Raw genomic sequence first — 57,671 nt, 5'->3', positions numbered from 1 at the left:
CCTTTATACATAACAAAAGTTTGATGCGAATTCGTGTGATGAATAACGTCCAACTCACTTCAGCAGAATCAGCAAGAATCAAGGAAAGAATCGATAAAGCAAAAACCTATAACGATTTAGCAGATGCCTTTATGGATATGTCCAACGAACAAGAAGGTGCTGGTCTAGGTTTGATCATGACTCTCATGATGTTACGTAACGATGGGTTAGGAGATTCAGCCTTCAAGTTTGAGTCTGGAGAAAACAAAACTGTATTTATGATTGATATTCCTTCTAAGGTATCCAAAGAAAATCAACAGTTAGAAAAAATAGACAATATCGTTTCTCAAATTGATAATCTGCCTACCTTTCCAAAGGCTATCAAAGATATCCAAGACGCCATTGACAAACCAAACTCCAGTATAGGAACCATTGCAGAGATGATCAAAAAGGACATCGCACTCTCTGCCAATATTTTAAAATTATCAAATTCTGCAGCCTTTCGTCGAGGAGGGAGAGTTGAGAGTTTGGATCGTGCGATCCAACTCATTGGATTGAAAGAACTTCAAACCTTATTGTATAGTCTTGGAACAAAACAGATGTTAGAGGATAAGTTTCCAGCATTTACTGCGATTTGGGAAAAATCTAACGAATCTGCCTTTTATTGTAAAGCCATTGGGCAAAAAATGGCGATGAACAAAGCAGATCTTAGCAATTTGATTGCCGCATCTCTTTTACATGATATTGGTGAAATTTTGCTTCTATCTTTTGACCAACAACATATGTCAAAAATTAAAACCTACTCAAATTCTAGAGAAATAGCTTCCACCATTAGTATGGAAGAATCTGCTATTGGGATCACACATTCAAAGTTAGGTGCAATGGTTGGAGAAAAATGGAACTTCCCAATTCTTTACACAAAGGCAATGGAATTTCATCATAGGCCCCTTCTGGCAGACAATGTTTATGCAGATATCGTATTCCCCATCTACTTGAGTGATATGATGATTGCCATCAATGCAAAGGAAGCAAAATCTTCAGAAATTCCAGCGGAAATTTTAAAACTTTGTAAGTTTCAATCTAAGTCAGAATTTGATTCTTTCCGGACAAAAATTAGAGAACAGTTTTTATCCTACTAAAATCCAAATATCATTTTGATTCTTTTGTGGATTTTCTATACTGTTTGTATCTGGATTGGAATTCTTGGTATCTTGGAATAGAAACTGCCTGAACATATGATTGATTGGGATTGGATTTGATAAAGTTTTGGTGATAACCTTCTGCCTTATAAAATTCTTTAAGTTCTTGGTATTCAGTGACTATTTGACTTTTCCAAATTTGGTTTTTCTCAATTTCTTTTTGAATCGATTTAGCAATTTTTAACTCCGAATCTGAAGAATAGAATAAAATAGATCTGTATGAAGATCCTTCGTCCGGTCCTTGTCGATTGAGAGTGGTAGGATCATGAGAAAGGAAAAAAATTCTACAGAGTTCCGCGTAATCAATCTTAGATGGGTCATAATAAACAAGGACAGTTTCAGCATGACCAGTGGTTTCTGTGTTTACTAATTCATAATTTGGATTTTTTGTATGTCCTCCTGCATAACCTGAAACAACTTCAGTAACACCAGGAATGGATTCAAAGATGTGTTCGGAACACCAAAAACAACCTTCCGCAAATGCAGCTAGTTTCTGGCCTTTGTTTGGTTGTAAGGAAAATTTTTGAATTTCTATTTCTTTATCAGAGTAAATTTGGCATTGGGCAAAAAGAAAAATACTTACAAAAACAAAAGACAAAATCGAAAAAGGTAAGGCGCGAAAAGAATTTTTGACAGATTCCATACCTTATTAGATTGTTTTACAAATCATTTGGGAACCAAAAGATTAAATTAGGGGGGAGTGATGTCCTTTTCTTCTGGAAACTGAGTATAGTTTGGATTGGATCCTTTCGGTATTTTGCCACTTCGGTATATAAAAATCCCTTTTGATCCAGAAAAACTAGCCAAAGGTTTGTAAAAATTTTGTTTGATGAAGTAACCTAGAACGGTTACGGAAAGAGAAGCTGAATACACCCAAGTTTCCGAATAACCACCGTAACCAAAGACAAAAGAGCCAGAAAGAATAAGTGTTTGGCTTATCAACCAAACAGTGGTTCGATTGAGAAGAAAACGGTACCATCCAATTTCTGTGATTTGATTTCGAATCCCTTGTAACAAAATTCCTATGACAGGAATTCGAAGTAAAAACCCCAAAAGTCCGAAAACCACAATAAAGATAAGGAGTAACCAAAAAGAGGAGAAAATTAGGTTCCACCAAAAAAGAAACTGGAGTGGAGGGATGAGTCCAGACGGCCAAACAAAGTTTGCAGAAAATAAGGAAATAAGAATCCAAAAAAATGTGAGATAAAAACCGAACACGAGTGAATGGAAACTAAAATCCAAAGTTACTGCAAGGAAAAATTTATTTCATTTTTACTTCGGATAAAAAATCATTTTTAGTCCAACGATCACAGTAAAGATTCCAAAAAACCGAGAGAGAGTGGTGGTATCAATTTTGGAAGCCATTCCTGCTCCGAAGATACTTCCCAGAATAAACCCTGCACTAATGAAAGCCGCAGCAAAGAGGTTGGTTTCTCCTCGCGTATAATAGATATATGCAGCAACGATTCCAATAGGAGGAACCATTGCTGCCAAGGTAGTTCCTTGGGCTAGTTTTTGATTAAAATCAAAAAAATATACAAGAGCAGGAACAAGTAGGATTCCACCACCAATTCCCACAAGCCCACCGAGAATCCCTGCACCTACACCTAACAATAAAAATAATAATCCTAAACTCATGACACTTTCCCACAAACACGGTTTGCCGGCACTGCTTCATGAATTTTTTTTGGTTCCGGAAGATTCAAATTGTCCATGATCTCTTTAAATTCTTGGAGTGATTTCCCTGCTATCCTTGGATTCCATTGTTTTTCTTCGCCAATGGTTGTGGATAAAAAACCTTTATAATCATGGCCAGGAAGGACAATCGTATCATCTGGTAATGAAAATAGTTTTTTTGTGATGGATTCGTACAATTCGTCCGAGCTACCACATTGGAAATCAGTCCGTCCGCAACCTCGAACAAAAAGTGCATCCCCAGAAAAAAGATACAAACCATTTAACAGAAGTGAAATGGAACAAGGAGTATGCCCTGGTGTATGAATCACTAAAAATTTAAGATTCCCTACTTCAAATAAATCACCATCTTTAAGAAATTTTGAAGCGCAAACAGCGCCAGAGTGTTCTGAGGCATAAGATTCGCATTGCGTTTTGTCCCTCAAATTTCCTGCAGATGTGATATGATCCGCATGCATATGAGTTTCCACTGTGACTGCTAGGTTGTATCCAAGTTCTTGAATATATGTTAGGTCTCTTTCTAAGCGTTCGAGCACTGGATCCACAAGAACTGATTGTTTGGATTTCCTATCAAGGATTAGATAAGTCCAAGTCCCAGATTCTGAATCGTAGAGAGGTCTAATTTCCAAATTTTCTTTTGGATTTATAATCATAACAGGATTAGTCTCCTTTTTATACCAAGCAATGGAATGCTAAAATTTAGGGATTGGAATGGGTCTAAATACCATACCCCCTATAGTATATAGATTGAATTGACTAAATATTCAGGCAACAAAAAATTGGGAAAAAGGAGAAAGTATGAAATCTTTCCTGATTTTCGGAGCCATCCTAGGGTTCCTTTTCATTTTTGTAAAACGCATCCAATCCAAAGGAGACAAAGATATGGTAAAACAATGGATTCAAAATGGAGCAGTGGTTGTCGATGTGCGAACCCAGTCAGAATTTGCTGAAGGGCATTATTCGGGAGCAATGAATATACCTGTGGATGTCCTTCCTTCTCAACTCCATCGATTGAAAGACAAAGAAACAAAAATTATTGTTTATTGTCGTTCAGGTGCAAGAAGTGAAAGGGCCAAACAAATTTTACAATCGAGTGGATATTCCTCTGTTTTGAACGCTGGTGGCCTTTCCGATCTGCCGTAATTGGTCGAATGATTTGTTATTTAGGAAACGACACCGGTAGGAATTTTTGATTTGTATCGGTGTAATGTATATAAATCAGAAAGTTTGGATTGGTCTTCGAGTGAGAGTTCCAAAAATTCGGCACCCATATGGAATTTATGAAAACCGATTTCTTCTTTTCTCACTACCTTGATCTTCGCATTGATTTCTTGGTTTGTATCAGATTCCCGAAGTTTGACATCGAAAGATTCGTTGAGTGTAATGTCATCTTCCGTATCAAATGCAATGCCTGTCACAGAAATATTTTTAGAAATGGTTTTAAGAGTTTTATCTGGTAAGATAAAAAAGAGTTCGAGGTTGGCATCAAAACGCAAACTACTTCTTTTTTCGTTCGAATAAGCTACAATTTGATTTTTTCCAGAATATTTGGCAGTATACAAAGCTCGATCGGCTAAGTCATACATTTCTTCACAAGTTTTGACTTTTTCAGGATAGGATACAATTCCGCCACTGAGGGTCACAGATTTTCCACTCAGTTGAATGGTGCGGCAAGCTTCTAATAGTTTTTCTGATGCAATGAGTGCTTGTTCTTCATTGGTTTGCGGAAATATAACAGCAAACTCTTCTCCACCGACCCGACATGCGGTGTCTTCCATACGCAAACAAGATGTGATTTGTTTTGCTACTTTTGTTAAAATTTCATCACCTGTCGTGTGACCGTAGGTATCATTGATTTTTTTAAAATCATCAATGTCAATGATGAGAAGGGATAGGTTTTGATTGTATCTTGTGGATTGTTTGAATTCGCGTATGAGCGCGGTTTCAAAATGCCTACGGTTGTATAATCTGGTGAGCTCATCAACTAATATCAGTTTTTCGGTATCTGAAAATAGTTTCATCTCTATGATTTTTGGGTTTTTTATTTTGAGATTGATGTTGGTAAAATAATCGAATAATGCAACACGAAAGCCCACTTGGCGGCCCATACATTGCGAGAGTTTTGATTTGTTTTGGATGATCTCTGTCCAAATTGATTCGGATTCATTTTCCGATATTTCAAGTGAAGTTAGAACTTTTAAGATGGCAGAATAAATTTGCGAATCTTCTAAATGATACGCAGGGTGTTCCTTGATTTTTTGGAATACAAGTTCCTCTTGGTTTGGATTCTCTTCCAAAATTACCATAATGGTATCTTCGATTCTTTGTCCGGGGCGACCGGTTAGATTGGGTTTTAACATAGCACGCTAAAGGTTATCAATTTATTTCCCACAATTTCCCAAAGTTCTAGAAAAGGCACCTGTTGTAAAGACAGGTTTTATTCCTGAAACTCGGTTCTGTATAAAGGGAAATCCCTTAGGTCAAAGTTAGTTGTTTCGATTGGGTATGGATGGCGTTGATCTCTTCATAAAGCAGTTGGACAGAATCAGCCAGTTTTTGTGTGGTTTCATCAATGACTGTGATTGCATGGTTGATTTCCTTACTACCAGTCATCTGTTCTTTGGCAATCATTCCAATCTGCTCGGATAATACATGCAATTCGGAAAAAGTAAGTCTGAGTTGCGAATTTAAGGTTTCTTGGTCAGTGACATGTCCTTCTAAACTCAAAATTTCGCTTTCGATACGAAGCAATTCTTGGTTTTGGCTTTCTACTTGGGATTTTACTTCCTTTGAATACCTGGTTCCTTCGTTGATTTTGAGTCCCGCATCTTTCACAATTTTTGCAATGGTGCCCGCATTGGATTGGGAACGTTCTGCCAGTTTTGCAACTTCTTGGGCTACCACTGCAAATCCGCGTCCATGTTCTCCCGCTCTTGCTGCTTCAATCGAAGCATTTAGTGCCAGTAAGTTGGTCTGGTCTGCAATGTCTGACATCATTTGATTGATTTCTTCAACTTTAGAAAAGGCTTGGTTGAGTTCTGAATAAATGCTATTGAGTTCTTCTGAGGAAGTTTTTACTTTTTTGCTAAAATCGGCGGAGAGACTTACATCTTTTGCAATTTTTGTTGTTTTGGTTTTTACATTTTCGCTAATATTTTGTAGAGATAAAAAGTTTTGATCCACAATTTTTACACGTGCGACTTGGTCTTCCACAAGGTTTGCCGAACTAATTGCTGAAGAAGATAGTTCTTCTACGGATGCGGAAATTTCCTCAACAGAAGCCGCTTGGTTTTGTGATTGGTTGTGTAACACGTCTGACATGGATTGTAATGTGTCTACAGAAGCCGCGAGAGTACTTGCAGATTTTTCCAATTGAATTGATTTGTTAGATATAAAGTTTTGTTTTTCTAAGGTTTCTTTGAGTTTTGTTTTTAAATCAGATTGCATTTCCCGAATGAGAGCCACTACAAATCGTAAACTAAAAATCACACCAAAGTAAAATATAACTTTTTGCACTTCAGTGGCCACAATGACATGGTTTGCTCTTAACATGTCTGGGCTAGGTTTTCCAACGAGGGCGGCTCCCAGTTTTGCTGACAAATAAATCCCACCTAAATACAAACAGGTGGAAATGATTCCAACAATCATTACTAATTTAGATTCAAATAGAAAACTAGAATAAATGGCAATGAAAACAAAAATGATATAAAAGATACCTGCGTTGATTGTATTACTTGCATCACCCTTTGTATAGTTATTGTAAATGTCCAAATAGAAAAAACTAACTAATATTAGAAGATCTATGAAGATGATGGTAAAAGCCCAAGATTTTTTGATTTCTTTGTCTTTTCGTAAAAAATATCCGGGAACTAATCCGTTGAGTAAAAAGATAATGGAACCAATAAAATTTGGGATAAAACTTTTGGTGGCAAAGTTAGCGGCCACTCCCAAAAGAAACACTGCGCTCAGTCCGTACTTTGTGTACACTATGAGTGAGACACCTCTCCGAAAGAGATTCCTTTCAAATAGGCTGATTTCATTTGTTTCTTCGGACATTCCCTAAGCTCCTCTCTGGATGTTTGGGTCCTTAGTTTTCATAAAAACCCCTACATACTCAGTTTTACTGTAACAAGATTTATAAACTCTTTGACGATAAAAAATCTATATTTCAATCGTATGTATGAGGTTGATGTTATGTGTGTTCGTTAGTTTTAATTACAACAAATTAGAAAGAGAATGAGTATCAATTCATCCTATGATTGTTATTTTTTTCCTGAGGAAAATTCTTCTAAAATCATTGTTTCCAAAATTGTTCCTCCACGTTCATTCAAATGGATTGCATCCGTTAAATAATAATATCCATTGGAATCACCTAAATCATTCCAATTTGAAGTAGAAGAATAATATTTTAATATCGTCCAGTACATTCCCCAAGTGCTTTGGATGTATGGTTTTCGAATTTTTAAGTTAGATTCATCCAGACCTTTTGATAGAGTTTCATGTAATGGTTTGTATATAACTTTTTCTTTGGTCGCTACTTGTTTGGTGAGTTCTGCAAATCGTTTGGACCTTTGGAAGGGAATTGAGTTTCGATCTTCTCCTAAAACAGGCGGAGAAAAAACAACGAGTTTAGCTTTGGTATCTTTTTTTATGGATTGGATTATTTTAGTTAAATTACTCACAAAACTTTCTTCAGAGACTGGATCTTTTAATTTCCAAAGGTCTGCATAACGATTGTATTCATCTTCTGAAAGAGTCGCCTTCAAATCGTTAGTTCCTATTAATAAAAAAACAAAATCTGGGTTTAATTTTTTTAAATTCTCAAGTTGTTCTAGAATTTGAACCGTTAAGCGACTGTTAATTCCTTCATTAATTACTTGGGAATCCGCAAAGGTTGGATGTTTAGCGATAGAAGCCACATAATCATGACTGACTCGCCCATGAGTAATGCTATCCCCGAAAAAAACAATCTTTGGTGTTTTGGTAGATTTTGCTTCGATTGCGGCTTTCAGATTATTTGGTGGCACTTTTGTTGCTTGGAAAATAACACAAGAGTCGAATACGAAAAATGAGAGAAGCCAAAGTTTTGCTAGGTGTTTCATGGTCTTCGATCCTAACGAAAACAAAAAAAGGAAAAAGCAAAATTTGAAAAACGAACGGGAAAATATTTCTGAATGGTTTACCTTAAAGTTCGTAAAAACTTTTCTATCCAAGGTCTTAGATCGTGAAACTCAGGTTTTTCATGTTTTAATAACAAGCGAAAATACAAAGAACCGTAGAGTATATCCATACAAACATCGATTTCTTCCTCTGACAAAACTTGAATTTGTTTGGATGAAATTGCAAAACGAAAGAATTGTTTTGCTGCTTCTCTTCTTGGAAGTAAATAATTCTCTAAAATAGATTCGGAAAGTTCGCTGTCTTGTTGGCCAGCACCAATTAAAGTGGAGATGACTTTTCCAAATTTGCCAGAAAATATTCGAGAGAGAGCTTCCATTTGTTCAAGGATTGCTTTTTCAAACGGAACTTCTTTTGGGAATTCCAAAAAAGGAGAGATCATATGAGTGATTGTGCTCATGGCTAAATTTGCTTTGTTTGGCCATCTTCGGTAGATCGTTGTTTTTGCGACTCCAGTTTCCTTTACGATATCATCTATGGAAAATCCATGATACCCCTTTTTTGCTAACATTTCATATGTCGTTTTTAAAACCAATGGTTCCAGCTCTTCCGACCTGGGGCGTCCCGCAGTTTTTGGGATCATTTTCTTTTTTGTAACCATAAACCAAAATATTATAAAAAAAACTTGACTGTCAACTATATTCCGATACCGCTGGTATTGAATATCGATACTCTTGGTATCGATATTCAAGGAGATAAAAATGAAACCAGTATTGGTACTAGCTACTTTGTTGTTTGGAAGTGTTGGGTTGTTTGCAAAATCAGCTTCTCCCTCTGGGGAAAAGGTTTTAGAGACCTTTTTTAGTGAATTTGGAAAGGGAAATGCAGAAAGTGTTTTGAATTGTTTTCATCCACAAACGACCATTACAGCTGTTCGTAGCGAAAATCGTGGAGAAAACCAATTGTATGGAACTTACACAGGCATTCCGGGAGCCAAGGAGTTTCTAACGAACATGGGTTTCCAGTTGGATACAAAACGATTCCAAGTGGATCAGATTGTTGGTAAAAAAGATTGGGTGTTTGCAAGTGGAAGTTTTTTGCATATCATCAAACAAACTGGCAAACCTTTTGAGAGTGAATGGGCGTTAAAGGTACAAATCAAGGATGGAAAAATTTTTTCTTACCACTTTTATGAAGACAGTGCTTCTTTTGTCTTGGCTTCTAAAAAATAAATAGATCTGTTTATAAAAACTCTATTTTAATTCTAACTAACTTTGGGAGAAAATTGATTTGCTAATGAATGGGAAAGTAAATATCCGTAATACGTTTATTGTCCTTTTTTTCAAGTGGATTCAAATAACATTCCCAAGGTGGTTGGTTTTTTAATCGGAAGGAAGTTGTTTTTATATAATCATTCAAAATCCAATCATAGATTTTTGGAAGATTGTGATAACTACCATGGAAACGAATTTGTAAATACCTTCCTGCTGGAATCGTTTGAATTCCAAATCCATCTGGAATGTTTTTTTGCAAATTTCCTACAGTGATTCCTAAATCAAAACGTATTTTTCCTTTTGGGGAAATTTCTGGATCGTCTTGGCTAATCCCGATCCATTTGTGATTTGTGTCTGAAAAATTCCATTTTTGAATTAAAGATAAAATGGAACGTACTTCTTGACTCCCTGGAACTGGACCGGGGAGTTCTTCGTAACTTCCGATGTGACGGACATAAATAATCGAAAATGAAGATATAACTTTGATTTGGAATCCAAATTTTGAAATACCATCTGGAATCGTTAGGTTGTCGTTTCTTGATTTTTTAGTTTCCTTTTGGAATTGTTTTCGAAACTCAGATGGTGTACAACCTATCACACGTTTAAAAGCTTTTGAAAAAGCTTCATGAGATAAGAAACCTGACTCAATGGCAATTTCTAATATAGGAAAATTTGTGATTTTTAATTCGTAAGCAGCTTTTTCTAAACGTAATCTACGAATGTATTCTTTTACATTTTCTCCTTGGATGGATTTAAATAACTTATGAAAATGCCATTCGCTATATCCTGTAAAAAAAGCAATTTGATTTAAGCCAATGAATTCTTCCAGTTGTGTTTCTATTTTGTTCCAAACAGGATAGAGGTTAGGTGGTTTTTGCAAGAGAGGAACCTTTTTACTTTCTGGAAGAAAAGTAAAAAAGATTCCCAAGTTTGTCTTTCCAATTTTTATTTCGAATTTCTTTCTTGGACGATATCGATCCCAATTCCATTTGGATCAACTAAGGTAAAATGGACGTCTCCCCATTCTTCGGTAATAAGAGGAAGATCGATGGGTGCTTTTTTTTGTACCATTTTTTCAAATTCTTTTTTTACATCTTTTGATTCAAAAATAAACCAAATCCCTTTTCCTGGATAAGAATTTTGAAAATATTTTTTTTTTACCTGCGGTTGGTTTGGTTTCATAATTGCTAATTCAATCTCTGGTCGATCCGGTAAACAAAGTAGTATAAACCAGTCTGATTCAAATTTTGTATTTAACCCTAACCATTGTTCGTAAAATTGTTTTGTCTCGATTAATTTTTCAGTAATGATTCCTGTTTGGATTTGTTGGAATGCCATATTTTCTCCTTGTAACTATCAATATTATACAAGGAAGGGTAGATGTAAGTTGGATCATTTTTGCGATTTTTCTTTGGGTGCATTTCTTATGCAACCAGGCTCCTCGTTCCAATCTTTGCTTTGCTAAGGATTTTCGCTGTGTTCATTTGTTTTTACGCATCTTCGGCTAAGGATTCTTTTTGAATGCTCCTCCTCCGTACATCTATATCCATGTTGGACAGACTCCGCAATGATGGAATCGTATATTCCTTTTTCATATTGATTGTATTTGGTTTGTTTTTCGACAGTAGCAATTAAAAATTCGCTCAGCATATTTTTTTCAATGTTATAAAAAAGATATTTAACTAGATATGGATTCTTAATGCAAAGTACCTTCTTTTCAATTAAATCTAATCCGTAGGCACCGGATAAAAGTTCATTGGTAGTAACAATTAATTTGGAATTCAAAGGAGTAATTTCTTTTTTTAATTTTGTGAGTTCTTTGTTTGCGAAAAAGAAAATGCTCGATACTATGATGGCGCATACGGAGGTCCAAATAGTAAGAATAGAGAAGACTGTTTTTTTCTTTTGTATTTTCTCTATCTGTTCGTTTAATATAAAAGATAACGGATATACCAGTAGTAAAAGATATCTACCAGTCAAGGTAATTCCATCATTTGGAGAAGTGATTCCTACAATTAACAAGAATATCATCGATATGCAGAAATGATAAAATAGAGTTTGGTTCTTTGATAACTGTTCTTTGCTCAGTTGGACCAAAGCAAACAAAAGGATTGGACTTTGCAGAAAAAAACCTAGAGACCAACCATCGGATCTTGGAAATGTAAATGACATCGAAAGAAAAATCATGATTTGGTCCCAAATGGATCTAGAATTATAAGCAATCGTTGCCAAGTAACGAGTACCCATTGGATGTGAATAACTATATTGGTTCCATAGAAGGAATGAGGCCAAAATTATTAAGAAAATAATGTAACGAATTGGGTTAAGAGTTTCGACTAGTGATTTTTTTTTGATGAAAAAATCTATGATGAATATAGTAACTTGAATCGATATAAAAAATAAAACACCTTCAAGCCGAAACCAAATGGCTAGGCCAAGAAAGAAGTTACCTAAAAGCCAATCTTTTGTGTTTTGATTTTCGAAGGCCTTTAGTAAGAAAATATATCCATATCCGGAAAGTAGTAGGAAAATCGCATTTTCCGAAAAATCAATGAGTAATGGAAATACAACCGTTCCGAATGTAATCAATAATAAAACTGGAAGTTTGATAGAGTTGTCATTTAGAAGTTTCAAGAAACCTAATAAAAATAAGAAGTTTAGGAAGGGAAGAAATTTGAACGGAACAAAGGCTAACAGTGAGTAGAAAAAAGTGAATGCAATTGGATAGTTCCCAATTAATCTTTCTTGGTTTTGGAATATAAAACCTTCGTTAAATGGACTTAATAAGAATAGGGGATCGAAATCATAAGAGGGATAAATAATACTCTCTGTTTGCCATTGTTGTTTCCAAAGCGAAATGACTTGGATCATTTTGACAAGAGGATCTGATAAGTAAAAACTATCTACCTGTACCAGAAGTTGAACCAAAGGTAAAACAAGTGCTAAAGCTAGTAAAATGACGTTTTTTCTTTGTAAAGTAATCACTTTTCATTTGTTAACTTTATCTTGAAATTTTGCAAATATAAAATCAATTTGTGAGCGATTAAATTCTACCTTCGAGAAGTTAGTTGCCGGAAATTAATTAGAATTTGAGTTTTATATATATTCTAAACCAAATCGACATACTTTTTTAATGTTATCGTATTGGTTTGTATTTTCTTTGTGTCTAGTAGCATGGGTTAAGCAGAAAGTTCGTCTATTGGGCAAATAACACAGGGTTTACAAAAAGATAGCTCCAGGTTTTGGTCTTTTTGTGTTTATTTTTAAGAATATCGAATATAATGTAAAAAATTGGAATTTGTAATTTTTTGTATTATATTAACCTATATATTAAGTTACCAAAATAAACTCTTTGTTTTTTTCTCAGAGATTTTATGAGCTGCGTTAACTAATCCTACATGGCTATAAGTTTGTGGAAAGTTTCCCCATTGATTTCCTGAATTCGACTCGATATCTTCACTATATAAACCGACATGATTTGCATGATTCGTTACTTCATTAAATAATTTAATTGCTTCATCTAAACGATCCATACATGCTAATGCTTCTACATACCAAAAAGTACATACTAAAAAAGTTGTTTCAGGTTTCCCGAAATCATCGTTATGTAAATATCGGTATAAAAAACCATCATCCGTTTTTAGCGTTTTTTCTATTGCATTGAGATGATTCTTGGCCTTTTCAGATTTTGGATCTAAGTATCCTAATGTAATTAATTGTAACAAACTTGCATCTAAATCCTTTCTCCCCTGGGCTTGAGTATAGCAACCCAATTCAATATCAAAACAGGCTTCTATATTTTTTTCTGCATCGTTCATTAGCGATTCAGACTTTCGCAGAAGTTCTTTTTCCCCTAATACTGTAGCTATTACTTTTACAGCTTTTGCGCCAACCCAGTGGAACAAAAAAGTATAACAATGTTTTTGTGAAAAATTTCTGAATTCCCAAAGGCCTGCATCTGGTTCGGACATCGTAAGCTCAATTTTGTCTAATATATTTCTTATTAAATTCAAATTATGAAATCTGTTCTTTTCGGGAATACGTTCATCTAAATATAAAGGCAATAATGAAAGTAAAATTTGACCATAAGCATCATTTTGTTTATGAGTATATGCCGAGTTACCTATGCGAACTGGTTGGTTCCCCAGATAACCATCTAAGTTTAAGATTTTTTCTTCTAAAATTGATTCACCAAAAATACTATATAATGGTTGGAATCTTCCGTCTCTACCAGGTGTTAGGTTACTTATGAATTGGGAATACATTTCGAGTTCTTCGAATTGCCCCAAATTAGTTAAAGCATACAATGTATAAAAACCGTCACGTAACCAAGAATAGCGGTAATCCCAATTTCTGCCCGAATTGGGAGCTTCAGGTAAACTAGTTGTTGAAGCAGCAATGATTGCACCTGTATCTTGAAATTGATGTAGTTTTAAACATAAGGCTGACCGAATTTGTTGGCTTTGTGCGAAATTTGGAATAGTGCAATGTTTAACCCAGTTTTGCCAATAGATTTTAGTCTTTGTAAATTCTGATTCAATAAAATCTTCGATAGGCAGTTCTTCGGGTCGAGATTCAAATAAACCGATATAAATATTCTGATTAAGGTGGAAGGAATTTCCAATAGAAATTTGATTTAATGAAACATTTGCGAGAATATGGATTTTAAAATCTGGGTCTTCGAGGAGTAGGTGGTCCGAAAAAACTTTTTTCTCTATTATACTACTCCCATAATTATAGGTTGGCACAATTTCGATTTTGATTTTTATATCTCCATCCAAAGGGATAATTTTTCTGTACAAAGAACGTTTGTATTTTAATTCTCCATTTTTATAATATCGTGGTGCAAAATCAACAACTGCAAAAGATCCCGTTTCCGTGTGAATTTCTGTGCGAAGAATGTTTGTATTTTCTAAATAGCTTTGCGATGTTTTAATTACTTTTGAATTCGGAACTATTGAAAACGAACCGCATCTTTCGTCTATTAGTGAACCGAAAATCGGGGAACTGTCAAAGTTTGGCCAACACAACCAAACAATATCTGCATAACGATTGATGTGTGCTATGTAACTTCCGTTTCCTATTATACCTGAATCATATTTATGTTTTTTCATTTGGTTTCCTTTTTTAAATGGAAAATTAAATTATGAATCCACTGCTGCACTTCTTCCGGTGCATTGAACCTGTATTTTGCGACAGTTTCTGATTTTCCAATTTTTACGGAAATCACTGAATCTGGTAATTCACGGAACATATCTTCATCTGTCGTATCGTCTCCAAATACATAGACGTTTAAATCTGCTTTGGGAACAATTTTAATGGCAGCTTTACCTTTCCCCGTACCATAATCTCTAACTTCAATAATTTTGTTGCCTCTTTGTACAAAGAAACCACTGTTAGATGATATTTGAGATAATTCATCTAACATTTCTCTTGCCGCATTTAACCCTATATCCGGATCTGCATTTCTGAAATGCCAAACTAAGGAGAATTCTTTTTCCTCGGTAAACGATCCTGGAACTCTTTTCGTAAACTCATTTAGATGATTTTTGATTTGGCCTTTCCATTCTAAATTTGAAGAATGTAACGAAGTCCACTTCTCTCCGTATGGTGCTCTATGCCAAGCACCATGTTCAGCTACCAAGTGTAGAGGGAGATTTTGAAAAGTTTCTTCAAGGAAAGTTCTGTTTCTTCCGCTTATAATTGCAATAGATACATTCTGAAATTCTAATAATGTGGATAATGAATTGAGTAATTCCTTTTTAGGAATTGCCAAATGAGGTAATGATTCGAAAGGAACAAGCGTTCCATCATAATCAAAGATTATGAAAATTGGTTTATTATCTGGCGGTAGTAGTATTTCTGATTTAGGTGATAATGTTTTAGTTTGGAAAGCTAAATTTTTAAAATAAAGATCTTCTGTATCAGAATAAATTCTTTTTGCCCAATCATTCACAGTGTTTTCTTTTAAACGGTTGATCATTACATGATTCCGGGATTGAATTTCATTTCCATCCATTTCAATTGCTTCCTGAATTGCACCGGCCATGCCATTTAAGTCATTAGGATTCACCAAAATAGCTTCTGGTAGTTCTGCTGATGCACCAGCCATCTCACTTAGGACCAACATACCGCAGCTTTGCGAAACTAAAAATTCCTTTGCAACAAGGTTCATCCCATCGCGAAATGGTGTGACTATCATAACGTGTGTATTCTTATAAAGAGGGACTAGTTCTTCGAAGGGGAATCCCTTGTATTGATAAAGAATGGGCGTCCAATCTAAAGTGCCATAAGAACCGTTGATGGCTCCGACTTTTTCGTCTATGGCTTTTTTCATAGATAAATAAGATGACACGTCAGTCCTAGAAGGCACTAAAACCAAAACGAATTTACATTTTTTTATCCAATTCGGATTTTGATTTAAAAAAAGTTCAAAAGCACTTAGCCTTTGTAATACTCCTTTTGTGTAGTCCAATCTATCGACTGAAAGAATTTGTTTTAAGTTTTTATGGTTTTTATTTATTTCTTCCGCTATATTATCGCAATCCTTCGAAATTGAATATTGAATAAACTGCTCAACATTAATGCCCATAGGATAGGCACCTGTTTTGGTTAGGTGATTTTTGTGATAGATAATGCCTCTCTCATTTTCAATTCCCAAACACCTTAGTAATGTTCTAAGAAAATATTGTGTATAACTTTGAGTGTGGAACCCAATAAGGTCGGCACCTAAAACACCAGTGAGAATTCTTGTGCGAAACCTTTCAGGCATCAATCGGAAGATCTCAAATGTTGGAAACGGGATATGTAGAAAGAAGGATAAGAATATGTCAGGAAACAAATTTCTTAATATTTCCGGCAATAAAAATAAATGATAATCATGGACCCAAACCCAATCTCCAGGTTTGTATATTTCCGCTACCGATTTTGCAAATTCTTCATTTGCCTCTTCGTATGATTTGAAAGTCACATCCGAATATTCGCAATGAGCAGTAAAGTAATGAAATAATGGCCAAATCGTTTTGTTACAAAAACCATTGTAAAACGAATCAGCTAACTTTTGTTTCAAGAATACAGGAATGGTTCCATGTTCTTCTTTCATTTTTTTTGAATACGATGTTTGTTCCTTTTCAGGAATAGATTTGCCAGGCCAACCCACCCAAATCACTTCATTCCCTAATGATTTCCAATGAGATAAAAAACTGGAAAGGCCGGTGGCAAGACCACCCACATTAGCTGTGCCATCCCATTGGACTGGTAACCGGTTGGATACAAGGATCAGTCTCATTGTATCAATAGGATCAGTTCAAAAAAATATGGCAAGAGCTTTCAGTAAAAAAAATAACAATTAAGCGATTAGAAAAAGTATATAAGTAGATTAGACTATTTATACGTTCAAATGTTCTAAAAAAATATTATATTTTTATTTCGCTATTTTTGAGGATTTTTGTTATCTTTAGAAACGTATTCATGGCTACATTGGAAGGAAACTATTTTGATTCATAGATATACGAACTGTTTTCCAAAGTAGTTCACATTGTCATTTGTCGGTAATTGATTGTGTTTCATTGTTCCACGACCACAATGTCCATGATTATCATTGGCCGGCGATGCGACGAAATCTTATTTAAGTTTTTTCTCGAAGGTAGAGTATGAAATAATACAAGTAAAAACCTAGAACGATGCTGAATGCCCATATATCGGATAACAAAGCCGTTGCTTCCTTGAAATTGACATGTTCTATCCCTCTAACAATATGGAGGATTCCTGCTGCCCCCAGATAAATACCTCCCATCGTTGCCGCAATTCGTAAGGATGGAAAAACTAACGAAGCAATGGCGAGTCCGCCCATAAGTAAATTTGCAAATCCCAGCTCTCTGACGATGATATGTGCTGATTCACTTAATTGCAGAATTCCGGCTGTAAAGGAAGGATTTAATACCTGGCTTAACCCTGCACTTGAGAGTCGGATTCCTATGGCCCAGAAAATAAGCCATTTCCAGGTAAGATCGAGAACCTTTGTTTCTTCGTTACGTAAGTAGATTTCTCCCACAATACAACAGAGTGGTGCAATCACCATAACCACAGAAATATAAATTACGTATCCCATTGTGCTCCTTTTATGCCGGCACATTTCATGAACAATGGTAGATTTTATATTGCCTTGGTTAGGTGTAAAATAGAAAATGATAAGAACCATTGAGGTTGATATTTGTCTTAAAATAGACTTTTTTAGATTATACCTGGAAACTAAATCGGCTCCAGCCCATATCATTTGTTCGCTTGGATGTTTAAGAAAATGAAGATTAGTTTTACAAAAAAAATGATCTTAGATGAAGAATTCGAGGAAAATGGGTTCACTACTTTTTTGATTCGATCTTACTTAAAAGAAGATTTCATTGAAAGGATGGTGAAATTGAAATTTGCTCAATGGAAACTTATTCAGATCTCCTTCACATCCTATACTTATGGAAACGCAATTTGGTTAGAAGGTCAGGGAATTGCAGATGCCAATTCATGGGAATCGGAAGGCCAGTTGATTGAAAAGTCTAAATTAACAAAACATTTCCAGGCATCTTTCGAAAATTCTTCTGTTTCGGGTGACTATGCCGTTCAAAAAATAATCCCAGATGTTCTTTCCGAATTACTCGATAAAGAGCTTTCCGAAAGAATTCAAAATTTAGTTCTATTGAACCGAAATATCAGTTCAATAGAATGGGATTCGCTCATCAATCGATATAAAAATTTAACAAGGGAATTTCTCAAAACGTTTTTTAAAAATGAGAATCTATGAGTTCATTTTGTAGGAGCCTGTTTGGCAATAAACTAATGAGTTTGTATGAAAGGATATAAATGAAAAATATTAAAATTACTTCTGCAACGATCATTATGGTAATCATATCAATGCTGATCCTGATTGATTTAGCTTCTATCAGTATTTATTATAAAAAATATTCATATTACCTTGCGATTAACTCATCTGGTGTGATCTCTGAAACGATCTTATTTTCTTACAATCATGCCATTCAAATACTATCATTTGTATATTTGCTTGGATATGTTATTTGTGGTATGTTTTTTATCTATTGGCTCACCAACGCTTATCTAAACTTGAAGTTAGTATTTCCAGAGCTTACCGGAACGAACTCTCAAATTTTACTTTCTTGGTTTATCCCAATCGTAAGTTTTTATAGACCATATTTGATCATGATAGATTTGTTTACGTATTCAGATCGACTAATTCAAGAGAATGTAGAAACAAAAAAAATGAACTTGAATTTATTGATTGTTCATATTTGGTGGCCTCTCTGGTTAGTTGAGAAAATGTTTTATCTCATAGTTTCGAAATTTGATCCTGATTTATTTAGTATAAAGGGAAATGTAAATTTAAATCAGTTTCAAATGCTTGGGTGTATTATTTCTGTTGCCCTTTCGCTTGTAACCATTGGAATGATATACAAGTATTCGAAAGTTGCGTTATTGCTCGGTTCTGTGATCGAAAAAAAGACCAATTAGATTCTGGTGATCTTCTTGATATGAATCGCAAAATTAAATTAATTGTATATGTTTTGTTTGTTATTGTTTTTGTTTTTTGCCAAACGGAAAAAGTGGCAGATGGCACGATCTTTTTTTCGGATAAAACTTCTTTATTAAATTCTGATTTTATTAAGGAAAAAAATGAATATCTGAAGAATATAAAGAAAAATTATAATCTTGACATTAGGATTTTAGTGATTCATTCCACTGGGCCACATACAATCGAAGATTTTTCTTCAGCAGCCTTTGACCAATATAACATTGGTGGGGATTTAAATAACGGAATTTTTGTTTTACTTGCAACAGATGATCGGAAACTTCGAATTGCAACTGGAACAGGGATTGAGCTTGTTGTTCCGGACGACATTGCTTCGCAGATTATAAAAGAAATGGTTATTTATTTGCGTCAGAATGATCTTGAAAATGCAATCAATGTTGCAATCGAAAGACTGGTTGATAAAGCAAATTCTGTCCCTTGGATTATTGAAAGAAAAAATATCGAAAAAATTTCATCCAATGATTTAAACAAAATATTTGAATTCCAAGGAAAATATGTTTCAAAACAAAAAACTCTAGAGCCCTTTGCTCAAAAATATAGAACAGACTATTTCGCCAAAGTAAAAGTTAAAAATAGAAATGTTTTGGTTTTTGAGAATCAGTATCTAAAGAATATGATAAAATTAGAAAAGAGCAAAAAGGCAACAATGTTGGTAAGGTTAGTCAGTTTGGAACCTGAAACGTATCAATTGTTAAATATCAAATAGAAAGGTTTGATTTTCTTTAGCTTCAACTTTGGAAATTGAGAAATGCAGATTGGTTTATTAGGAAATTCTAATTCTACTAATTCCATTCTAAATTAACACTTCCATCTTCCCGCGCCAGGGACCAGGAGGGCGAAGGTCCGAAGGACGGGAGCGTTAGCGCACCCCGGATGAGGCCCGGTCCATTTTTTCTTGGATTCTGCTCCTTTCGGTTGGATCGGAGGCGCCCCCCAAAAAAAGGATTTTGCCTAAATTTCCCTTTCGTTTTTGAAAGAAAAGGCATTGGAAATCCATTTTGGAACCGCAGGATTCCTTTCCCCTTGACAATCTGCCTAAATTCCAAATCCTGACAGGGAAGCTTGACAAAGGTGCTTTTGGATGAACAAAACCCAAATCGGGAACCTACTTCTCGTGCTTTTTTTGGGACTGATGGCGGGAGCTGTGGCTGGAGTGGTCCTTGACCGACTTCTTGGCACAACATACCTCTCTCGGTTTTTGTTCGATTCACCAGTATCATTAGAGCTTTACATAATTAAAGTCGAGTTCCAGCTAACCCCTGCAAGTATCATTGGTCTTGTAGCGTCTGGATATCTCGCATTAAAAAAGGGGTAAGTATGTCAGTAATTTCCATGAAAAGTCTGCTAGAAGCAGGCGTACACTTCGGTCACCAAACACGTCGTTGGAATCCAAAAATGAGTCCTTATGTTTATACGGCTCGTAACGGAATTCACATCATCGACCTTCAAAAGACTGTTCAAAAAACAAAAGAAGCTTACGATGCTTTGAAAAAACTTACCGGTCAAGGTAAGAAAGTTCTATTTGTAGGAACTAAAAAACAAGCTCGTGGCGCTATTGAAAGAGCCGCACAAGCGTGCAGTATGTACTATGTTTCTAACCGTTGGTTAGGTGGACTTTTGACTAACTGGAACACAGTAAAGAAGTCAATTGCTCGTTTAAAAAGACTAGAGCAAATGGAAGAGAACAACTCTTTCGAACAAGAAGCTAGAACTAAAAAAGAAGCACTTTCACTCAAACGTGAGTTAGAAAAACTCCGCCAAACACTTGGTGGAATTAAAGATATGGCTGTTGTGCCTGAAATTCTTTTTGTGATCGATCCTAAAAAAGAAGAAATTGCTGTAAAAGAAGCTAAAAAACTTGGTTTGAAAGTGTTCGCAGTGATTGATACAAACTGTGATCCAGAACCAATCGATTACCCAATTCCAGGTAACGATGATGCGATCCGTGCGATTTCTCTTTTCCTTGATACTATGGCAAATGCTGTACTTGAAGGAACAGGTGGAGAAGTCATCCAAACTAATTTTGCTGAAGATATGGACGCAGAACAACTTGCACTTGAATACCAAGGTGAGTATGATGAGTCCGGAAAATTCATTATGGACGATGAACTTCCTCCAGTTGCAAAAGACATCCCTGTGGATGCAGAAGCGGCTAAAAAAGCAGCTGAAGCAGCAGCAGCTACAGCGACAACTGAGGCTCCAGCAGAAGTAAAACCAGCTACAGAAGGTAAAGAGTAATGGCAGTTAGCTCCGAACAAATTAAAGATCTCCGCGAACGTACTGGCGCGGGGATGATGGACTGCAAAAAAGCCCTCGAAGAAAAGGGTGGCGATATTGAAAAAGCAGTTACATACTTAAGAGAAAAAGGTTTAGCAAAAGCAGCGAAACGTGCTGGTCGCGAAACTGGTGAAGGTAAGGTTATCGCTTACATTCACGGAACAGGAAAAACAGGAGTTCTAGTAGAACTTAACTGTGAAACTGACTTCGTGGCAAATAATGAAGCGTTTGAAGCTCTTGGAAAAGAGATCGCTTTGCAAATCACTGCGATGAACCCACTGTATGTGAACGAGGAATCCATTCCTCAGTCAGAAATTGACAATGAGATGAGTGTGCAAAAAGCACTTCTTGAAAAAGAAGGGAAAAAAGCAGACCAAATCGAAAAGATCCTTCCTGGTAAAATGAAAAAATACTTCGAAGAGATTTGTCTCATCCACCAAAAATCGATTCGTGACAACTCCAAAACCATCAATGACCTTCTCCAAGAAGCCATTGCAAAGTTTGGAGAGAACATTACTGTTGGTAGGTTCTCGAGGTTCCAAGTAGGTGGGAACTAGTCCTCGTTTCAAAAGAATTCTTATCAAACTCTCCGGCGAGGCTCTTGCCGGTGAGGGTGAACTTGGTATTGATACCAATAAAACATTTTCACTTGCCGGACAAATTAAGGAAGTTCATGACTTAGGTCTCGAAGTTGCTGTGGTTGTTGGCGGAGGAAATATGATCCGTGGAGAAACTTTAGCAAAGTCCGGAATGGATCGAGCAACGGCAGACTACATGGGAATGCTCGGCACCATTATGAATGGACTCGCCTTACAAGATGCATGCGAAAAACAAGGGATGTTTACCCGAGTTCTTTCTGCCATCGAAATGAAATCTGTTGCTGAACCTTATATCCGTAGACGTGCGGTTCGCCATTTAGAAAAAAATCGTGTCATTATATTTGCCGGTGGAACTGGAAATCCGTATTTTACAACGGATACAACTGCTTCTCTTCGTGCGGTGGAAGTGGGATGTGAAGTCATCCTTAAAGCCACAAAAGTGGACGGAGTGTACACTGCGGATCCAAAAAAAGATCCAAGTGCAAAACGTTACTTAGAAGTTTCTTTTATGGAGTCCATCAAACACCGATTAAAGGTAATGGATTCAACTGCACTCAGTCTCTGTATGGACAATAATATGCCCATCATTGTGTTTGATATTTTTAAAGCAGGAAATTTAAGAAAATTAATCGATGGAGAGCCAATTGGTACACTAATCTCCAATTCAGAGGAAGTGATTTTAGATGGTAGATGAAATTATAAAATCCATGCAGTCCAAAATGGACAAAACGGTTGAAGCTTTGAAAAAAGACTTCGGTACGATTCGTACCGGAAAAGCTAGTCCTATGATGGTAGAAGATGTAAGAGTTGACTATTATGGATCACTCACTCCTTTAAATCAGTTAGGTAAAATTGCTTGTCCAGAACCTCGTATGATTCTCATCACTCCTTTTGAAAAAGGAATGTTGAAAGACATTGAAAAAGCAATTTTTGCTGCAAGTCTTGGACTCACACCTAACAATGATGGAACAAGCATTCGTATTAATATTCCTGAGCTAACAGGGGAAAGACGAAAAGAACTTGCTAAAGTGGTCAAACAAAAGGCCGAAGAAAAAAAAGTTGCCATTCGTAATATTCGCCGTGATGCCAATGATGAATTAAAAAAACACCAGGCAGAAATGTCCCAAGATGAACTCAAAGGCCACCAAGATAAAATCCAAAAAATTACGGATTCTTATATTGCTAAATTGGGAGATTTAGAAAAGGAAAAAGAAAAAGAGATCACCACTCTTTAATTTCCTATGAAGTTGAATTCAATCCCTGCCCACATTGCTGTCATCATGGACGGAAACGGAAGGTGGGCCGAAAGCCAAGGGAAAAAAAGAACCGAGGGCCATAGAGAAGGGGCGAACGCAATTGATCGCCTTTTGGATGTGGCCTTGGAATACAAAATCCCCGCAGTTTCCCTTTATGCCTTTTCTACAGAAAACTGGAAACGTCCCATAACAGAAATCCAAGCCATCTTCGGTTTGTTAGTTGAGTTTATTGAAACTAGACTCGATTCCATCCACGAAAAAGGAATTCGCATCCATCACAGTGGAGCAAGAAACAAACTTTCTAAAACTGTTTTAAGTAAAATTGACCATGCGATGGCGGTCACTAAAAAGAACAAAAAACTGACTGCCAACTTTTGTTTGAACTATGGTGGCCATGAAGAAATCCTCAGTAATTTTTCAAGGATCATGGCTGTGCGTAAGTCCAAAAAAGAGGCTTTGGACAAACCCATTAGTCCCAAAGAATTTGAAAAATATTTGTATACATTCCCTTTGCCGCCGGTAGATTTATTGATCAGAACTGCGGGAGAACAAAGGATATCCAATTTTCTTTTGTGGCAGAGTGCTTATGCTGAAATGTATTTCACAAATACCCTTTGGCCGGACTTTGGAAGAACCTCTTTGGAGGAAGCCCTTCTTTTTTTTGATTCCCGAAAACGTAAATTTGGTGGTTTGTTATGAGTGAGACAACACTCCGTATTCTATCTGCAATCGTACTCACTTTCGTATATGTGTTTATGATTTTCCATAGTTCCTTTTACTATTTGGAATTTTATGCCTTTGGTTGTATTACCATCTACTTGGGTTTAAAAGAATTGTATGCATTTTGCAGAAGAGAAGATTCCAAACCTTTTTTTGGAACAGGCCTTATCTTTTCGCTTTTGATTTTTACTGTATACTACATTCAATTTTTAGGCCTTCAATTTGAAGTCACTCCTCCTGCTTTTGTTTTAGAATTGTCAAAGATCCTCCGAGAAGGATTCCATCCGATTCCGTTTTTACTCATAGCTCTATCTCTCACTGTCTGGATTTTACAAATTCTAAAACGCCCGTTAGATGGAGCATTGTTTTCGGCAAGTGCTACCATTCTTGGGCCAATCTATTTAGCGATTCCTATCGGGCATTTTTTACTCCTACTCGCTTTCCCTTTTGGTGCTTATTATATATTTTTAGTGTCTGTGATTACTTTTATGAGTGATGCTGGTGCTTATTTTGGTGGTCGCTGGTTTGGAAAACATCCTGCCGGTCTCAAAATCTCTCCTAAAAAAACTTGGGAAGGCTATGTCACAGGAAATATCACTGCTGTACTCGGTGTCCAAATTCTCAATTTTACTTGGGAACATTTTAGTGGTGTGAAGTTACCGATTGGAGTCATTGAATCCGTTATCGTAGCTTTTGTGGTTTCTATCATTTCGGTGATGGGTGATTTGGCTGAGTCTGCAATGAAACGAGATGCCAAAATCAAAGATTCCGGAAGTTTGATTCCCGGTCACGGTGGGGTTTTAGATTTGGCCGATGCCCTTTTGTTTACCGTTCCTGTGATTTATTATTATTTCCTATTTAAGGGAATTCTAGGTTACGCGGTCTGATTCTCAGATCTGGACCGGTCTAAGAGTTAGATGGTTGGAGTATCCGTATTAGGAATTTCTGGTTCTGTTGGCTCTTCGACAGTGAAGGTACTCCGCCAATTCAGAGATTCCTTTTCTTTACGTAGTTTTTCGGTTCATTCCAATTTAGATCTGGCGAAATCACTGATGGATGAATTTTCTCCAGAAGTGATTTCTATCACCGATTCAAAGTTAGAAGGTAGCCTCGGATCCAAATATAAATCCACGACCATTCTTTACGGGGAAGATTCTTTATCTGATTTGGTTCGTCTTCCTTCTGTTTCAGTCGTTGTCACCGCTGTTGTGGGTGCACGCGGGGTAAGACCTACCATTGCCGCCATTGAAGCCGGAAAAAAAATTGCCATCGCCAATAAAGAAACACTAGTTACTTTTGGGCCACTCATCAATCGTTTGGTGGCAAAACACAATACCTTGATGGTTCCGGTGGATTCCGAACACAATGCACTCTTCCAACTTATTGAAAGAGAAAAAAGATCCAATATTCGTGCCATCACACTTACGGCATCGGGAGGAAGTTTTCGCACTCTTCCTATCGAAGAATTGGAACATGTATCCGTAAAACAGGCATTAAATCATCCCACCTGGTCAATGGGGCCAAAAATCACTGTGGATTCTGCAGGACTGATCAACAAGGGTCTCGAAGTCATCGAAGCTCATTATCTATTTGGATTTTCCTATGACGAAATTGAAGTGGTGATCCACCCGCAATCACTCACTCACGGGATCATTGAAACCATGGATGGTGCTTGTTTGCAATACACGAGCCATCCCGATATGATTTATCCCATTGCCCATTCCTTGTTTTATCCAACACCAACACCAGAGATGTTAATTGAAAGAAAACCTGGAACTTGGAAAACCTTGGAATTTTTTCCTCCTGATTTCAGTCGTTATCCTGGACTTACTTTAGCATTCCAAGCGGGTAGGGCAGGGGGTACGGCTCCTTGTGTTTTTAATGCCGCGAATGAAGAAGCTGTTGCATTATTTTTAGATGAAAAAATTTCTTTTACCGCCATTCCAAAGTTAATCGAATCGGCCTTAAATAAAATTTCCAATTCCTTCCCTGATGATTTGGAAGGATATTTAGAAAAAGATCGGGAATCTCGTAATTATATTCAAAAAGAATTTGTGAAAGGGGGAGTGACTATATGATCGTAATGATATTTGGCGCCGTATTCATGTTAGCTGTTTCTATTTTTATCCATGAATTAGGACACCTCTTATGTGGAAAGTTGGTTGGAGTAGAAGCTCGAATTTTTTCGTTAGGTTATGGAAAAGGGATTTGGAAAAAAAGAATTGGAAAAACCATTTACCAAATCACAGCCATTCCCATTGGCGGTTATGTTCTTTTTCGTGGGGATGATTATTCTAAAAGTAAAAAACCACGACAAGGGGATTTACTTTCCACACCACCACTTCGCCGGATGATTCCTGTTCTCGGTGGGCCATTCGCTAATCTAGTGTTAGGCTTTGTTTTGTTATTTGTATTGGAACTTTCAGGCGATAGCCCTTCTTCCAATCGAATTTTTATTGAAGATGCAAGCAAGGTTTCGAGTCCAGCTTATACAGCTGGGCTTCGCACTGGGGACCAAATTGTTTCCATCAACGGGAAAAAAACTGAAAGTTTTGAAGATATATTTACCAATGTGAGTTTGACTACGGGTGATCCAATCGAAGTTTCTTATAAACGAGAAGAAGAAATTAAAACCGTACAAATTGTACCAAATTTATATTCCGCGGGCGGACATCCAGCCATTGGGGTGATGCCATTTGGAGAAAGAAGGGTCGTTGCCACTTTTACCTACGGGGAACAGATCAGCCATTTTATAGCGAATTTACTCGATCGTGAAGATAAATCTTCAGTTTACTTTCAGGAAAAAATTGAAGAACGAAAAGATGAAATCCCGGAAGAACTTTTAAAACAGAGAGAAATCCAAGAAAGAGAAAAATCCCTTCGTAGGCGTGCTCTATCTTTCCTAAAAGATGGGGATATGATTTTGCAAGTGGCAGGTGTGGATGTTCATACTGTCCCTGAGTTACAAACAGAACTAGGAAAACACCAGGGAAAAACCATTCCTGTTTTGGTAGAAAGAAAAACCTATCCGCTCCTCACTCCTTGGGCGACTGAAACTGTCACAATCCAAATTCCTGTGTTAGGTGCAAATGTATTTGAGTTTTGGGACATTAGACATCCAAAGTTTCCTGAACTTGGGATTCCCTATTTCCGTTTGGATAGCTACGATGCAGAAATTGAGAATCGACTTTCGAATATTAAAATCCAAGACAAAATTTTTGATAAGGCAGATTCTCTTTCTGAATATTTAAAAAACAACTCTGGCAGGAAAGATATTTGGATTGGGAATATGAAATATTCTGCAGATGCCAATTTAAAACCCATTGGGCTTCTTGGTTTTCGCGCTTCTATGAAGTTTGAAGCAGAAAAGTTGCAGAAAGAATCAACCGTATACTCATCATTAGTTGGTGCATCCAATAAAGTTTATGAAAACGTATCCACTACCTTAAAAGGAATAGGAATGTTGTTCTCTGGCTTACTTTCGCCAAAAGAAAATCTTTCTGGACCGATTGGGATTGTACAAATTGCAGGAATTAGTTTAGAATATGGTTGGGTGACTTACCTTGACTTTGTCGCAAAAATTTCACTCGCCCTTATGGTAATGAATTTACTTCCCATTCCTATGGCGGACGGCGGACATATTGTACTCTATGCTTATGAAGCCATTACTGGTAGACCATTGCCAAGAAAAGCAATCGAAGCAATATTTCGATTGGGGTTTTTCTTTCTCATTGGGCTTGGGCTTTATGTTTCATTCAATGACGTAATGCGTATTTTTTAATTTTGATAATTTGAATTGTAGATAAATAAAAGAGAAAAGATCGATGAAAGCTAGTTCCTATTTGATTCCTACGGCAAAAGAAGATCCGCAAGATGCGGTGGTTGCTTCCCATAAACTAATGACAAGGGCGGGCCTCATTCGTAAATCCGCCGCAGGACTTTATTCATATCTGCCTCTTGGACTTAGAATTTTAAAAAAAATTGAAGCCATTGTTCGTTCGGAAATGGACAGAGCTGGTGCCTTGGAATTCCAACTTCCGATTTTAACACCAAGTGAAATTTGGAAAGAGTCTGGTCGTTGGGATAAAATGGGGAAAGAGATGTTTCGTTTGAAAGATCGACATGACAATGAAAGTTGCCTTGGCCCCACGCATGAAGAATCTTTCTGTGTGCTCGTGAAACCAATGGTTCGTTCTTACAAAGATCTTCCTATCAATGTGTATCAAATTCATACAAAGTTTCGCGATGAAATTCGTCCGAGATTTGGGGTGATTCGTTCTCGTGAATTTACAATGAAGGATGCCTATTCTTTTCATTTGGATGATGAGTCATTAGACCAGACTTACCAAACTATGCGAAAAACTTACCGCAGAATTTTTGCAGGAATGGGTCTTTCTACAATCCCTGTGCAAGCGGATTCAGGAAATATGGGTGGTTCTGCTTCTGAAGAATTTATGGTAGTATCGCCGATTGGAGAAGAGACACTTACGATTTGTCCTTCTTGCCAATATTCTGGAAATATTGAAAAAACTCCTGTGCTTCATAATCCAAAGGCAGTGAAACAAGCGTTCGTTGGAAGTGATAAGATCCATACACCTTCTAAAAAGTCAATTGCCGAAGTGGCAGAGTTTCTGAATACCAAAGAAGAAAATTTATTAAAAGCAGTGGCTCTCTTTGCAGATGGGCAATATATTTTAGTGTTTTTAGAAGGAGACCGCGAACTCAATGAAAACAAATTAAAAAACCATTTGGCTTGTAATGAACTAAGACCTATGGGTCCTGCGGAAATGGAGAAACTTGGTCTTGTTCCTGGGTTTATTGGCCCTGGGTTTCCAAAATCAGAAACACTTAAAGTTTTCGTCGATTCGTTAGTTGATTGGAGTTTTGGATACATTACTGGTGCCAATGAAGTGGGCCATCATATAGCAGGGGTTAGGCTGATTAACTTTTTCAAAGAAGAAGAAGTGACTAAAATCGATGTGTCGCAATCCAAAGTTGGGGATCCTTGCCCGAATTGTGGAACTGGACTAACCGCAGAAAAAGGAATTGAAGTGGGTCATATTTTTAAATTAGGCCAAAAGTATTCCAAAGCATTTGACATAACAGTTCTCAATGATAAAGGGAAAGCCACCACAACCACTATGGGTTGTTATGGAATTGGTGTGAACCGATGTATGGCTACTGTCATCGAACAATGTAATGACGATAAAGGAATTTTTTGGCCTGTATCCATCGCACCATTTACTGTTTGTTTGGTGAGTATTGCTAAAAATCCAGACGACATTGCAAAAATTGAATCCATCTACAAAGCTCTTGTTGCGGCTGGAATTGAAGTTCTTTGGGATGACCGAGATCTGGGCCCAGGTTTTAAATTTAAAGATTCCGAACTCATTGGATTCCCCATTAGGCTCACTCTTGGAAAAGGATTTTTGGAAAAAGGGGAAATCACGATCCTCGACAGAAAATCAATGGCCGAAGAAACCATCAGCTTCACAACGAATGAAGACCTAGTTGGAAGGCTGCAAAACCAAATCCGAAATCTTTACGAGAGCATTGAAAAAGCAGTAGAGCAAGTGGAAACATGAACTTCTTTTGATTTTTTCTTTAGAATCAGAGGAAGGGATGGTCTGAATTCGGGTAATGTGATAGAAGGTAGCCATTGGGTGGCGGGTGGATAACCCCACCCAGTTCGATCAGGGCGGGGAGAGTATACCCAAAAACCCCCACCCCCCGCAAAAGAAGCAGTTTTCATATTCCCCCATTCCCGTATCTTGGGATATATGGGCAAAAACCTTCCTGGATATTTTGGTGAATTCGGTGGCCGTTACTCTCCGGAGATACTAACGGAAGCATTAGAAGAGCTTGAATCCACCTATCAAAAGTTAAAGAAAAGTAAAAAGTTCAAAAAGGAACTAGAATACTATTTAAAGAACTATGTCGGAAGACCTAGTCCTCTGACTTATGCCGAACGTCTCACCAAACAATGGGGAGGTGCTCGTATCTGGCTCAAACGCGAAGATTTAAATCATACTGGCGCTCATAAAATTAATAATGCCATCGGACAGGCGCTTATCGCTCGTTTTATGGGGAAAAAACGGATCATTGCAGAAACAGGTGCAGGCCAACACGGCCTTGCGACGGCAACTGTCGGTGCTATGTTCGGAATGGAAACTGTGGTGTACATGGGTGCCGTCGATGTAGAAAGACAAAATCTCAATGCTAAAAAAATTGAGATGTTAGGTGCAAAAATTCTTCCGGTCACAGCAGGAGAAGCGACTCTGAAAGAAGCCACGAGTGAAGCCATGAGAGACTGGGCACTCAATGTATCCACAACTCATTACATTGTGGGATCTGCAATTGGACCTCATCCTTTCCCAACGATCGTTCGTGACTTCCAATCCTTTATTGGAACAGAGGCAAGAGCAGAGTTTAAAAAACGAAATCATAAACTACCGAATGCCATCGTGGCATGCGTCGGCGGTGGATCGAATTCTATTGGAATGTTCCATGCCTTTTTAAAAGACAAACATGTGGCCATCTATGGTGCAGAAGCTGGTGGACTTGGTCCAAAACCAGGAGAACATTCAGCAACTCTCACCTATGGGAAAACTGGATTTTTACATGGTACAAAAACCTTAATCATCCAAGATGAGTTTGGTCAAATTGTACCAGCGCATTCTGTTTCTGCAGGGTTAGATTACCCAGGTGTTGGACCAGAACATGCACATTTGTCCCAAACAGGAAGAGTGGATTACCGAATGGTAACAGATGAACAAGCATTAGATTCCTTTTTGGAGGTCACTCGGGTGGAAGGAATCATTCCTGCGCTTGAGACTGCTCATGCATTTCATGTGGCACGGGACGTGGCAAAGGATCTAGGAAAGAAAAAGGATCTAATCATTTGTCTTTCGGGTCGGGGTGACAAGGATGTAACGGAAGTTTTGCGATTATTGGGTGAAAGAAAGTAAATGAGTAAAATAAAAACTTTGTTTGAGAGTAATCGTTTTAAATCAGCTTTTATTCCTTATTTTACCTTGGGTGATCCAAACTATAACGACTCTATCGAATTTGGAAAAACCATTTTAGACAACGGTGCTGATATTTTGGAACTGGGGATCCCTTTTTCCGATCCCGTTGCAGATGGCCCCGTCATCCAAAGGGCGGTGGCTCGTTCTTTAAAAAATCGTTTTTCTTTCGAAGAAATCTTTCGAGTCACAAAAGCCATCCATGACCACAAACCTGAGACTCCTCTTGTATATCTCACTTACTTCAATCCCATCTACCATTGTGGGATTTCGAAGTTTTTGGACCGTGCCAAGGAATCAGGAATTGTCGGACTTGTGATTCCTGACTTACCTTTTGATACGGAAGAGAGCGAAATTTTGTTTCGGGAATTAAAAGTTCGGGATATGGATCTCATTCACTTGGTGACTCCTGCATCGGAAAAAAAGAGGATCCAAGCCCTTTCTAAAACTTCTTCTGGTTTCATTTACTACGTAACTTCTTTTGGAGTGACGGGAGAAAGAAGGGAGTTTTCGGTCGATTTAAAAGAAAGAATTAAGTTTTTGAAAGATATCATCCAATTGCCAATTTGTGCAGGATTTGGAATTTCCACTCCAGAACAATCCAACCAAATTTCACAGTATGCGGACGGGATCATCATTGGTTCTGCGATCCAAAGGATCATTGAAGAAAACGGTGCCGATCGTTCCAAAACTGTTTCTGCATTGGCAGAATACATTTCGAAGATCAGGGCAGCCATTTCCTAAATTTTTTTCCAATATCCACCAAAAACATTTGAGTCTCTTTAAAAATTCCGGGAAAATGGTCGGAAATTCCCAAACGAATAAAGAGGCTCTATGTCCGACAAAGAATCAAAATCGCTTTCGATTTTGGACTATCTCAGTGTTACCGTTGCCGCACTAGGATCACTTGGTGTGATCATTTCTGTCGTCATGACAGGGTGGGAATACGAATTTTCCTTCCTCATTGGCGGTTTACTCACCCTTCTTACTTCTTCCTATTTTGTATACAAAACCATCGAAAAGGTTTCTAAAGACAAACAGAAGTCAGGTGCTATTTGGTTGTCCTATGTGATCGCCATTTTCATGTATACTTTGGTAAACACATTCCAACCACTCAAGGACTTGGAAGAAAATTCTGTTTCCACTAGGTTCCAATTTTTACGCGGCTCCAATACCAAAACTGAAAGTGAAGGTGATACAGGTCGTATCGAATACATCCAGTTCCAACCACCAGCTAAGGCCCGTAAGGATATTAATATCATCGGTATCACAACCGAATCACTAGAAAAGTTACAAGGAACTTGGCCACTTCCTTGGAGTTATTACGCTGACATCATTGAAACATTTAAAGATTCGAACAATATTCTCATGTTCGATATTTTCTTCGTAGATTATAAACCCGGTCAAACAGAAGAGATGGCAGCCGCTCTTCAAAAGAACCGGAATGTCCTCTTTGACTACCCTATGGAAGTCAGTGCGGAATCAAAAGAAGCGGTTCTCAATTTGGAAAAACGAATTGATATCCTTCGAAAGTTTCAATTAAAAAATGTAATCGATGAAAACGATGCCGGGATTTCTTGGGTTAAATTTCCACAACCTCCCATTGAACCCATTAGTGAGTTGTCAGCTGGTCTTGGTTTTGCGAACGTAAAAAAAGACGAATCTGGTTTGAATCGCAAGATGCCTCTTGTGGTAAAGGTTTATAATTCAGGAAGAGACAGAGAAACAGAATATTTCCCTTCCATCGACCTACTCATTGTTTGTAAATACTACGGTATCGACGTACAAAGAGATGTGGAAGTCAATATGGGACATTATATCAAATTGTCCAATATCCCCAAAAAAATCATCCGAGAGTTCAATATCAAAGAACGTAAGTTTGAAGAAAGGGATGTGATGCAAGTCCCGAACGAAAAAAGAGAAGTGGTCATTCCTATTGATTGGGAAGGACAAATGGAAATCAATTTTGTGGGTGGACGTTATTCCTTTAAACAAAATGAAATTTTCGAAGTCACAAACGATTGGGATGCGGAACTTCTCGAAGCCAACCAAATCAGTAATAAAATTTTTCTTGTCGCGATGTATTATGCAACAGGTCGTGGGGCTTCGAAAGACTCCCACTTATCTCCGTTTGGTGATATGTCTGGAATCGAACACCACGCTCATGCAATCAATACCATTCTAAACCAAGACTTTTTGGCCACAGTTCCCAACTGGGGAATTTTTCTGATTTATGTGGCACTTGGGGTTATGATTGGTTTCTTGCAACCAAGGGTAAAAACACATATCGGTTTTGCGATTATGTTAACTCAGCTTTTACTTTATGTAGTTGCTACGTTGTATATTTTCCAAACCTTCAACCTCATCACCGTTCTTCCATCGGTAACCATCGAACAAATTGTGGTGTTCGTTGCAATCATTGGATTTAGAATCTTAACAGAAGAAGAAAACGTTAAATACATTCGCCAAACATTCTCGAAATTTGTTTCCAAAGATGTTGTGGATGAACTCCTTAAACACCCTGACAACTTAGCACTTGGTGGATCTAAACGAGAAATTACAATTTTTTTCTCTGACGTTCGCGGGTTTACAACCATCTCCGAACAGTTGGGACCAGAAGATTTGGTGAAATTACTGAACGAATATTTGTCAGCTATGACGGACATCATCATTGAATACAAGGGAACCATTGATAAGTATATGGGTGATGCGATTATGGCTTTTTGGGGAGCACCTGTTCCTTTGGAAGACCACGCTTACTATGCTTGTGTGGCGGCTCTCGTTCAGTTAGATTATTTAAAAGTCCTCCAACAAAAATGGGCAGAACGAAATGTTCCAGTGATCGATATTGGTTGCGGTCTTAACTCCGGCCCAGCCGTTGTTGGGAACATGGGATCATCCCACAGGATGGAATATACCTGTATGGGTGATACAATCAACTTAGGATCCCGACTAGAAGGGTCCAATAAAATGTACACCACAAATGTGATCATTTCTGAATACACTTACGAAAAAGTGAAAGACCGAGTGGTCGCTCGGGAGCTGGATTTAGTGCGAGTAAAAGGAAAAACCCAACCTGTTCGGATTTACGAATTGCTTGGAATCACAAACCCAGAAGATATGGAGAAAATGAAGCGGCCTCTCCAAAAGGCGGCAACATGAAGTTTACATGCCATCATATCCCTATCTCGACAAAATCCAATTTCCGGAAGATCTTAGAAAGATAAACGAAGAGGATCTCCCGAAGGTTTGCCATGACCTTCGGGAATACATCATCGACACCCTCTCTGACGTAGGAGGGCACTTCGCTAGTAACCTCGGCGTTGTGGAACTCACAGTCGCATTGCATTATGTGTTCCAAACCCCTACTGACAAAATCATCTGGGACGTTGGCCACCAAACGTATCCTCATAAAATTCTGACAGGTCGAAAAAAAGAGCTGCCCACTGTTCGTAAGTGGCAAGGACTTTCCGGTTTTCCCAAAAGGGAAGAATCCGAATACGATTTGTACAACACGGGCCATGCGGGAACTTCCATTTCGCAAGCACTTGGTGAGGCTTGTGCTCGAGACCTACTAGGTAAAGATTACAAAGTTGCGGCAGTGATTGGAGACGCATCGATTGCCACAGGAATGGCACTCGAAGCCATGAACCACGGTGGCCATATCAAACCCAATATGTTAGTCATTTTGAATGACAACTACATGTCCATTTCCAAAAACGTAGGTTCTATTTCGAATTATCTCAATCGAATTATTTCTTCACAGGTATATAACCGGGGTAAAACGGCATTTTATAGTTTTTTAAAATGGATTCCTTTGATTGGGCCCGCATTACAGGCGCTTGCTCATAATATGGAAACTTCATTTAAACATTTTATGATGCGTCCCGGTGGCCTATTTGAGGATTTAGGTTTTACCTACTTTGGACCCATTGATGGACATGACGTGAACCGAGTGGTTCAGATGTTACAAAATCTTTCAAAGATCCAAGGCCCCATCCTATTGCATGTGTTAACGCAAAAAGGAAAAGGTTATAAACCAGCAGAAGCCGATCCTATCAAATACCATGGTGTCACGCCGTTCAACAAAGAGTCGGGGAAAATGGCATCATCAGATTCCAATAAAATCAGCCTTTCTAAAATTGTTGGAAAAACACTTACCGATTTAACAGACAAAGACAAACGGATTGCGGTCATTACCCCTGCAATGATTGAAGGTTCTGGGCTTCGTGAATACCAAGAGGTTTATCCGGCACATACCTTTGATGTGGGAATTGCAGAACAACATTCGGTTGCCTTTGCCGGTGCCATGACAAGTGGCGGTGCCATTCCTTATATGTGTATTTATTCCACATTCCTCACCCGGGCAATGGACCAACTTGTGGAAGATGTATCCCTTATGAATTTGCCAGTTCGGTTTGTAATTGATCGCGCTGGAATTGTTGGCCCGGATGGGGAAACTCACCAAGGCCTATCCGATCTTGGGTATTTAGCTGGGCTTCCCAATATGGACATCATTGTTCCAAGTTCCGCACAAGACATCATCGATAGCCTACATTTTATGAAGGATTATACGGAACATCCGATTGCCATTCGTTTTCCAAAAGACAATGGCAACTTACATCAGTTAAATTTTGATTCGCCGCAAGTTGTTAAAAAAGCAAAAAGTAGGTTAGTGACCGAAGGAAAAGATTTACTGATTCTTTCTGTGGGATTTATGTTGCCGATTGCTACTGCTGTGGCTGATATTTTGAAAACACAAGGGATTTCTGTTTCGGTTGTGGATCTTTTTTGGTTACGACCTTATGATACGGATCTTGTTCATGAACAAATTGAGAAGAACCAAAAGTTTGTGATTTTGGACGAAAGTTATGTCCATGCAGGTGCCTCTGGATTTTTATTGAATGAAATTCCATCCGACTTCCTTAGTAAGTTTTTAAAGACTTTTGCGTTGCCACCAGAACCCATTCATCACGGGGAGAGAAATCAGATTTTAAACCATTATAAGCTGACGGCTTCGCAAATTGCTGAAGAATTGATTCTATCTTTGAAAAAATAAAATTAGTTTACAGAGTTTTTTTAAGTCATCCGAAAATGAAAGAAAACGTGCGAGGATCTCATTGTCTTCTAGTTCTTTCCAACTTTCCTTAGATTTAGCAAAAGACCATTTCAAAGTCGGTGACCTTGACCGAGCTGAATTCCACCTTCGTTCCAGTTTGGAATTGGAAGAATCCGAAGAAGCCTATTTTTATTTAGGTTTGGTCCAAAACGCACTTGGCCAATGGAGTGATGCACTTGCTTCTTATTACAAAGCCGTGAGTTTAAACCACGAATATGGGAACCCTTGTAATGAAATAGGTGTTCTTTTGTTGCGAATGGGGAACGATAAGGAAGCGGTATATTGGTTAAAAAAATCAGTTCGTTGTGAACGAAATGATGCCCCGCATATTTCTTATTTTAACCTCGCCACATTGTATAAGTTATGGAATAGACCTGAAAGATCCTTACAATACCTTCACAAAGCATTAACTCTTAAAAAAGATTTTTCAGAAGCGAATGATCTTTGGCGGGAATTAAAGTCAGACGAAGAAGCACCTTCCAACTAAGTATTAAGAATATTCTTTTGGGAGAGGGACTGGGATCTCTCCCAAATACTTGGGCACTTCCATTTTCACTCCTTCCCATTCCAAATAAGTAGATTCCCCTTCCTCTTCTAAATGATCGGAAAGTTCTTTGGCTGCATTCCAAGTGAACCTGTATTTGATTTTTTCTTCTGTTGATCTAAGACCTAAAAGTCCACCATCACTGGTCTCATAAATTTCAAATTCACCAAAAGGATAATTTCTTCCGTCATCCGTATGGAAAAGAAGTCCTGAATCCGTTGGTTCTACATGAAGTACATGGCAAGGAAAACCATCAATTCGTATGTATCCATGTTCAGAGAGTTCCCCAAATCGATTTTCAATGTACACTCCCTTTTCGTCACCGTGCAGATTGTTTCGGAAATACTGTAAAATTTCTTCTTTATCGATTCGATTTTCACGAAAGATCCAATCATCTGTTGGAGAAACATAAATTTCAGAGTCAAATATTCTCGGCATATGATCTTTACTTATACCTATAAGCATAACCTTTCCAATAAGGAAGGTTTGATTTTTGTAAATAAGAATTGGTGGAGCGGCCCTTTTGGTCCATAGTTTCAATCGTTGTAGAATCAATGGTGGATTGATTTTTTTCTGTCATCCAAACTCCATGAATTTTGCGTCGAAACAAATCTTTTTTGACCCGAGGTTCATAATCTTCCCAAGAAAGATCTTCTGTATTGCGAATAATAACTTCGCCTACAATTTGGAAAAGACGTTTCGGACGTTCACGGAGGATTTCTACTTCCTCCCAGGATTCCATCTTATAACGCGAATCATTTGGCCGATAACCAGGTTCTGGGATAAAATCCACCGTTGAACAACTGATGACAAGTAAGAGTAGGGGAAACAGGGAAAAATTGAACCGCATTCTATTCCTTAGACAAAAATATGCTATACAATGCTAGAATTACCATAGGATAAGCAATACAAAGATTTAGGCACCAAGCTTTCATGGAAGAAACAGACATAGGGAAACGCAAACGGGAAAATGTACTTAAGATTGGTTACTCAACCTTGGATGAAATCGAGGAAAAAGTAAAGGCCTTTCGAGTCATGAACCAAAATGCCGTGAAAAAACGGTATCTCATCACGCGAGATCCCATCCTCGACCCCCAGGGGAAGGTTCTCCTTGCCAAAGCACAAGAAATCGATGTATCGGCTGCCAAACTCCTCAGGCGCCATTTTAAGGGTGTAGACATGTTTAAGGTATTCCAACCAGACGAGGGGCTTGTCATCATCTCCGATATGTCCACGATGGAAGGGGTTTCCTTTTCTATGGACATTGTGACACAGATCATGAACCTCGGTGGTGGTGCTTACGAAGGATTCATCGACCGTGTGGATAGTTTTGAGGACTTTATTGGACTTCTGAAAAAAAACCTATTTCCTCGAATGATCATCGTGGGATACCTTCCCAAAGAAAAAATCCAAAACGAAATCATTAATTTTGTTAAAGTGAAACGGTTGGATAATTACCTTCGCACTTTGGAACTCACACATTCCGTTTTTAAACCCACTGCTTATTTTCCAAAAATCAAACAGGTCAATATCTCCCAAGAAGACCCCAAATCTTGGGGTCGTTTTGTGGTGGAGATTGTGAGAGAATACACAAGACCATATTTTGTTGAAGAAGTATAATTAAGACAAAATCATCGCACGGTTGAGCATGGCGCCCGCAATGTTTCCTGAATGGACAGCATGTGCAACCGAACGAAACATAGAAGCCATATCGCCTACTGCATACACACCTGCTATGTTCGTTTCATAAAAGTTTGTCACTTCCAGATGGCCACTGGGTAAGAGTTTACATCCTATTTCTTCTGGCAATTTGGAATTTTGAACCATAAGAACCCTTGCATAAAGTGCTTGGATGGGATCTTCTTTTCCGCTTTTTAGTTTGATGGCTGAAATTTGACCGTCTTTATGGATGAGTGCTTCTACCAAATCCGTAACAACAGAAATCCCTTCTTTTTCTAATTGGATTTGTTCTTCTTTTGAAAATTGGATAGGACCATTTGTATACACTGTTAACTGTTTTGACCAGTGTTTAAGAAATTTAGAATGTTCGAATACACCGTTTTCATTCATCCAAAGTCCAGTAGTTTCTCCCACAAATTCATATCCATGACAATAGGGACAATGGATTACCGATTTTCCCCATGACTCAGCGAATCCAGGAATCTCTGGCAAAATGTCTTTTAAGCCAGTGGCAAAAATAATTTTTTCTGTTTGGATGGGAGAAAACCCATTTCCTTTTAATACATACCCAGAATCCGTTTTATCGATAGTGGTTACTTCACCTAACTCTAATTGAAAATTGGGATATTTTCTTAAATCGGATAAAGCATTTTCGCGAATTGTTTTCGGAGTTTTTCCATCGTGAGTGATAAAGTTATGCGAGGCAGGTGTGTTTTTGTTACACGGTCTTTCTGTATCAAAAACAATGATTTTACGAAGGGATCGGACAAGAGAAAGGGCAGCGGAGAGTCCGGAAAAACTTCCCCCAATGATGGCTACTTCGACTTTGTGAATGGATTCCATAGATGCAACATGATTGCATCTATGGAATTTGGCAAGGATTAAACTTCGTAAAAAGTTAAATTCTCATAAAGTTCTTTAGGAAGGTTTCCGCTCGCATCCATATACTTTTTGTATTTGTTTTCGAATTCCTTGTGTTGGCGTGTCCGAATGTTTTTGAACCTGTTGTGAAGTTCCGAATAAGCTGGTTGGGAACTTACCTTTTCTCTGATATTTTTGTGAAAAGGGATATGTCGATAGAAGATGGAACGCACCACTCGGTTGACCCGCTGTACCCCTTCGGCTTCATACCGAATCCACATGGAATAGTCATACGCAAATTTATCCCGATCGGTTCGGAAACGTTTAAATTCAGAAGAAATTTTCTCTTTGAGTTCTGGTGAAAGATCCTTACTCTTTTTGAAAAACTGCACATAATCTGTGTAATCTGCTGTGATGGAAGGAATTCCGACGTTGTTCCAGTCTGGACCCAAAATATTTTTACAAAGTTCCCAACGAAATGCTGCAATGGCTTCCAACATAAACGTTTTTAAGTCTCCCGTGACAAAATGAGGAATACAAATTCTTCCTCTTGATTCTTTAGAACCAGCTCCACGGAAAACGGAAAGATCTTGCCACATCATAATCTTTGGTCCAATGGACGGAACTAAGATAAAGTCAGGGATGATCGACCTTTGGACAAATTCGTTTTTGATTCCAATTTCTTCGTTTCGATAAATAACTTCACGGTTGAAGGCAGTGTAATCCACTCCCAAAATGTATTGGAGTGCTTTTTCCACATCTTCTTTGGATACAAAACATTTTTCTAAAGGAATTGTGATATGGTATTTGGTAAGGATAGGAAAGTGACTGGCAATATTACCAGACGTCAAACGAACGTTTGGTTCATACATGGATGAAATTTCGGATCCAAGTCTTGCATCTCCTGTATCATAATCAGGTGGGATGTCTTTTTCTGATTTGATACCTGAATCTTTTAGATCCATTTTTAGTTTTTCAAAAAAAGTTTGTCCGAGTTCATCTACAGAAGTAGGCACTTCTCTAGAGTAAATTTTTTCTAACCAATCAGTTCCATAATGAATCGGAGCACTTGGGTTTCCTCCTCCTTGGTACAACCTACCCACAAGTTCAACAATATGGCTTTCATCTAGAAGGCTTTCGTCAAAATATCCGTACCGTAACATAAGTTCAACGGCCTTCGGTGCTTGTTTGCCTGCTTGTAACCATTTTGTGAAAGATTTTTTATAAACGTCCCAATACGTTTTTGCGATGGTCCTTCTGATTTTACGATTGTCTGGTTCAGGATCTAGTGGGTTTTTAAAGGATTTGAGTTTTACCATCAGAGTCGAAAATTCTTTTACAGATTCTGGATCTGCTTGTGAATAGTTTAGAATTTGACTAGCTGAGTTTAATAGTTCTACTTTGAGAGCTTTGGTATCGATTCCAGCATGAATCGTTCCATTTCCTTGCGCACTTTCTTCTTTGTTTTTGCCTGCAGCAAGTTCATGGCCATATTTGTTTGTGAGTTCCGCTTGTTTGGTTTCTAATTTATCTAGGTTATTACCAAGGGATGCGTAAGGAGAACCAAAAATTTGTTTGTATTCGTCTAACAAGGATTTGGATTTTTTTAGTGCCCACTCTGTTATTGGTAATAAAACGGTAGATGGAATTGTGGAATAACCAGTGTTAAATAAATCTAACGTTAAATTGAATTTTTCGACAAGTGCATTTTCTCCAACAAACATGGTGTTCATCATCTCAGAAAGTTCACTAGTCTCTTTGTTTAAAATTTCGAATAACTCTCGATAGGTCTTGACGTAACTCTCAGCAGCACTTTGTAAGAGACTTGGATCGGATTCGAATAATGCTTGTGAAATTTTTGGATTCACCGATAAAATTTTTCTAATGAAATGAAATTCCGCATCGTTCCATTCTATAGATTCGCTATAATCGCGTTCAAAAAATTCGCCATGGTCTTCTTCTAAAAAATTAACAGTGGGTTTGTCAGGTAAAATTCCACCATGTTCCTGGAACCCAGCCAAGTTGTTTCGGATGAGTTTCATCACTGGATCAATGATATTTTCATCACGGGTGATGAGTGCCCCTGGGCTAACGTCAGAAAAGATAGAAGGGTTTAAAATATAATACACGGCTCCCAAATTATCCATTGTTTGTTCGAACTTGGAGGCTAGTCCTTTGATCGATAACACTCGTTTGTAGAGTTCACCGATTTCTTTGAGAAGAGTCCGAACGGCCATCACTCCCACTGATACTTTGGAAGTAAGAGTTTTTTTGGCATTAGCTTGGTTCATCACATAAGTGGAAATAACACAGGATGTTTTGGCCCGAATTGTATATGGATAAGGTGTTCCTTCCAGGAGTGCAAAGATACCTGGGGTGAGATTGGCTCCATCCAAACTATAGAGAACAATGCTTGTGTCACCCAAAGTGGTTTCAATGCGAACCGATCCTTCGTGTAGGATGTTCATGGAAGTTGAGGCTTTGCCTCCGATGAAAAGGACTTCACCTGGATTGACTGGGATCTTTTGGTTATTTTTACTGGTATCTAGAGGCATTTGCTTGTTCGTTTTGCGAAACTTTGGTTTCCGTCAAAACCTACTAAAGAAGCGCCAAATTGCAAAATACTTTTTAGAAAAATACAACATGTTGAAGCCCCAAATCAAATTAAGTGCAAAAAAAGAAATTTATGTCCCGGGAGATAAGTCCATCTCGCATCGGTCGGTACTCTTTAGTGCACTGGCCCAAGGAAAATCGGAAATTCATGGTTTTTTAGAAGGAGAAGATCCCCTACATACCTTAAATTGTTTTGTCAGTTTAGGGCTTTCGGTGGAGTCATTGGGGAAAGGAAGTTATTCCGTACAAAGCCCAGGAAAACAAAACTTAAAATCTCCCGCTGGCGTTCTGGATTTTGGCAATGCAGGAACCGGTATCAGGCTTTCTGCGGGACTTCTTGCGGGTCTTCCACAAATGAATGCCACTTTGACTGGTGATGCTTCGCTTTGCAAACGTCCTATGGCAAGGATCATGAATCCACTGCGCGAAATGGGTGCGGATATTGTGTCAGTTGAAGGCAATGATCGGGCTCCTCTTCGAGTGACTGGCAAACAACTAAAAAGTTATTCGTATACCAGTCCGATTGCCTCGGCACAAATCAAAAGTGCTTTGGTACTTGCGACCCTTGCTTCAGAGATTTCCATCGATTACAAAGAATCAGAGGTTTCTCGTGACCATACAGAAAATATGATTCGATTTCTCGGTGGGAACATCAAACACCATTCTCCTCTGCATTTTACTGTAGAACCTCCTTATCATTTTGAAGGGGCTAAGTTTGTAATTCCTGGAGATATTTCCAGTGCAGCCTTTTATATCGTTTTTGGACTTTGTGTGGGAGGAACAGAACCTCTTCTCATTCGTAACATTGGACTCAATCCTTCCCGTGTAGGGATCATCACTGTTTTAAAAAATATGGGTGGCAAAATTGAAGTCATCGCCAAACGCCAAGAATGTGGTGAAGAGATCGGGGATTTGCTCGTTTATCCTTCAAAACTTAAAAGGTCAGTGATTACTGAAGATTTGATTCCTTCTATCATTGATGAAATTCCAATCCTTACAATTGCAGGATTATTTTCGGAAGGTGGATTCCAAATCTCTCATGCGGAAGAACTTCGTGCGAAAGAATCGGATCGCATTTTATCGATGGTTTCAAATCTCGAAAGGCTGGGAGTTGTTGTAAACGAATCCGAAGATGGGTATGAATTTGGGGAAGTAAAAGAAATCAAAACTTCTCATATCGAAACCTTTATGGATCACAGGATTGCGATGAGTTTTGCAATTCTTTCGAAACTTTCGGGTGTCGAACTTACGTTTGATGATACAAGTTGGGTAGACACAAGTTTCCCAGGGTTTTTTGATATTCTCAAATCTTTTTAAAATGAATGTTTCATTTATCAATTCAACGCATGTAAGAGGATTCTAACATAACCAAAGGTTAGAACCCTTGGTTTTCTAGAAAAATATTTCTGTTTCTTCCAGAATCAACGTGTAGTAATGATTGATCGTTTCTACTTCTCGTCTAATTGTAACAATCAAGTGGTTCTTCGGTTTTAAAGCGGTGTATTTATGTTCTCTCCTTCCCAATATTTCGGTGAATATTTAAATTTTTTCCTACTGTTTTCTGCATTACTCGGATTTCTATATGCAATCGGAGAATTTTTTAGTTATCATAAAAACAGAAAACAAATTCTCTTAGGAATCATCTTCCTCGGAACAAGTTACTTATTATTTAACTTTTACTTAATTTCTTCAGGAAAAATCAAGTTTCTGTATCCCTTTTTTTTAACGGATTTACCAATTGTTGCCTGTCTTGGTGTTTTACTCGATGAATATTTCCTAACGATTTTGGAAGGTAAATTCCGATCCTTTCGAAGGCTTTCTTACCGAATTGTTCCTTTGGTTTTCTTATTTGTTTTGATTGTATTTTGGAATTTTTGGAACAAAACAATTTATTTAGAAAACCAATCTAATGGTTTGAATCCGTTTTTAAGTCGGCCATTATTTTTAGTTTTGCCTACCATTTTGATTTATATTTGGTGTTTGCTTCGTATTTTTCGAAGGATATCCAAACAAATCCGTTGGAGTACGTTTCGAAACAATTACACTTTAAAAATCGGTATTCTCATCGTCGGGTTTTGTTTGGCATTATCTTTGAATGGTCTCATTACTTTGGCCAAGGGAGGACAAACTGCGCACCAATTGTCAGGTATTGCGATCGGAATTTTTTTGTGTTTTTTATATGTGCTGAGGCAAAGTTACCCAGATTTCTTTTTGGAAGTTCGAAAAATCGTAGAAGATGAAAAAAAAGCAAAGATTTCACAAATTTCCAAACTAGACCATCAGCAGGTTCGGAACAAACTTCAAGATTTATTCGAAAAAGAAAAGATATATCGTGAAGAAAAATTAAGTCTTCGTGAATTAGCGGAAAGAATGGACCTAAGTTCCCACCAACTCTCCGAATTTTTAAACACAGAAATCAAACAAAGCTTTTATCAATATACAAATTTCTACCGAGTGAATGAAGCGAAGGAAAAAATTGAAAAAGAACCCGATCGCTCCCTTCTTGCCATAGCCTATGATGTGGGTTTTGGATCCAAATCTACCTTCAATGAAGCCTTCAAAAAGGAAACAGGGACCACACCAAGGGAATATAGAGAAAAAAACCTGAAAAAACATCCAGTTCGATCCATTCGGTCGTAGTTTTCAATCCACTTCGATCGATCCAGACGATTTGGATTCTTTTTCGTAGTAGGATGGATTCAAGTTTGAGAGGGGAGTTCAGAAAAATTCCGCTAAGAACAAATTTGATTCAAAGGATAATCCCATGAAAAAGAAAATCAGTTTAGTACTCGCTATCGTGTTTGCCACTCAAGCAGCATTTGCAGCACCAGCTAACCAAATGAACGTTAAGGAAGCAGCGAAAATTTTAGTAACTAATGGAATGACAAACAAAGAAGCACATGAGTATATCAAAGCTCATATCACTCCCGCAGAGTTTGTAAGAATCAGCAGAGAAATCAAAAATGCTGAATTCGCAGGAACTCTTGATCAAGATTTAGAAGGGATTGTATCTTCCATTCAATTAAAAAAATCAACTGGTAACTACCTACATGGAACAAATTTCAAAGTTTTTGAAAACGTTTTAGCTTCTGTGACTGTTGTAGCAGTTGTTGGTTTGCTCATTCATACAGGTGGATTTGGAAACGTAGTTTCTGGTGGGATGTATGATTCCGTAGGACTTGGATTCTAATCCTTTTTCCTACTATAAAACAAACTTATTGATCTTGTTTCTATCCATTCAAAATGGAATAAGAAACAAGATCTCTTTGTAACCAATAGAACCAACAGAGTATAAAAAATGAAGAGTTTAGAGTTTCGCGAAAATCATTCGAAACAAAAAAGTTACATCTTACTTTCTATTTTTACATTCCTCTTCGGTGTGAACCTAACTGCAGATGTAAAAAAAGAAAACCAAGTTTTAGATTGGGAAGGGGATCGCAAACAGTTCGTACATAAGAACATAACATTCGAAGACCTCGGACTCAAATCACAAACACATTATATATTAGAAAACTTTTCGATTTATTCCAAGTTAGAACAGGAACCAATTCCACTGGAACAAGTCGAAGGGAATTTGAAGTTGCTGACTTTAGGATACCAACTTCGTAAAATTGAATCTAGGTTTAAATCCATTGCAATTAGCTCGGGAACAAAAGATAAAATTACAGAATTTAACCCGAAAGTTCGAATCCGAGTGGATGCACCGTTTGCTTATTCTCCTACAGATTATTATGATTCCAAGGTTTCATTAAAAAACACTGCCTTAACTATCCCACCAGCCGAAACCAATGGAAGCTGGACCAGTGAATTGTGGTTTGCTCCTAAATGGGATTTACCTGTTTTCGGAACATTCGCGTTTGAGCGAATCATAGACACTGCCTCTTGCCCTGATTCCATTTATCACGAATACACTCATTTGATTACAGGAAAGTATCTTGGAAACAATGCCATTGGACGTTCACTTGCAGAAGGAATTTCTGACTATTATGCAGCTTCTCTTTTGGATCATCCTGAATTGTATACACACAAAACATGTGAAGCAGTCAAACGTCAGCTGATAGTTTCTTCATTTCGCCTGGACAAAGAAATTGGTTTATATGATGTCACCATCGAATCTGATTTTAAAAAAGATTTTGCCTTTATCCCTTCTTTACTTTGGCAGTATCGAACCTTGGTTGGAAGTGAGTTAGCTGATGTGACTATTTTTCAAACAATCGCAAAAACCAATGCAGGTGATCGTTTTTTCCCAGAGTTTATCAATACACTTTCTAACTCTCTCTACGAAGAAGTAAAAAAGAGAAATGGAGAGGAACGTGCAAAGGCTTTGGCTATCCAACTAGAAAACAAAGTTTGGCTTCCACACGGAGTGTATTCGAATATAAGTAAAAACCAATTGGTATTTTCAGCATTTCCAAAAACTTCGATTCGACTTCCTAATTCAGATGAAAAATCGAATGAGTTTTGTGGCCAAAAGAATGAATTAGAATTTTATTGGAAAGATGTAAATTTAGAAGAACCCACACTTAGATTCTATTGGAATTGTAATTTAGTAAAACTTCCTCTCATCATCCAGATGGACCAAACAAATCCTCTGAATTATTTGTTTTCATCTAACTTACATTTTCTGAATGGAAAGTTAAGATTTGCCAGTCAAAATGCAGACAAAGTCAATCCTAAATTATCTAAAGAAAACCAGGTTTTATATCTGCAAATGTACAATTACATTAAGGAAAACTATTTCTATCGAAAAACAATGGAGAAAGAAGTTCGATTGTATTTGGATGGTGGAAATGATTCCAGTCATATTGAAACCATTCGAATGGAATTTGCTTATTTAGGTAATTCCAAAAAAAGATTTCGATACACTTTCCCAGCAGTTAAGGATGGGATTTCACCATAGGAAATTTAATTTTATACTCTGCACCGGTGTCTCCGTGAAATGTGAGTTCACCGCTCAGTTGTTTAGTTAACATTGTCACCAAGGTCAAACCAAAACCCAGGTTTTCTGGGTTTTTCATTTGAGGATCAAATCCTTTTCCGTTATCACGAATGAGCAAAAAAAAGTTTGAGTCTTCAGTCCAAACTTTGATTTGAATTTCCAACTCTCTAGAAGAATCTCTTGCATACTTTAAACTATTAGTAAGCAGTTCATTTGTGATGATTCCAATTGCCTGAAGTTGTTCTGCCGACAATTGTAAACTTTCAATTTCTGTAATGAGTTTTACCGGATAGGGAAATAAAGAAATGATTTCCCCTGATAATGGTATTAAGTATTCATCTAAAAGTAATTCGTGAAAAGCTTTTCCCAAATATAATTTATCATAAAGAAGTGACATGGTTTTGATCCGGCTTGTCGCATCTTTTAATGAATTTCGGATCTCTTCGTTTTTTTGGGAACCCGCTTGCAAATCTAAAAGATTGTACAGAATGGTCATGTTGTTTTTGATCCGGTGATGAACCTCTCGCAAAATCATTTCTTTTTCTGAAAGCAGAGACTTTACTTTTTCCTCGGCAGTTTTTCTTTCTGTGACATCATGAATAATAGAAAAAAGTAAATGGCGGTTACTTGTTTCTATTGGAGTGGAATAAACTTCTACTTGTTTGATGTTTCCATTGGCAAGTTTGTGTGGAAAAGAAAAGTAACTTCTTTCTTCTGCGAGGGCTCGCAACCTTTCCGCTTTTACATCTTCCGGAGGTAAAACATTGATTTCATCTATTTTCATTGTCGTTAGGATTTCATGAGTATATCCATAGAATTGAACTGCTGTTTGGTTGGCATTGATGATGTCCCCAGAATTTGGTTCAATGATGAGCATAACAGAAGAGTTCTTTTCGAAAAAATCTCGAAACCTTCTTTCGCTTTCAGTCAGTTTTTCAGATACAATAGATTTCTCAATGGCTATGCTAACAAGGTCTGCTGTTTCCGTTATGATAAAAATATCGAACTCAGTGGGACTGGCAATTTCATGATGGTAAATCGCAAAGGTTCCAATCACTTCGCTCGTGTGAGAGTGAATGGGTTCTGACCAACAAGAATACAAACCTACGCTAAGCGCAATGTCTTTGTAATTTTTCCATAAAGGACTGGTTCCAATATCTTCTACGATGACTCGTTTGCCAGTGTATGCCGCTGTTCCGCAAGAACCGGCTTCAGGCCCAATGGTGACTCCTTCAATGGAATCGTTATAAATTTTGGGAAGAGAAGGGGCCGCACCGATTTTAATTTTTGAATTTTCGATGAGAACAACCGTACAAATCATTGTGGGGTTTAGAGTTTCAATTCCCAATACAATTTCTTTGAGTACGTCAGGAAGTGGAGAGTTCCCAACGATGAGTTCTAAGATCCCACTCCGGAAACATTCGAAGTCGGCAATTCGTTCAGGATCAAGATTGCGATTTCTTAATTTCACTATTGCTCCGCCTGAGTGTCGCTACACTAGGGAGGAAAAACTTGATGTCAAGGTAAATTCGTTTACCGCCGGTTAGCCTTTCTTTGTCTCAAGAATTCCTCTGGACGAAATCAAATCCTGTTCTAGTTTTAGAATATAAAACCATGAGTTTATCGAACATAGAAAAAGTCATTGCCATCGATGGGCCTGCCGGCTCAGGAAAAAGTACACTCGCACGAATGATAGCGCATAAAATTGGGTATTTATATTTGGATTCAGGCGCCTTTTACAGGGCGTTAACTCTCGCTATATGGGAAAAGTTTCTTGAGACAAAAGAGGATGAGTCTAAGTTTCCGTTTTACACAGAAAAATTAGCGGATGCCACACTCCTAGAAAAAGACGAAGCAGAGTTCGGATTTTCTGTGGCTAAGATTCCCGTACATTGTGAACTTTCGTCTACTGGTGAAAATTTAATGTTTCTTGGTAAAAGAGACATAAGTTTGGAAATCCGTGATCCGGAGATCACTAAAAAAATCCGTTACATTGCACCAAGACGTGCTTTCCGCGAAATCCTAAACCACCACATCCGAGAATTCGCAAAAACTCACAAATTGGTGATGGACGGCCGGGACATTGGGACAGAAGTCTTTCCAAAATCAAAATTTAAATTTTTTCTGACTGCCTCTGTGGAAGTGAGGGCCAAACGCCGATACGATGAATTAGTTGCAAAAGGCTTCAAAGCCGACCTAAACCACATCAAAGACGAAATTGTGGCTCGGGACGAAAGTGACACCACCCGTACTGTGGCCCCCCTGAAGCAGGCTTCCGACGCAATCCTAATTGACACGAGCACCCTCGACACAGAAACTGTCCTAAATACTATCCTGTCCAAGGTTTCATCCTCTGGGCAAATCTAGGTTTTGTATCCCGGTAACCATTGAATTCAACCAACCCATCCTCCCCCAAAAATGAGACCACTTCCTTCGGCGAATTATTAGAGAAGTGGGAATCGCAATCACAAGCACAAGAACAAGAAAACTCCGCAGGAAAAGGTACCCTCATTGAAGGGACTGTAGTCGATGTCATTGGTGACACTGTTTTCCTTGATATTGGAGAAAAATTGGAAGCTCGTGTCTCACGTGAAGACTTCTCGGAAACGCCAAAACGCGGTGAGAAAGTCAGTGCGATCATTAAGAAGCGGGTCGACGGATATTGTGTCCTCTCCAAAAAAGAAGCGGACCAAAGAGTTGGTTGGGAAACCATCAAAGACGCAAGTCAAAACGGATACCCTCTCTCTGGTAAAATTGTCGGAGAAGTGAAAAACAAAGGATACCTAGTTGAAAGCGAAGGCATTCAACTTTTTCTACCTGCTTCTCACGTAGGTGTCCGTTTTAAAGAATCCACTGAAGGTGGAAAAGAGTTTTCATTCAAAATCATTGAACTCAACGAAAAAACAAGAACCGGTGTGGTTTCTCGCAAAACTCTCCTCGACGAAATCAATGGAGAGAAGTGGGAAGAACTCCTCGGCAAAGTAAAAGTAGGGGACAAAGTGAACGGAAAGGTTGTGAAAATTGCCAACTTTGGTGTTTTCCTTTCTGTTTACGAAGTGGTAGGACTTCTACGCCAAAACGATATTTCTTATAAAAAATTTGCTCCTTTCAAACAATACTTCAACATCGGTGCCGAAGTCGAAGTGATTGTTTTAGAAGTGGATAAAGAGAACAATAAACTTTCTCTTGGAATCAAACAACTTTACGAAGATCCTTGGATTTGGGCAAAGAAAGAACTCGAAAAAGGAATGGTGGTTCGCGGAATCGTAACCTCACTTACCAATTTCGGTGCTTTCGTAGAACTCAAAGAAGGACTCGAGGGTCTCATCCATACCACAGAACTTTCTTGGGCAAAAAAACCACCACATCCTAAAGATGTTTTGAAAAAAGGCCAAGAAGTTGATTCGGAAATTTTGGACATTGATTTCGAGGCAAGACGTTTGTCACTCGGACTCAAACAACTCCTTCCTAACCCTTGGGAAGCTCTCTCTGCTAACGTTCGTGCTGGAAATGTTCTCGAAGGTAAAATCACTGGAATCACAAAATACGGTGCTTTCGTTGAAGTAGAAAGTGGAATCGAAGGACTCATTCATATCTCTGACATCACTTGGGATGAAAAAGAAAAGAATCCGTTAAACCTCCTTAAAAAAGGCCAATCGGTTCAATACAAAATCCTTGATGTCAACTTAGATGCACAACGAATCAGCTGTGGTCTGAAACAACTTTCAGAACATCCATACGAAGCTCTTCGCAAAAAATACCCACCGGGTACACTTGTAGAAGGTCGTGTGAAGTCCATCGTGAGTTTTGGTGTGTTCGTAGAAGTAGAACCAGGTTACGAAGGCCTTGTTCACATCTCTGAAATTCCTGATGGTCGTAACATCAAGTTAGAAGATCTTTACAAAGTGGGCGATTCCGTTCGCACAGTTGTTGTCAAAATCGAACCTAACAATAAGAAGATTTCTCTCTCTATCAAAGATTTTGATAAAGCAGTAGAACGTGAAGAGATGGCTAAATACATGAAGGAAGACAACCAACCTTCTCGTGAATCCATCGGTTCATTTATGAATTTAAACCAAAACCGATAGGTCCATGGATAAGTTTCATAAAAAAAACCAAATCGAACATAAAAAACAAGCAGAACTCATCCAAAAGGATGAGTTCGCTGATTTTGAAGGTTCCAAATCCGAACTCATTTTTTTAAAGTTCACACATTTTTTGGCACGGAATCGTAAGTCTGTTTTTATTAGCCTTTCTTCCGCCATTGTTGTGTTAGCTGTTGTGATTGGATTTTTCGAATACCGTGCTTATCTATTTGAAAAAGAAACGGTAACACTCGAAGATTTGAAACTCACGCAACAGAAATCAAAAGCTGGTCTTGATGTTCAGATCCAAAGTTTGGAAACTTTTTTGCAAAACCAAAGTACCGGTAAAATGGAACTTCGTGTTTGGAAGGACCTTTCTAAGCTATATGCAGAAAAAGGGGAATTTGGAAAGGCAGCCGGTTATCTTGAAGATGCTGCTAAAAAAATTGATACACCCAAAGAAATCAAAGCACTCTATTTTTACATTGCTGGAAATTACCGCGAAAAAGAAAAAAACAACGCAAAATCTTTAGAAAATTATAAGATTGCTGCGACTGTGATTGAACCTGCTCGCGAACTCAATGGTTTCAAAGCTTGGGCTTATTACCAAGCAGGTCGTTTGTCTTACCTAAATGGTAATAAAGCTGCCGCTAAAGAGTATCTTGAAAAAGCAGTCAAACTAGACGGAGCGGAGTCTGGGGAAGATGTCAAACTTCTCTCAAGTTATTTACTCCTCAAACTCGGGAAAAACTAACCTATGTTAACTTTGGCTCTTCCGAAAGGTAGGCTTGCCGAAGAAACTGCGGTCCTTTTGTTATCCAAAGGGTGGTTAAAAACATTACCATCCGAGGGTTCCAAAGAACTCACCTTCGTCTCCGAAGACAAACGCCTCCGCCTTTTATTTGTCAGATCCCAAGATGTTTGCACTTATGTGGAAGAAGCCGCTGCTGATGCCGGCATTGTGGGTTGGGACATTCTAAAGGAAGGGGGATTTGATCTCATTGCCCCTGTGGATTTGAAACTAGGAGCCTGTAGGCTCTCTCTCGCCTCCTTTCCCGACTTTGATCTTTTTGCCAAACGTTCCAAAGTGCGAGTGGCCACAAAATACCCGAACCTAACACGTGAATATTTTTTCTCCAAAGGGATTTCCTGCGAAATCATCAAACTCTATGGATCAATAGAACTTGCTCCTATCGTGGGCCTTTCTGACTGCATCGTGGACCTAGTTTCTACTGGTGGCACCTTAAAAGCCAATGGTCTGAAGGAATTTGAGTCGATTTTGTATAGTACGGCCCGTTTGGTATGCAATCGCTCCTCTTTTTATCACAAACACACCGAATTACGGTCTCTTATCGAGAGCCTAGAAAATTAAAATATTGTTTTCACATTCGTTTTCCAAAACATAGTAAAAACCAGTTATAATTCCATAGAGGATAGCCATGGCAGTCCCAAAGAGACGTAAATCAAAATCGAAAGTTAGAACGAAAAGAGCCCATCACGCGATTGGCAAACCTAACTTAAACCCGTGTTCCAATTGTGGATCATTTGTTCTATCCCACCGTGTTTGCCCTTATTGCGGTTTTTATAAGGGAAAACTCGTAGTCGCTCAAAAAGTTAAAAAAACGACCGAAGATAACTAACCATTATGTGGGTCGCCGTGGACGCGATGAGCGGAGATTACGGCCCCGAAGGTATCGTCGAGGGCGCGGTAATGGCAGTTCGAGAATTCGGGCTGTCTGTTTATCTCGTTGGCGACGAACAAGAGTTACTTGATATCCTGTTAAAATTTGATTATGACACTGAGAAAGTCCGTGTCATTCATTCTACCGAGATCATCGGTATGAATGATTCTCCTTCGATAGCAGTCCGCGCTATGGAGGATTCTTCCGTAGTCAAAGCAGTTCGTTTAGTGGCAGACAAAGAATGTGTCGGTGTGTTTTCTCCGGGAAACACTGGTGCAACTATGGCTGCCGCCTTATTACATCTTGGTCGCCTACCAGGCGTTCTGCGGCCACCTATCGCTGCGCATATTCCCAGAGAGGAAGGACCACCCGTACTTCTGTTAGATGCTGGCGCCAATGTTGACTGTAAACCTGAATACTTAGCTCAGTTTGCAGTGATGGGAGAGATTTATTCCCGTGAACTTTTTGGAATCCAAAATCCTAAGGTTGGTATTCTTTCCAATGGGGAAGAAGACAAAAAAGGAAATACGGTTTCTGTCAAAACCTTCGATCTTTTAAAAAAAATACCATTTAACTTTGTAGGAAACGTGGAAGGTCGTGACCTTTATGGTGGTGGCCGTGAAGTGGATGTTGTGGTTTGTGATGGCTTTATTGGGAACATTGTTCTTAAGGCAACTGAAGGACTTGCGAAATCTATTTTTAATGTATTAAAAAATTCCATCAGACAGTCAAGCCTTGCAAAGACGGGTGCCTTACTTTTAAAATCAACTTTTAACGCTGTGAAAAAACGTTTAGACTATGCGGAATACGGCGGAGCACTTCTACTTGGTGTGGAAGGGATTTGTATGATTGGTCATGGTTCTTCCAATGCTCTTGCAGTCAAAAATGCAGTTCGAGTCATCGCAGAGTGCGCCAAACACGGAATTAACGATAGAATCCGAACCAGACTCGGTGAATACAAAACTATACTTAGTGATTCAGTTTGATCACAACCTTGGATTTATTTGAATCAATTTAGAATAAAAATGTTTTTAGGAATTAGAAAAGAAGAGGAAAAACCAAATGATTAGTTTATCAGGAAAAACAGCCATCGTAACAGGTGGAGCAAGAGGAATTGGAAAAGCAACTTGTTTGAAACTTGCTTCTCTTGGAGCCAATATCGTTGTAGCGGATATGAATCCAGAAGCAACCAATGCAACTGCAGAAGAATTAAAATCTAAAGGTTACAAAGCAATTGCTGTTGTAGCAAACGTATCTGTAGAAGAAGACGCTCAAAAACTAATTGATTCAGCAAAAAAAGAATTTGGAACGGTGGACATCCTCGTGAACAACGCAGGGATCACTCGTGACACTCTTCTTATGAGAATGAAAAAAGAGCAGTGGGATGCTGTCATCGCAGTAAACCTTACTGGAACTTATCTTTGTACACAAGCAGCCATCAAAGTCATGATGAAACAAGAAAATGGTGGATCTATCATCAACCTTTCTTCTATCTCTGGTGAGAATGGAAATATAGGACAAACAAACTACTCTGCATCCAAAGCTGGTGTGATTGGTTTTACTAAGGCTGTAGCTCTTGAGATGGCTTCTAGAAAGGTTCGTTGTAACGCAATCGCTCCTGGTTTTATCGCAACAGAAATGACAGAAGCAATCCCTGAAAACATCAGACATGGAATGGTGCAAGCTATTCCACTCAAACGTGCTGGTCTGCCTGAAGATATCGCAAACGGAATCGCTTTCCTTGCATCCGATGCATCTTCTTTTATCACAGGACATATCCTTGATATCAATGGTGGTGGGTTTTTACCAGGTGGCGGTCACTAAAATTTAGGAACTGCGTTGCCATCACTTAAATTATTAGTGATGGCAAAACTTACAATTTCCATCTCACAATTTAATGGTGAAAGCGGATCCCCTGATTTCGAATTTTGAAAATGAGGGGATTTTTATTTTCTTTTACTGAGTTTCGATTGGTAAGAGAAGGCTCTTGGAATTTCTACTGTGTAAACAATTCCTTCCATTTCATCTTCAAAAAAACCTGTTTCTTCTAATACACTGAGAACTTCAGAAAGATTTTTTTTGGGAATCAATATGTTTGCCGCTTCTCTTGCCGGTGTGAATGCGTTTTTTTCATTTTTAGAATGAACTAATTTATTTAGAGAGATTGTAGAACTTGAAACCCCAACTTTTCTAAGATTGGCGAGAGCCAATTCGATGGATTCTTCCTTACAATTGATGACAACATTCACTCCTTCGAAATAATTTCTATGACGAGCCGATTGCCTAAATTGATTGGATTTTTTTCTCCATTCCATGTTACCATATAACTGATCTAATGCGGATATGATTTGATCCATACTCGCAGCTTGTTTTGGCCCTTCTAAACTTACTTTGGTGTTGAGTAAACCTCTCCCAATCGGGAATTCAAATATGAAACCCCTTCCTGGCAAATCTAACCTACCAACCTCAATGATAAAATCCATCGCATGTTCGGCGTCAGACGAATGGACGACTATTTTTAAAATTTCTTTTTCTTTGGGGATAGTGATTCTTAAAAGACCTAATTTATCACGCAAACCAGTGCCAGTCCCATAACTAATTGTTGGAACTGCGACTCCGTTTTGTAAAATTAAACGAGAAATTGGTTCTGCAGATCCGCGTGGTAAAATACAAAATATACCAGTGAGTCCTGAAAATCCTATAGTTTTTGTTTTTTCTTCTGAAATCAGAATGTAGTCAGTGGGAACAGGACCGTAAAATTCAATGGTTTGTGAATAAACACTACCATGACCTGGAACATTTAGTTCTGCAGAATCCCTGAAAAGAGAAAGTAAAAAGTTCTCTGCTGAAGGTTCAGAGGAAACTTCAAAGATAGTCACAGGAGTATCGATGATGGATTGATTTTGATAAAAGTCGAAAAATAACCATCCACGTTTGGCAAGGACAGGATACCTACCTGGTTCCATATGGAAATAGTGAATTTGATTCAGTTTTAAAGCAGCTACAACAATGTCTGTTAAGTCTCTATGTACAATTGCAGTAATTCTAATGGCTTTTTGTTTAGAAAACATTTTATTTCTCTTTTAATGTGGAGTCACGTAACGAAAGTTTGCGAGAATTTTCAACAATCATACCCATGATCAAAACGGATAAAATGGGAAATGCGGATGCCGCTGCCAAAATTCCAAATCCATCAACAGTTCCAATTTGATTACCAATTCCAAGCCCCATGGCGATAATGAGAGGGACGGTGATGGGACCCGTGGTCACTCCTGCGCTATCCCAAGCTATATCAATGAACTCTGGTTTGCTGAATGTATTCAAAAAAAGAAGTAAAAGATAAATTGGAACAACAATCCAAACCAAGGGAATTTCTAATAAAATTTTTAACATACCAAGAAGTGTTCCCAAACCTACACCAACCGCCACCGATTGGATCAATAATGATTTCCGAAAGGTTCCAACCGTTGTCTCTTCTACCGTATTTCCTAATGCAGATAATGCTGGTTCTGCGAGAGTTGCACTGTATCCTAAAAAAAAGGCAAATACAAGGACCACTAAGTAACCTAATAAATTGTCTTCTTTCCCAAAGATGGGCCCATGGATCGGAACATATTCATAAATTTTGTTTTTTTGATTCCAATTTTCCTCATGATAAGGAATTCCCGTATAGGACTTCCTTTCTTTAAGATAAAAGAATTTTTCTTCTTTTCCATCTTCATTGACTGCTTTTAACACCGATTTGGGATTAAAGTTTGGAATGAATTTCGTAGAATCTATCAGTTCTATGGAACGAAATGTCGAAGGAAGTTTTCCCCCAACTTGGTCCCCAAGTTTGTTGAGCCCAAATATGATACCAATATTAAAAATACTAAGACCAATAATCGAAAATCCAATCCCTAAAAAAACTTCTTCAGGATAGGATATCTTTTCTTTTAAAATTAATCCTAAAAACAAAAGTAAAAAAATAGATAAGGGTAAAATTGCTCGAATAGCTAATTCGAAAGCACCATAAACGTTTTCTTTTGCCTTTTTAAAAAATTCTGGCGGAGTGATTTTTTTTAAAGAAGTTACTTCTTTTGTAGGTGGAATTTTATATGAATCACCTAGTAGAAGTTTTGCTTCTTCTAATTTGATTCCTTGTTTGAAGAATACTTCTTCTGGCATTGGTTTGGGTAATTTTGCAGAAAAATACATCCCCACTAAAAAGACAGATAGTACAGGAAATAGGGAAGCCAGAGTTACTACTCCATAGGCACTGCTTTGGTCATTTTTTTCTGCTACCTTGGAAATCCCTATTCCCAATGCAACAACGAGAGGGACTGTGACTGGTCCTGTTGTCACTGCTCCAGAGTCCCAAGCAAGCCCCGAAATAAACTTTAAGTTCTCGTCGAAATAAGCATAAATGCTAACACCTAACAGTATCACTATGGTTGGGACAAGGATTCGCATTAAAGAAAATCCGAATAAAAACCGTAACATCCCAAAAACTACGGATACTCCAACTCCAATTGCAATCGATAAGTAGAGATAGTGGGATCCTTCATTTAATAAAAAATATAGTAATGGTGCATCCCAAGGAGAAACCTTCGTACCGCAAGCACGAAGGATAGAGATGGCGGGTTCTGCGAGTGTGGCACCAACTCCCATCAATATAGAAAAAAGAATGATACTAATGATCCCCAGTTTTTGAGGGAGGCGAAGTCCCAAAGCTTCTCCTAAGGGCATTAGACCCAAAAATAATCCTTCTAGAAAAAATGCCAATCCAAGGACAACAGCAACAATTCCTAAAGAAATAAGGCCTGCTTCTTTGATGGGGATCCGTAAAATAAACAATTGAAAGAGAGCAAGGTATAAAACAATCCAGATGACGGCTTTGAATTGATCCCAAATTTTTTTCTGAAAGTAGGGTAGGATTAAGGTAATGGTTTCTCGGAAGCCAATATGAATGGATTCCTCTTTTTCGTTCCTTGCCATAAATACAAACTGACCAGGAAAAACTTTTTTGGAAAGGGAATTTCAAAAAGAATGTCTCCCGGCAGATGATGCCAGGAGACGAAGTGTAAACTGGGAAAGAATTTAGAACTTATAAGCCTTATCTTCTTGGATGAATTTTTTTGTGGTAGTTGCTGTGAGATTGATATTCGGACGAACCACATGGGTAGCATTATTGTACCAAAGGAAGGTGGATACGTTAGTAGTATCGGTTCTCCATTTGAAGTCGGCAGGCACTTGGTTGATGGCATTGGTTCCATGTGCAGCAACAAGAGCAGTCCATTCCACTAGAGATCCATCGTAAAACACTGTTGGGTATCCGAGAATGTTCAAAGAAGCAAACCCATTCACCTGAGCCTCAAAGTTTGTGCGGCATTGGCTTACAATAGTGGTTCCTGGTGAATAAACGGCTCTAG

At 38.1% G+C, this 57,671-nt stretch carries 55 protein-coding genes (2 of these 55 cut by a window edge); 33 read left to right on the top strand and 22 right to left on the bottom strand.

Going from position 1 to position 57,671, the window contains the following annotated elements; genetic code table 11:
- Positions 1-1,118, top strand: the 3' portion of a protein-coding gene (locus CH364_RS13835; protein ID WP_100744348.1) for an HDOD domain-containing protein. 403 nt of this gene lie to the left of the window's left edge; 1,118 of the gene's 1,521 nt are visible here — the last part of the coding sequence; its start codon lies off the left edge, out of view; it ends in the stop codon at positions 1,116-1,118.
- Between the two features lie 10 nt (positions 1,119-1,128).
- Here CH364_RS13835 and msrA read toward each other — a convergent pair whose 3' ends face one another.
- From msrA to CH364_RS13815, 4 genes are read right to left on the bottom strand one after another with little or no spacing between them, the layout of a single operon-like run.
- Positions 1,129-1,821 (bottom strand): peptide-methionine (S)-S-oxide reductase MsrA, encoded by a 693-nt coding sequence (gene msrA, locus CH364_RS13830; RefSeq protein WP_100744349.1) that lies wholly within the window; start codon positions 1,819-1,821, stop codon positions 1,129-1,131.
- A gap of 47 nt (positions 1,822-1,868) precedes the next feature.
- Positions 1,869-2,396, bottom strand: coding sequence for a hypothetical protein (locus tag CH364_RS13825; protein ID WP_100744785.1), 528 nt, complete (start codon positions 2,394-2,396; stop codon positions 1,869-1,871).
- Positions 2,397-2,450: 54 nt separating this feature from the next.
- The gene (locus CH364_RS13820; RefSeq protein ID WP_100744350.1) at positions 2,451-2,816 is read right to left on the bottom strand and encodes a sulfite exporter TauE/SafE family protein; all 366 of its coding nucleotides are present in this window, start codon (positions 2,814-2,816) and stop codon (positions 2,451-2,453) included.
- Positions 2,813-3,526, bottom strand: a complete 714-nt coding sequence (locus CH364_RS13815) for an MBL fold metallo-hydrolase (RefSeq protein WP_100744351.1) — start codon at positions 3,524-3,526, stop codon at positions 2,813-2,815. The genes CH364_RS13820 and CH364_RS13815 overlap by 4 nt, the downstream gene beginning before the upstream one ends.
- 145 nt (positions 3,527-3,671) lie before the next feature.
- Between CH364_RS13815 and CH364_RS13810 the strand changes: the two genes are divergently transcribed.
- Positions 3,672-4,016 (top strand): rhodanese-like domain-containing protein, encoded by a 345-nt coding sequence (locus CH364_RS13810; protein WP_100744352.1) that lies wholly within the window; start codon positions 3,672-3,674, stop codon positions 4,014-4,016.
- 20 nt (positions 4,017-4,036) lie between these two features.
- Here the strand turns inward: CH364_RS13810 and CH364_RS13805 are convergent, their stop codons facing one another.
- The 4 genes from CH364_RS13805 to CH364_RS13790 form a co-directional block, all read right to left on the bottom strand.
- Positions 4,037-5,233: a diguanylate cyclase gene (locus CH364_RS13805; protein ID WP_100744353.1), complete on the bottom strand. Its 1,197-nt coding sequence runs from the start codon at positions 5,231-5,233 to the stop codon at positions 4,037-4,039.
- A gap of 115 nt (positions 5,234-5,348) precedes the next feature.
- Positions 5,349-6,929, bottom strand: a complete 1,581-nt coding sequence (locus CH364_RS13800) for a methyl-accepting chemotaxis protein (protein ID WP_100744354.1) — start codon at positions 6,927-6,929, stop codon at positions 5,349-5,351.
- Between the two features lie 206 nt (positions 6,930-7,135).
- Positions 7,136-7,975 (bottom strand): SGNH/GDSL hydrolase family protein, encoded by an 840-nt coding sequence (locus CH364_RS13795; RefSeq protein WP_100744786.1) that lies wholly within the window; start codon positions 7,973-7,975, stop codon positions 7,136-7,138.
- A gap of 77 nt (positions 7,976-8,052) precedes the next feature.
- Positions 8,053-8,634 carry a TetR/AcrR family transcriptional regulator gene (locus CH364_RS13790; protein WP_243401395.1) on the bottom strand — a complete coding sequence of 194 codons (582 nt, stop codon included), beginning with the start codon at positions 8,632-8,634 and terminating at the stop codon, positions 8,053-8,055.
- A gap of 118 nt (positions 8,635-8,752) precedes the next feature.
- Between CH364_RS13790 and CH364_RS13785 the strand changes: the two genes are divergently transcribed.
- Entirely contained in the window at positions 8,753-9,223 is a 471-nt protein-coding gene (locus CH364_RS13785) for a nuclear transport factor 2 family protein (protein ID WP_100744356.1), read from the top strand.
- Positions 9,224-9,284: 61 nt separating this feature from the next.
- Here CH364_RS13785 and CH364_RS13780 read toward each other — a convergent pair whose 3' ends face one another.
- The 6 genes from CH364_RS13780 to CH364_RS13755 all read right to left on the bottom strand — a co-directional run bounded on the left by CH364_RS13780 (position 9,285) and on the right by CH364_RS13755 (position 17,375).
- The gene (locus CH364_RS13780; protein ID WP_100744787.1) at positions 9,285-10,145 is read right to left on the bottom strand and encodes an AraC family transcriptional regulator; all 861 of its coding nucleotides are present in this window, start codon (positions 10,143-10,145) and stop codon (positions 9,285-9,287) included.
- 65 nt (positions 10,146-10,210) lie between these two features.
- Positions 10,211-10,603, bottom strand: a complete 393-nt coding sequence (locus tag CH364_RS13775) for a VOC family protein (protein ID WP_100744357.1) — start codon at positions 10,601-10,603, stop codon at positions 10,211-10,213.
- Between the two features lie 123 nt (positions 10,604-10,726).
- Entirely contained in the window at positions 10,727-12,250 is a 1,524-nt protein-coding gene (locus tag CH364_RS13770) for an LA_3751/LA_3752 family putative glycosyltransferase (protein WP_100744358.1), read from the bottom strand.
- Positions 12,251-12,600: 350 nt separating this feature from the next.
- Positions 12,601-14,379 carry a glycoside hydrolase family 15 protein gene (locus CH364_RS13765; RefSeq protein ID WP_100744359.1) on the bottom strand — a complete coding sequence of 593 codons (1,779 nt, stop codon included), beginning with the start codon at positions 14,377-14,379 and terminating at the stop codon, positions 12,601-12,603.
- Entirely contained in the window at positions 14,376-16,553 is a 2,178-nt protein-coding gene (locus CH364_RS13760) for a bifunctional alpha,alpha-trehalose-phosphate synthase (UDP-forming)/trehalose-phosphatase (protein ID WP_100744360.1), read from the bottom strand. The genes CH364_RS13765 and CH364_RS13760 overlap by 4 nt, the downstream gene beginning before the upstream one ends.
- Before the next feature lie 339 nt (positions 16,554-16,892).
- Entirely contained in the window at positions 16,893-17,375 is a 483-nt protein-coding gene (locus tag CH364_RS13755) for a DUF6790 family protein (RefSeq protein ID WP_100744361.1), read from the bottom strand.
- A gap of 189 nt (positions 17,376-17,564) precedes the next feature.
- Between CH364_RS13755 and CH364_RS13750 the strand changes: the two genes are divergently transcribed.
- The 18 genes from CH364_RS13750 to CH364_RS13660 all read left to right on the top strand — a co-directional run bounded on the left by CH364_RS13750 (position 17,565) and on the right by CH364_RS13660 (position 36,343).
- Positions 17,565-18,059 carry a hypothetical protein gene (locus CH364_RS13750; RefSeq protein ID WP_100744362.1) on the top strand — a complete coding sequence of 165 codons (495 nt, stop codon included), beginning with the start codon at positions 17,565-17,567 and terminating at the stop codon, positions 18,057-18,059.
- A gap of 59 nt (positions 18,060-18,118) precedes the next feature.
- Positions 18,119-18,781, top strand: coding sequence for a DUF4328 domain-containing protein (locus CH364_RS13745; protein ID WP_100744363.1), 663 nt, complete (start codon positions 18,119-18,121; stop codon positions 18,779-18,781).
- A 20-nt stretch (positions 18,782-18,801) separates the two neighbouring features.
- Complete coding sequence (locus CH364_RS13740; protein WP_100744364.1) at positions 18,802-19,566, top strand: TPM domain-containing protein; 765 nt, start codon at positions 18,802-18,804, stop codon at positions 19,564-19,566.
- 375 nt (positions 19,567-19,941) lie between these two features.
- Positions 19,942-20,175 (top strand): hypothetical protein, encoded by a 234-nt coding sequence (locus tag CH364_RS13730; RefSeq protein ID WP_100744365.1) that lies wholly within the window; start codon positions 19,942-19,944, stop codon positions 20,173-20,175.
- A 2-nt stretch (positions 20,176-20,177) separates the two neighbouring features.
- The gene (gene rpsB / locus CH364_RS13725) at positions 20,178-21,098 is read left to right on the top strand and encodes a 30S ribosomal protein S2 (protein WP_100744366.1); all 921 of its coding nucleotides are present in this window, start codon (positions 20,178-20,180) and stop codon (positions 21,096-21,098) included.
- Positions 21,098-21,694: a translation elongation factor Ts gene (gene tsf / locus CH364_RS13720; protein WP_004787415.1), complete on the top strand. Its 597-nt coding sequence runs from the start codon at positions 21,098-21,100 to the stop codon at positions 21,692-21,694. Before rpsB ends, tsf begins: the two co-directional genes overlap by 1 nt.
- Positions 21,684-22,430: a UMP kinase gene (pyrH, locus tag CH364_RS13715; RefSeq protein ID WP_004786252.1), complete on the top strand. Its 747-nt coding sequence runs from the start codon at positions 21,684-21,686 to the stop codon at positions 22,428-22,430. The genes tsf and pyrH overlap by 11 nt, the downstream gene beginning before the upstream one ends.
- Positions 22,420-22,971: a ribosome recycling factor gene (frr, locus tag CH364_RS13710; RefSeq protein WP_100744367.1), complete on the top strand. Its 552-nt coding sequence runs from the start codon at positions 22,420-22,422 to the stop codon at positions 22,969-22,971. The genes pyrH and frr overlap by 11 nt, the downstream gene beginning before the upstream one ends.
- A 6-nt stretch (positions 22,972-22,977) precedes the next feature.
- Positions 22,978-23,691 (top strand): isoprenyl transferase, encoded by a 714-nt coding sequence (locus CH364_RS13705; protein ID WP_100744368.1) that lies wholly within the window; start codon positions 22,978-22,980, stop codon positions 23,689-23,691.
- Positions 23,688-24,599: a phosphatidate cytidylyltransferase gene (locus CH364_RS13700; RefSeq protein WP_100744369.1), complete on the top strand. Its 912-nt coding sequence runs from the start codon at positions 23,688-23,690 to the stop codon at positions 24,597-24,599. Before CH364_RS13705 ends, CH364_RS13700 begins: the two co-directional genes overlap by 4 nt.
- A gap of 30 nt (positions 24,600-24,629) precedes the next feature.
- Positions 24,630-25,790 (top strand): 1-deoxy-D-xylulose-5-phosphate reductoisomerase, encoded by a 1,161-nt coding sequence (gene dxr, locus CH364_RS13695; RefSeq protein WP_100744370.1) that lies wholly within the window; start codon positions 24,630-24,632, stop codon positions 25,788-25,790.
- Positions 25,787-27,493: a site-2 protease family protein gene (locus tag CH364_RS13690; protein WP_100744371.1), complete on the top strand. Its 1,707-nt coding sequence runs from the start codon at positions 25,787-25,789 to the stop codon at positions 27,491-27,493. Before dxr ends, CH364_RS13690 begins: the two co-directional genes overlap by 4 nt.
- Positions 27,494-27,536: 43 nt before the next feature.
- Positions 27,537-29,297, top strand: a complete 1,761-nt coding sequence (locus CH364_RS13685; protein WP_100744372.1) for a proline--tRNA ligase — start codon at positions 27,537-27,539, stop codon at positions 29,295-29,297.
- A gap of 195 nt (positions 29,298-29,492) precedes the next feature.
- Positions 29,493-30,680: a tryptophan synthase subunit beta gene (trpB, locus tag CH364_RS13680; protein WP_100744373.1), complete on the top strand. Its 1,188-nt coding sequence runs from the start codon at positions 29,493-29,495 to the stop codon at positions 30,678-30,680.
- Complete coding sequence (gene trpA / locus CH364_RS13675) at positions 30,681-31,481, top strand: tryptophan synthase subunit alpha (RefSeq protein ID WP_100744374.1); 801 nt, start codon at positions 30,681-30,683, stop codon at positions 31,479-31,481. It abuts the gene before it with no gap.
- Positions 31,482-31,571: 90 nt separating this feature from the next.
- Positions 31,572-33,899, top strand: a complete 2,328-nt coding sequence (locus CH364_RS13670; RefSeq protein ID WP_100744375.1) for an adenylate/guanylate cyclase domain-containing protein — start codon at positions 31,572-31,574, stop codon at positions 33,897-33,899.
- Between the two features lie 7 nt (positions 33,900-33,906).
- Entirely contained in the window at positions 33,907-35,796 is a 1,890-nt protein-coding gene (dxs, locus tag CH364_RS13665; protein WP_100744376.1) for a 1-deoxy-D-xylulose-5-phosphate synthase, read from the top strand.
- A 61-nt stretch (positions 35,797-35,857) separates the two neighbouring features.
- Complete coding sequence (locus CH364_RS13660; RefSeq protein WP_004787621.1) at positions 35,858-36,343, top strand: tetratricopeptide repeat protein; 486 nt, start codon at positions 35,858-35,860, stop codon at positions 36,341-36,343.
- A 3-nt stretch (positions 36,344-36,346) separates the two neighbouring features.
- Here the strand turns inward: CH364_RS13660 and CH364_RS13655 are convergent, their stop codons facing one another.
- Both CH364_RS13655 and CH364_RS13650 read right to left on the bottom strand, forming a co-directional pair.
- Entirely contained in the window at positions 36,347-36,865 is a 519-nt protein-coding gene (locus tag CH364_RS13655) for a hypothetical protein (protein ID WP_100744377.1), read from the bottom strand.
- Entirely contained in the window at positions 36,846-37,250 is a 405-nt protein-coding gene (locus CH364_RS13650) for a hypothetical protein (RefSeq protein ID WP_100744378.1), read from the bottom strand. Before CH364_RS13650 ends, CH364_RS13655 begins: the two co-directional genes overlap by 20 nt.
- 83 nt (positions 37,251-37,333) lie before the next feature.
- Between CH364_RS13650 and CH364_RS13645 the strand changes: the two genes are divergently transcribed.
- Positions 37,334-38,020 (top strand): hypothetical protein, encoded by a 687-nt coding sequence (locus CH364_RS13645; RefSeq protein ID WP_004787724.1) that lies wholly within the window; start codon positions 37,334-37,336, stop codon positions 38,018-38,020.
- Here the strand turns inward: CH364_RS13645 and CH364_RS13640 are convergent, their stop codons facing one another.
- Together CH364_RS13640 and CH364_RS13635 are read right to left on the bottom strand one after the other, a co-directional pair.
- Positions 38,021-38,923: an NAD(P)/FAD-dependent oxidoreductase gene (locus CH364_RS13640; RefSeq protein WP_100744379.1), complete on the bottom strand. Its 903-nt coding sequence runs from the start codon at positions 38,921-38,923 to the stop codon at positions 38,021-38,023.
- A 38-nt stretch (positions 38,924-38,961) separates the two neighbouring features.
- Positions 38,962-41,496: a cyclic nucleotide-binding domain-containing protein gene (locus CH364_RS13635; protein WP_100744380.1), complete on the bottom strand. Its 2,535-nt coding sequence runs from the start codon at positions 41,494-41,496 to the stop codon at positions 38,962-38,964.
- Between the two features lie 88 nt (positions 41,497-41,584).
- Here CH364_RS13635 and aroA point away from each other — a divergent pair, with 88 nt between their 5' ends.
- The 4 genes from aroA (at position 41,585) to CH364_RS13615 (ending at position 46,454) form a co-directional block, all read left to right on the top strand.
- Positions 41,585-42,871: a 3-phosphoshikimate 1-carboxyvinyltransferase gene (aroA, locus tag CH364_RS13630; protein WP_100744788.1), complete on the top strand. Its 1,287-nt coding sequence runs from the start codon at positions 41,585-41,587 to the stop codon at positions 42,869-42,871.
- Positions 42,872-43,060: 189 nt separating this feature from the next.
- Positions 43,061-44,194 (top strand): helix-turn-helix domain-containing protein, encoded by a 1,134-nt coding sequence (locus CH364_RS13625; RefSeq protein ID WP_100744381.1) that lies wholly within the window; start codon positions 43,061-43,063, stop codon positions 44,192-44,194.
- 124 nt (positions 44,195-44,318) lie between these two features.
- The gene (locus tag CH364_RS13620; RefSeq protein ID WP_100744382.1) at positions 44,319-44,744 is read left to right on the top strand and encodes a hypothetical protein; all 426 of its coding nucleotides are present in this window, start codon (positions 44,319-44,321) and stop codon (positions 44,742-44,744) included.
- A 108-nt stretch (positions 44,745-44,852) separates the two neighbouring features.
- Positions 44,853-46,454, top strand: coding sequence for a hypothetical protein (locus CH364_RS13615; protein WP_100744383.1), 1,602 nt, complete (start codon positions 44,853-44,855; stop codon positions 46,452-46,454).
- Here the strand turns inward: CH364_RS13615 and CH364_RS13610 are convergent.
- Positions 46,432-47,964 carry a histidine kinase dimerization/phosphoacceptor domain -containing protein gene (locus CH364_RS13610; RefSeq protein WP_100744384.1) on the bottom strand — a complete coding sequence of 511 codons (1,533 nt, stop codon included), beginning with the start codon at positions 47,962-47,964 and terminating at the stop codon, positions 46,432-46,434. The genes CH364_RS13615 and CH364_RS13610 overlap by 23 nt on opposite strands.
- A gap of 143 nt (positions 47,965-48,107) precedes the next feature.
- On the opposite strand from CH364_RS13610, the gene cmk reads away from it, so the two are divergent.
- From cmk to fabG, 7 genes are all read left to right on the top strand, one after another.
- Positions 48,108-48,860, top strand: a complete 753-nt coding sequence (cmk, locus tag CH364_RS13605; protein WP_100744385.1) for a (d)CMP kinase — start codon at positions 48,108-48,110, stop codon at positions 48,858-48,860.
- Positions 48,861-48,880: 20 nt separating this feature from the next.
- Entirely contained in the window at positions 48,881-50,581 is a 1,701-nt protein-coding gene (locus CH364_RS13600) for a 30S ribosomal protein S1 (RefSeq protein WP_100744386.1), read from the top strand.
- A 4-nt stretch (positions 50,582-50,585) separates the two neighbouring features.
- Positions 50,586-51,332, top strand: a complete 747-nt coding sequence (locus CH364_RS13595) for a tetratricopeptide repeat protein (RefSeq protein WP_100744387.1) — start codon at positions 50,586-50,588, stop codon at positions 51,330-51,332.
- 3 nt (positions 51,333-51,335) lie between these two features.
- Positions 51,336-51,950 carry an ATP phosphoribosyltransferase gene (gene hisG, locus CH364_RS13590; protein WP_100744388.1) on the top strand — a complete coding sequence of 205 codons (615 nt, stop codon included), beginning with the start codon at positions 51,336-51,338 and terminating at the stop codon, positions 51,948-51,950.
- A gap of 67 nt (positions 51,951-52,017) precedes the next feature.
- On the top strand, positions 52,018-52,218 hold the full coding sequence (gene rpmF / locus CH364_RS13585) for a 50S ribosomal protein L32 (protein ID WP_015679024.1): 201 nt from the start codon (positions 52,018-52,020) through the stop codon (positions 52,216-52,218).
- 5 nt (positions 52,219-52,223) lie between these two features.
- Complete coding sequence (gene plsX / locus CH364_RS13580; RefSeq protein WP_100744389.1) at positions 52,224-53,246, top strand: phosphate acyltransferase PlsX; 1,023 nt, start codon at positions 52,224-52,226, stop codon at positions 53,244-53,246.
- Between the two features lie 76 nt (positions 53,247-53,322).
- Positions 53,323-54,084: a 3-oxoacyl-ACP reductase FabG gene (gene fabG, locus CH364_RS13575; RefSeq protein ID WP_002974939.1), complete on the top strand. Its 762-nt coding sequence runs from the start codon at positions 53,323-53,325 to the stop codon at positions 54,082-54,084.
- Positions 54,085-54,206: 122 nt separating this feature from the next.
- Here the strand turns inward: fabG and CH364_RS13570 are convergent, their stop codons facing one another.
- The 3 genes from CH364_RS13570 to CH364_RS13560 form a co-directional block, all read right to left on the bottom strand.
- A complete protein-coding gene (locus CH364_RS13570; RefSeq protein WP_100744390.1) occupies positions 54,207-55,331 on the bottom strand; it encodes a P-II family nitrogen regulator in 1,125 nt (374 codons plus the stop codon).
- 1 nt (position 55,332) lies between these two features.
- Positions 55,333-57,237: a DUF1538 domain-containing protein gene (locus CH364_RS13565; protein WP_100744391.1), complete on the bottom strand. Its 1,905-nt coding sequence runs from the start codon at positions 57,235-57,237 to the stop codon at positions 55,333-55,335.
- 102 nt (positions 57,238-57,339) lie between these two features.
- Positions 57,340-57,671, bottom strand: partial view of a sulfurtransferase gene (locus CH364_RS13560; RefSeq protein WP_100744392.1) — the 3' portion only. The gene runs 1,162 nt beyond the window's last position; only the last 332 of its 1,494 coding nucleotides appear in the window; its start codon lies off the right edge, out of view; the stop codon is at positions 57,340-57,342.

This window comes from Leptospira harrisiae (genome assembly GCF_002811945.1).
GTDB classification, from domain to species: Bacteria; Spirochaetota; Leptospiria; order Leptospirales; family Leptospiraceae; genus Leptospira_A; species Leptospira_A harrisiae.
This window is presented reverse-complemented; position numbering and strand designations above follow the sequence as displayed.

Bases quoted from the DNA above. Each gene is read 5' to 3' on its own strand.
- msrA (WP_100744349.1), bottom strand. From the start codon at position 1,821: ATGGAATCTGTCAAAAATTCTTTTCGCGCCTTACCTTTTTCGATTTTG.
- CH364_RS13820 (WP_100744350.1), bottom strand. From the start codon at position 2,816: ATGAGTTTAGGATTATTATTTTTATTGTTAGGTGTAGGTGCAGGGATT.
- CH364_RS13815 (WP_100744351.1), bottom strand. From the start codon at position 3,526: ATGATTATAAATCCAAAAGAAAATTTGGAAATTAGACCTCTCTACGAT.
- CH364_RS13810 (WP_100744352.1), top strand. From the start codon at position 3,672: ATGAAATCTTTCCTGATTTTCGGAGCCATCCTAGGGTTCCTTTTCATT.
- CH364_RS13805 (WP_100744353.1), bottom strand. From the start codon at position 5,233: ATGTTAAAACCCAATCTAACCGGTCGCCCCGGACAAAGAATCGAAGAT.
- CH364_RS13800 (WP_100744354.1), bottom strand. From the start codon at position 6,929: ATGTCCGAAGAAACAAATGAAATCAGCCTATTTGAAAGGAATCTCTTT.
- CH364_RS13795 (WP_100744786.1), bottom strand. From the start codon at position 7,975: ATGAAACACCTAGCAAAACTTTGGCTTCTCTCATTTTTCGTATTCGAC.
- CH364_RS13790 (WP_243401395.1), bottom strand. From the start codon at position 8,634: ATGATCCCAAAAACTGCGGGACGCCCCAGGTCGGAAGAGCTGGAACCA.
- CH364_RS13785 (WP_100744356.1), top strand. From the start codon at position 8,753: ATGAAACCAGTATTGGTACTAGCTACTTTGTTGTTTGGAAGTGTTGGG.
- CH364_RS13775 (WP_100744357.1), bottom strand. From the start codon at position 10,603: ATGGCATTCCAACAAATCCAAACAGGAATCATTACTGAAAAATTAATC.
- CH364_RS13765 (WP_100744359.1), bottom strand. From the start codon at position 14,379: ATGAAAAAACATAAATATGATTCAGGTATAATAGGAAACGGAAGTTAC.
- CH364_RS13760 (WP_100744360.1), bottom strand. From the start codon at position 16,553: ATGAGACTGATCCTTGTATCCAACCGGTTACCAGTCCAATGGGATGGC.
- CH364_RS13755 (WP_100744361.1), bottom strand. From the start codon at position 17,375: ATGGGATACGTAATTTATATTTCTGTGGTTATGGTGATTGCACCACTC.
- CH364_RS13750 (WP_100744362.1), top strand. From the start codon at position 17,565: ATGAAGATTAGTTTTACAAAAAAAATGATCTTAGATGAAGAATTCGAG.
- CH364_RS13745 (WP_100744363.1), top strand. From the start codon at position 18,119: ATGAAAAATATTAAAATTACTTCTGCAACGATCATTATGGTAATCATA.
- CH364_RS13740 (WP_100744364.1), top strand. From the start codon at position 18,802: ATGAATCGCAAAATTAAATTAATTGTATATGTTTTGTTTGTTATTGTT.
- CH364_RS13730 (WP_100744365.1), top strand. From the start codon at position 19,942: ATGAACAAAACCCAAATCGGGAACCTACTTCTCGTGCTTTTTTTGGGA.
- rpsB (WP_100744366.1), top strand. From the start codon at position 20,178: ATGTCAGTAATTTCCATGAAAAGTCTGCTAGAAGCAGGCGTACACTTC.
- tsf (WP_004787415.1), top strand. From the start codon at position 21,098: ATGGCAGTTAGCTCCGAACAAATTAAAGATCTCCGCGAACGTACTGGC.
- frr (WP_100744367.1), top strand. From the start codon at position 22,420: ATGGTAGATGAAATTATAAAATCCATGCAGTCCAAAATGGACAAAACG.
- CH364_RS13705 (WP_100744368.1), top strand. From the start codon at position 22,978: ATGAAGTTGAATTCAATCCCTGCCCACATTGCTGTCATCATGGACGGA.
- CH364_RS13700 (WP_100744369.1), top strand. From the start codon at position 23,688: ATGAGTGAGACAACACTCCGTATTCTATCTGCAATCGTACTCACTTTC.
- dxr (WP_100744370.1), top strand. From the start codon at position 24,630: ATGGTTGGAGTATCCGTATTAGGAATTTCTGGTTCTGTTGGCTCTTCG.
- CH364_RS13690 (WP_100744371.1), top strand. From the start codon at position 25,787: ATGATCGTAATGATATTTGGCGCCGTATTCATGTTAGCTGTTTCTATT.
- CH364_RS13685 (WP_100744372.1), top strand. From the start codon at position 27,537: ATGAAAGCTAGTTCCTATTTGATTCCTACGGCAAAAGAAGATCCGCAA.
- trpB (WP_100744373.1), top strand. From the start codon at position 29,493: ATGGGCAAAAACCTTCCTGGATATTTTGGTGAATTCGGTGGCCGTTAC.
- trpA (WP_100744374.1), top strand. From the start codon at position 30,681: ATGAGTAAAATAAAAACTTTGTTTGAGAGTAATCGTTTTAAATCAGCT.
- CH364_RS13670 (WP_100744375.1), top strand. From the start codon at position 31,572: ATGTCCGACAAAGAATCAAAATCGCTTTCGATTTTGGACTATCTCAGT.
- dxs (WP_100744376.1), top strand. From the start codon at position 33,907: ATGCCATCATATCCCTATCTCGACAAAATCCAATTTCCGGAAGATCTT.
- CH364_RS13655 (WP_100744377.1), bottom strand. From the start codon at position 36,865: ATGCTTATAGGTATAAGTAAAGATCATATGCCGAGAATATTTGACTCT.
- CH364_RS13650 (WP_100744378.1), bottom strand. From the start codon at position 37,250: ATGCGGTTCAATTTTTCCCTGTTTCCCCTACTCTTACTTGTCATCAGT.
- CH364_RS13645 (WP_004787724.1), top strand. From the start codon at position 37,334: ATGGAAGAAACAGACATAGGGAAACGCAAACGGGAAAATGTACTTAAG.
- CH364_RS13640 (WP_100744379.1), bottom strand. From the start codon at position 38,923: ATGGAATCCATTCACAAAGTCGAAGTAGCCATCATTGGGGGAAGTTTT.
- CH364_RS13635 (WP_100744380.1), bottom strand. From the start codon at position 41,496: ATGCCTCTAGATACCAGTAAAAATAACCAAAAGATCCCAGTCAATCCA.
- aroA (WP_100744788.1), top strand. From the start codon at position 41,585: ATGTTGAAGCCCCAAATCAAATTAAGTGCAAAAAAAGAAATTTATGTC.
- CH364_RS13625 (WP_100744381.1), top strand. From the start codon at position 43,061: ATGTTCTCTCCTTCCCAATATTTCGGTGAATATTTAAATTTTTTCCTA.
- CH364_RS13620 (WP_100744382.1), top strand. From the start codon at position 44,319: ATGAAAAAGAAAATCAGTTTAGTACTCGCTATCGTGTTTGCCACTCAA.
- CH364_RS13615 (WP_100744383.1), top strand. From the start codon at position 44,853: ATGAAGAGTTTAGAGTTTCGCGAAAATCATTCGAAACAAAAAAGTTAC.
- cmk (WP_100744385.1), top strand. From the start codon at position 48,108: ATGAGTTTATCGAACATAGAAAAAGTCATTGCCATCGATGGGCCTGCC.
- CH364_RS13595 (WP_100744387.1), top strand. From the start codon at position 50,586: ATGGATAAGTTTCATAAAAAAAACCAAATCGAACATAAAAAACAAGCA.
- hisG (WP_100744388.1), top strand. From the start codon at position 51,336: ATGTTAACTTTGGCTCTTCCGAAAGGTAGGCTTGCCGAAGAAACTGCG.
- rpmF (WP_015679024.1), top strand. From the start codon at position 52,018: ATGGCAGTCCCAAAGAGACGTAAATCAAAATCGAAAGTTAGAACGAAA.
- plsX (WP_100744389.1), top strand. From the start codon at position 52,224: ATGTGGGTCGCCGTGGACGCGATGAGCGGAGATTACGGCCCCGAAGGT.
- fabG (WP_002974939.1), top strand. From the start codon at position 53,323: ATGATTAGTTTATCAGGAAAAACAGCCATCGTAACAGGTGGAGCAAGA.
- CH364_RS13570 (WP_100744390.1), bottom strand. From the start codon at position 55,331: ATGTTTTCTAAACAAAAAGCCATTAGAATTACTGCAATTGTACATAGA.
- CH364_RS13565 (WP_100744391.1), bottom strand. From the start codon at position 57,237: ATGGCAAGGAACGAAAAAGAGGAATCCATTCATATTGGCTTCCGAGAA.